Source organism: Microbacterium sp. SORGH_AS_0505, assembly GCF_030818715.1.
In the GTDB taxonomy this organism is placed as follows: Bacteria; Actinomycetota; Actinomycetes; order Actinomycetales; family Microbacteriaceae; genus Microbacterium.
Genome location: NZ_JAUTAT010000001.1, coordinates 791,696 through 847,551, shown reverse-complemented (window position 1 = coordinate 847,551; position 55,856 = coordinate 791,696). Strand labels below are relative to the sequence as shown.

The 55,856-nt window shown below is 70.9% G+C and carries 55 protein-coding genes and 2 pseudogenes (2 of these 57 running past the window's edge); 25 read left to right on the top strand and 32 right to left on the bottom strand.

What is annotated here, in order from left to right:
* Both QE428_RS04150 and QE428_RS04145 read left to right on the top strand, forming a co-directional pair.
* Positions 1-764 carry the 3' portion of an enolase C-terminal domain-like protein gene (locus QE428_RS04150; RefSeq protein ID WP_307463357.1) on the top strand. The gene continues 583 nt to the left of window position 1, outside the view, so 764 of the gene's 1,347 nt are visible here — the last part of the coding sequence; the start codon falls outside the window, past its left edge; its stop codon occupies positions 762-764.
* The gene (locus tag QE428_RS04145; protein ID WP_373457696.1) at positions 761-2,503 is read left to right on the top strand and encodes a dipeptide ABC transporter ATP-binding protein; all 1,743 of its coding nucleotides are present in this window, start codon (positions 761-763) and stop codon (positions 2,501-2,503) included. Before QE428_RS04150 ends, QE428_RS04145 begins: the two co-directional genes overlap by 4 nt.
* A 7-nt stretch (positions 2,504-2,510) precedes the next feature.
* Here the strand turns inward: QE428_RS04145 and QE428_RS04140 are convergent, their stop codons facing one another.
* Positions 2,511-3,281: a response regulator transcription factor gene (locus QE428_RS04140; RefSeq protein WP_307463352.1), complete on the bottom strand. Its 771-nt coding sequence runs from the start codon at positions 3,279-3,281 to the stop codon at positions 2,511-2,513.
* Between the two features lie 227 nt (positions 3,282-3,508).
* Here QE428_RS04140 and QE428_RS04135 point away from each other — a divergent pair, with 227 nt between their 5' ends.
* Genes QE428_RS04135 through QE428_RS04125 form a run of 3 tightly spaced genes read left to right on the top strand, consistent with a single transcriptional unit; the run spans position 3,509 to position 7,557 of the window.
* Positions 3,509-5,170: a GspE/PulE family protein gene (locus QE428_RS04135; protein WP_373457695.1), complete on the top strand. Its 1,662-nt coding sequence runs from the start codon at positions 3,509-3,511 to the stop codon at positions 5,168-5,170.
* Positions 5,157-6,326 carry a type IV pilus twitching motility protein PilT gene (locus tag QE428_RS04130; RefSeq protein ID WP_307463349.1) on the top strand — a complete coding sequence of 390 codons (1,170 nt, stop codon included), beginning with the start codon at positions 5,157-5,159 and terminating at the stop codon, positions 6,324-6,326. Before QE428_RS04135 ends, QE428_RS04130 begins: the two co-directional genes overlap by 14 nt.
* A 1-nt stretch (position 6,327) precedes the next feature.
* Positions 6,328-7,557 carry a type II secretion system F family protein gene (locus tag QE428_RS04125; protein ID WP_307463346.1) on the top strand — a complete coding sequence of 410 codons (1,230 nt, stop codon included), beginning with the start codon at positions 6,328-6,330 and terminating at the stop codon, positions 7,555-7,557.
* Positions 7,558-7,617: 60 nt separating this feature from the next.
* Here QE428_RS04125 and QE428_RS04120 read toward each other — a convergent pair whose 3' ends face one another.
* The 8 genes from QE428_RS04120 to QE428_RS04085 form a co-directional block, all read right to left on the bottom strand.
* A complete protein-coding gene (locus tag QE428_RS04120) occupies positions 7,618-8,298 on the bottom strand; it encodes a hypothetical protein (protein ID WP_307463342.1) in 681 nt (226 codons plus the stop codon).
* Positions 8,299-8,300: 2 nt separating this feature from the next.
* Positions 8,301-8,957 carry a hypothetical protein gene (locus QE428_RS04115; protein ID WP_307463340.1) on the bottom strand — a complete coding sequence of 219 codons (657 nt, stop codon included), beginning with the start codon at positions 8,955-8,957 and terminating at the stop codon, positions 8,301-8,303.
* On the bottom strand, positions 8,954-10,051 hold the full coding sequence (gene pilM, locus QE428_RS04110) for a type IV pilus biogenesis protein PilM (protein ID WP_307463338.1): 1,098 nt from the start codon (positions 10,049-10,051) through the stop codon (positions 8,954-8,956). Before pilM ends, QE428_RS04115 begins: the two co-directional genes overlap by 4 nt.
* 28 nt (positions 10,052-10,079) lie before the next feature.
* Positions 10,080-11,018: an A24 family peptidase gene (locus QE428_RS04105; RefSeq protein WP_307463335.1), complete on the bottom strand. Its 939-nt coding sequence runs from the start codon at positions 11,016-11,018 to the stop codon at positions 10,080-10,082.
* Entirely contained in the window at positions 11,015-12,607 is a 1,593-nt protein-coding gene (locus QE428_RS04100) for a hypothetical protein (RefSeq protein ID WP_307463332.1), read from the bottom strand. Before QE428_RS04100 ends, QE428_RS04105 begins: the two co-directional genes overlap by 4 nt.
* Positions 12,604-13,218: a type II secretion system protein J gene (locus tag QE428_RS04095; protein ID WP_307463331.1), complete on the bottom strand. Its 615-nt coding sequence runs from the start codon at positions 13,216-13,218 to the stop codon at positions 12,604-12,606. Before QE428_RS04095 ends, QE428_RS04100 begins: the two co-directional genes overlap by 4 nt.
* Positions 13,215-13,658 carry a prepilin-type N-terminal cleavage/methylation domain-containing protein gene (locus QE428_RS04090; protein ID WP_307463328.1) on the bottom strand — a complete coding sequence of 148 codons (444 nt, stop codon included), beginning with the start codon at positions 13,656-13,658 and terminating at the stop codon, positions 13,215-13,217. Before QE428_RS04090 ends, QE428_RS04095 begins: the two co-directional genes overlap by 4 nt.
* A gap of 88 nt (positions 13,659-13,746) precedes the next feature.
* Entirely contained in the window at positions 13,747-14,163 is a 417-nt protein-coding gene (locus tag QE428_RS04085) for a type IV pilin protein (RefSeq protein WP_307463326.1), read from the bottom strand.
* 405 nt (positions 14,164-14,568) lie between these two features.
* Between QE428_RS04085 and QE428_RS04080 the strand changes: the two genes are divergently transcribed.
* From QE428_RS04080 to QE428_RS04065, 4 genes are all read left to right on the top strand, one after another.
* A complete protein-coding gene (locus QE428_RS04080; RefSeq protein ID WP_307463324.1) occupies positions 14,569-15,147 on the top strand; it encodes an ATP/GTP-binding protein in 579 nt (192 codons plus the stop codon).
* Positions 15,148-15,165: 18 nt separating this feature from the next.
* Positions 15,166-15,573 (top strand): roadblock/LC7 domain-containing protein, encoded by a 408-nt coding sequence (locus QE428_RS04075; RefSeq protein ID WP_091357347.1) that lies wholly within the window; start codon positions 15,166-15,168, stop codon positions 15,571-15,573.
* A 95-nt stretch (positions 15,574-15,668) separates the two neighbouring features.
* Positions 15,669-16,028 (top strand): hypothetical protein, encoded by a 360-nt coding sequence (locus QE428_RS04070; protein WP_065571843.1) that lies wholly within the window; start codon positions 15,669-15,671, stop codon positions 16,026-16,028.
* An 80-nt stretch (positions 16,029-16,108) separates the two neighbouring features.
* Entirely contained in the window at positions 16,109-17,062 is a 954-nt protein-coding gene (locus QE428_RS04065) for a DUF2510 domain-containing protein (protein WP_307463321.1), read from the top strand.
* Between the two features lie 9 nt (positions 17,063-17,071).
* Here QE428_RS04065 and QE428_RS04060 read toward each other — a convergent pair whose 3' ends face one another.
* The gene (locus QE428_RS04060; RefSeq protein ID WP_307463317.1) at positions 17,072-17,623 is read right to left on the bottom strand and encodes a GNAT family N-acetyltransferase; all 552 of its coding nucleotides are present in this window, start codon (positions 17,621-17,623) and stop codon (positions 17,072-17,074) included.
* Between the two features lie 180 nt (positions 17,624-17,803).
* On the opposite strand from QE428_RS04060, the gene dnaK reads away from it, so the two are divergent.
* The 5 genes from dnaK (at position 17,804) to QE428_RS04035 (ending at position 22,767) form a co-directional block, all read left to right on the top strand.
* Positions 17,804-19,666, top strand: coding sequence for a molecular chaperone DnaK (gene dnaK, locus QE428_RS04055; RefSeq protein ID WP_091357339.1), 1,863 nt, complete (start codon positions 17,804-17,806; stop codon positions 19,664-19,666).
* A gap of 2 nt (positions 19,667-19,668) precedes the next feature.
* Complete coding sequence (locus QE428_RS04050; protein ID WP_133399102.1) at positions 19,669-20,259, top strand: nucleotide exchange factor GrpE; 591 nt, start codon at positions 19,669-19,671, stop codon at positions 20,257-20,259.
* A 12-nt stretch (positions 20,260-20,271) separates the two neighbouring features.
* Positions 20,272-21,255 (top strand): DnaJ C-terminal domain-containing protein, encoded by a 984-nt coding sequence (locus QE428_RS04045; protein ID WP_091357334.1) that lies wholly within the window; start codon positions 20,272-20,274, stop codon positions 21,253-21,255.
* Between the two features lie 10 nt (positions 21,256-21,265).
* Positions 21,266-21,706, top strand: a complete 441-nt coding sequence (locus QE428_RS04040; RefSeq protein WP_307463311.1) for a heat shock protein transcriptional repressor HspR — start codon at positions 21,266-21,268, stop codon at positions 21,704-21,706.
* 281 nt (positions 21,707-21,987) lie between these two features.
* The gene (locus tag QE428_RS04035; protein WP_307463307.1) at positions 21,988-22,767 is read left to right on the top strand and encodes a DUF559 domain-containing protein; all 780 of its coding nucleotides are present in this window, start codon (positions 21,988-21,990) and stop codon (positions 22,765-22,767) included.
* Positions 22,768-22,853: 86 nt separating this feature from the next.
* Here QE428_RS04035 and QE428_RS04030 read toward each other — a convergent pair whose 3' ends face one another.
* Positions 22,854-23,444, bottom strand: coding sequence for a hypothetical protein (locus tag QE428_RS04030; protein ID WP_091357325.1), 591 nt, complete (start codon positions 23,442-23,444; stop codon positions 22,854-22,856).
* Between the two features lie 177 nt (positions 23,445-23,621).
* Between QE428_RS04030 and QE428_RS04025 the strand changes: the two genes are divergently transcribed.
* Together QE428_RS04025 and QE428_RS04020 are read left to right on the top strand one after the other, a co-directional pair.
* Entirely contained in the window at positions 23,622-24,821 is a 1,200-nt protein-coding gene (locus QE428_RS04025) for a glycosyltransferase (protein WP_307463302.1), read from the top strand.
* 1 nt (position 24,822) lies between these two features.
* A complete protein-coding gene (locus QE428_RS04020) occupies positions 24,823-25,917 on the top strand; it encodes a glycosyltransferase family 1 protein (protein ID WP_307463299.1) in 1,095 nt (364 codons plus the stop codon).
* A gap of 107 nt (positions 25,918-26,024) precedes the next feature.
* Here QE428_RS04020 and QE428_RS04015 read toward each other — a convergent pair whose 3' ends face one another.
* Together QE428_RS04015 and QE428_RS04010 are read right to left on the bottom strand one after the other, a co-directional pair.
* A complete protein-coding gene (locus QE428_RS04015; protein WP_307463296.1) occupies positions 26,025-26,405 on the bottom strand; it encodes a hypothetical protein in 381 nt (126 codons plus the stop codon).
* A 56-nt stretch (positions 26,406-26,461) separates the two neighbouring features.
* Positions 26,462-26,596, bottom strand: a complete 135-nt coding sequence (locus tag QE428_RS04010; RefSeq protein WP_307463294.1) for a hypothetical protein — start codon at positions 26,594-26,596, stop codon at positions 26,462-26,464.
* 113 nt (positions 26,597-26,709) lie between these two features.
* Here QE428_RS04010 and QE428_RS04005 point away from each other — a divergent pair, with 113 nt between their 5' ends.
* Both QE428_RS04005 and QE428_RS04000 read left to right on the top strand, forming a co-directional pair.
* Entirely contained in the window at positions 26,710-27,678 is a 969-nt protein-coding gene (locus QE428_RS04005; RefSeq protein ID WP_307463292.1) for a GlxA family transcriptional regulator, read from the top strand.
* Between the two features lie 52 nt (positions 27,679-27,730).
* Complete coding sequence (locus tag QE428_RS04000; RefSeq protein ID WP_373457694.1) at positions 27,731-29,941, top strand: ATP-dependent Clp protease ATP-binding subunit; 2,211 nt, start codon at positions 27,731-27,733, stop codon at positions 29,939-29,941.
* Here the strand turns inward: QE428_RS04000 and QE428_RS03995 are convergent.
* Positions 29,916-30,767, bottom strand: coding sequence for a hypothetical protein (locus tag QE428_RS03995; RefSeq protein ID WP_307463286.1), 852 nt, complete (start codon positions 30,765-30,767; stop codon positions 29,916-29,918). The genes QE428_RS04000 and QE428_RS03995 overlap by 26 nt on opposite strands.
* A 244-nt stretch (positions 30,768-31,011) precedes the next feature.
* A complete protein-coding gene (locus tag QE428_RS03990; protein ID WP_307463282.1) occupies positions 31,012-32,400 on the bottom strand; it encodes an HNH endonuclease signature motif containing protein in 1,389 nt (462 codons plus the stop codon).
* A gap of 166 nt (positions 32,401-32,566) precedes the next feature.
* Between QE428_RS03990 and QE428_RS03985 the strand changes: the two genes are divergently transcribed.
* Positions 32,567-33,397 (top strand): UbiA family prenyltransferase, encoded by an 831-nt coding sequence (locus QE428_RS03985; RefSeq protein ID WP_307463281.1) that lies wholly within the window; start codon positions 32,567-32,569, stop codon positions 33,395-33,397.
* A 25-nt stretch (positions 33,398-33,422) separates the two neighbouring features.
* On the opposite strand, the gene QE428_RS03980 is transcribed toward QE428_RS03985, so the two are convergent.
* The 7 genes and pseudogenes from QE428_RS03980 to QE428_RS03950 all read right to left on the bottom strand — a co-directional run bounded on the left by QE428_RS03980 (position 33,423) and on the right by QE428_RS03950 (position 40,880).
* The gene (locus tag QE428_RS03980) at positions 33,423-34,550 is read right to left on the bottom strand and encodes an FAD-dependent monooxygenase (protein WP_307463278.1); all 1,128 of its coding nucleotides are present in this window, start codon (positions 34,548-34,550) and stop codon (positions 33,423-33,425) included.
* Complete coding sequence (locus tag QE428_RS03975; protein ID WP_307463275.1) at positions 34,543-35,235, bottom strand: methyltransferase domain-containing protein; 693 nt, start codon at positions 35,233-35,235, stop codon at positions 34,543-34,545. The genes QE428_RS03980 and QE428_RS03975 overlap by 8 nt, the downstream gene beginning before the upstream one ends.
* Positions 35,232-36,368: pseudogene (locus tag QE428_RS03970) on the bottom strand (type III polyketide synthase); the annotation flags it as partial. The gene QE428_RS03975 and the pseudogene QE428_RS03970, both read right to left, overlap by 4 nt.
* 54 nt (positions 36,369-36,422) lie before the next feature.
* On the bottom strand, positions 36,423-38,060 hold the full coding sequence (locus QE428_RS03965; protein WP_307463273.1) for a cell wall metabolism sensor histidine kinase WalK: 1,638 nt from the start codon (positions 38,058-38,060) through the stop codon (positions 36,423-36,425).
* Between the two features lie 70 nt (positions 38,061-38,130).
* Positions 38,131-38,835 carry a hypothetical protein gene (locus QE428_RS03960; protein ID WP_307463272.1) on the bottom strand — a complete coding sequence of 235 codons (705 nt, stop codon included), beginning with the start codon at positions 38,833-38,835 and terminating at the stop codon, positions 38,131-38,133.
* 60 nt (positions 38,836-38,895) lie between these two features.
* The gene (locus tag QE428_RS03955) at positions 38,896-39,468 is read right to left on the bottom strand and encodes a nitroreductase family protein (protein WP_133399118.1); all 573 of its coding nucleotides are present in this window, start codon (positions 39,466-39,468) and stop codon (positions 38,896-38,898) included.
* Between the two features lie 46 nt (positions 39,469-39,514).
* Positions 39,515-40,880: pseudogene (locus QE428_RS03950) on the bottom strand (glucose-6-phosphate dehydrogenase).
* A 79-nt stretch (positions 40,881-40,959) separates the two neighbouring features.
* Between QE428_RS03950 and QE428_RS03945 the strand changes: the two are divergent.
* Positions 40,960-42,762 (top strand): glycoside hydrolase family 15 protein, encoded by a 1,803-nt coding sequence (locus QE428_RS03945; protein WP_307470626.1) that lies wholly within the window; start codon positions 40,960-40,962, stop codon positions 42,760-42,762.
* Positions 42,763-42,837: 75 nt separating this feature from the next.
* Entirely contained in the window at positions 42,838-44,223 is a 1,386-nt protein-coding gene (locus tag QE428_RS03940; RefSeq protein WP_307463269.1) for a serine/threonine-protein kinase, read from the top strand.
* Positions 44,224-44,278: 55 nt separating this feature from the next.
* Here the strand turns inward: QE428_RS03940 and QE428_RS03935 are convergent, their stop codons facing one another.
* Positions 44,279-45,370, bottom strand: a complete 1,092-nt coding sequence (locus tag QE428_RS03935; protein WP_307463267.1) for an ABC transporter permease — start codon at positions 45,368-45,370, stop codon at positions 44,279-44,281.
* On the bottom strand, positions 45,367-46,251 hold the full coding sequence (locus tag QE428_RS03930) for an ABC transporter ATP-binding protein (RefSeq protein ID WP_307463265.1): 885 nt from the start codon (positions 46,249-46,251) through the stop codon (positions 45,367-45,369). The genes QE428_RS03935 and QE428_RS03930 overlap by 4 nt, the downstream gene beginning before the upstream one ends.
* Positions 46,252-46,464: 213 nt before the next feature.
* Between QE428_RS03930 and QE428_RS03925 the strand changes: the two genes are divergently transcribed.
* The gene (locus QE428_RS03925) at positions 46,465-47,034 is read left to right on the top strand and encodes an NADPH-dependent FMN reductase (protein ID WP_307463262.1); all 570 of its coding nucleotides are present in this window, start codon (positions 46,465-46,467) and stop codon (positions 47,032-47,034) included.
* A 65-nt stretch (positions 47,035-47,099) separates the two neighbouring features.
* On the opposite strand, the gene QE428_RS03920 is transcribed toward QE428_RS03925, so the two are convergent.
* From QE428_RS03920 to QE428_RS03910, 3 genes are all read right to left on the bottom strand, one after another.
* Entirely contained in the window at positions 47,100-47,771 is a 672-nt protein-coding gene (locus QE428_RS03920) for a response regulator transcription factor (RefSeq protein WP_307463260.1), read from the bottom strand.
* Positions 47,768-49,015 carry a sensor histidine kinase gene (locus QE428_RS03915; RefSeq protein ID WP_307463257.1) on the bottom strand — a complete coding sequence of 416 codons (1,248 nt, stop codon included), beginning with the start codon at positions 49,013-49,015 and terminating at the stop codon, positions 47,768-47,770. The genes QE428_RS03920 and QE428_RS03915 overlap by 4 nt, the downstream gene beginning before the upstream one ends.
* A gap of 64 nt (positions 49,016-49,079) precedes the next feature.
* Positions 49,080-49,919 (bottom strand): exodeoxyribonuclease III, encoded by an 840-nt coding sequence (locus QE428_RS03910; RefSeq protein ID WP_307463255.1) that lies wholly within the window; start codon positions 49,917-49,919, stop codon positions 49,080-49,082.
* A gap of 52 nt (positions 49,920-49,971) precedes the next feature.
* Between QE428_RS03910 and pyrE the strand changes: the two genes are divergently transcribed.
* Entirely contained in the window at positions 49,972-50,550 is a 579-nt protein-coding gene (gene pyrE, locus QE428_RS03905; protein WP_307463252.1) for an orotate phosphoribosyltransferase, read from the top strand.
* Positions 50,551-50,553: 3 nt separating this feature from the next.
* On the opposite strand, the gene QE428_RS03900 is transcribed toward pyrE, so the two are convergent.
* Positions 50,554-50,700, bottom strand: a complete 147-nt coding sequence (locus tag QE428_RS03900) for a hypothetical protein (protein WP_165971326.1) — start codon at positions 50,698-50,700, stop codon at positions 50,554-50,556.
* Positions 50,701-51,043: 343 nt separating this feature from the next.
* Here QE428_RS03900 and QE428_RS03895 point away from each other — a divergent pair, with 343 nt between their 5' ends.
* Positions 51,044-51,997 (top strand): SDR family NAD(P)-dependent oxidoreductase, encoded by a 954-nt coding sequence (locus tag QE428_RS03895; RefSeq protein ID WP_091357242.1) that lies wholly within the window; start codon positions 51,044-51,046, stop codon positions 51,995-51,997.
* A gap of 259 nt (positions 51,998-52,256) precedes the next feature.
* On the opposite strand, the gene QE428_RS03890 is transcribed toward QE428_RS03895, so the two are convergent.
* Together QE428_RS03890 and QE428_RS03885 are read right to left on the bottom strand one after the other, a co-directional pair.
* The gene (locus tag QE428_RS03890; RefSeq protein ID WP_307463250.1) at positions 52,257-52,895 is read right to left on the bottom strand and encodes a metal-dependent transcriptional regulator; all 639 of its coding nucleotides are present in this window, start codon (positions 52,893-52,895) and stop codon (positions 52,257-52,259) included.
* Between the two features lie 10 nt (positions 52,896-52,905).
* Positions 52,906-54,174 carry an Nramp family divalent metal transporter gene (locus QE428_RS03885; RefSeq protein WP_307463247.1) on the bottom strand — a complete coding sequence of 423 codons (1,269 nt, stop codon included), beginning with the start codon at positions 54,172-54,174 and terminating at the stop codon, positions 52,906-52,908.
* 224 nt (positions 54,175-54,398) lie between these two features.
* On the opposite strand from QE428_RS03885, the gene QE428_RS03880 reads away from it, so the two are divergent.
* A complete protein-coding gene (locus QE428_RS03880; RefSeq protein WP_091357231.1) occupies positions 54,399-55,037 on the top strand; it encodes an RNA methyltransferase in 639 nt (212 codons plus the stop codon).
* Positions 55,038-55,040: 3 nt separating this feature from the next.
* Here the strand turns inward: QE428_RS03880 and QE428_RS03875 are convergent, their stop codons facing one another.
* The gene (locus QE428_RS03875) at positions 55,041-55,700 is read right to left on the bottom strand and encodes a response regulator (RefSeq protein ID WP_307463242.1); all 660 of its coding nucleotides are present in this window, start codon (positions 55,698-55,700) and stop codon (positions 55,041-55,043) included.
* Positions 55,693-55,856, bottom strand: partial view of a sensor histidine kinase gene (locus QE428_RS03870; RefSeq protein WP_307470623.1) — the final stretch only. The gene runs 1,468 nt beyond the window's last position; 164 of the gene's 1,632 nt are visible here — the last part of the coding sequence; its start codon lies off the right edge, out of view; the stop codon is at positions 55,693-55,695. The genes QE428_RS03875 and QE428_RS03870 overlap by 8 nt, the downstream gene beginning before the upstream one ends.

Here is a 55,856-nt window from a genome sequence, read left to right as displayed (position 1 = left end):
ACGGCTTCCGGGACTTCAAGCTGAAGGGCGGCGTCCTGCTGCCCGAGACCGAGGCCGACGTCGTCACGGCGCTCGCCGAGGCGTTCCCCGGTGCGCGGGTCACGCTCGACCCGAACGGCAGCTGGCCGCTCGCCGAGGCCATCCGGTTGGGCGGACGCCTGCGCGACGTGCTGGCCTACGCCGAGGATCCCGTAGGGCCTGAGGGCCGCTACTCCGGCCGCGAGACGATGGCCGAGTTCCGTCGGGCGACGGGCATGCGCACGGCGACGAACATGATCGCGACCGACTGGCGCGAGATGGCCCACGCGGTCCGCATGCAGGCCGTCGACATCCCGCTCGCCGACCCGCATTTCTGGACGATGGCCGGTTCGGTCCGCGTCGCCCAGCTGTGCGACGACTTCGGCCTGCAGTGGGGGTCGCACTCCAACAACCACTTCGACGTGAGCCTCGCGATGTTCACGCACGTCGCCGCCGCGGCCCCGGGGACGCCGACCGCCGTCGACACCCACTGGATCTGGCAGGACGGCCAGCGCCTCACGGTGCAGCCGCCGGTCATCCGGAACGGGCGGATCGCCGTCTCGTCCGCGCCCGGGCTCGGGGTCGAGCTCGACGACGCGCAGGTCGCCGCCGCACACGAGCTGTACCTGCGCGAAGGTCTCGCCGGTCGGGACGACGCGCACGCCATGCGCTACCTCGTGCCCGACTGGGAGTTCCACCCCAAGCGCCCCGCCCTGCAGCGATCCCAGCTGGAGCGCACCGCATGAGCACGCCGTCGTCTGCAGAGGAGTCCCCCGTGTCGACCACCACCACCGCGCCCCGCGCCGAGGCATCCGTTCCCTCTCGCACCGAGCGGGCCGTCCTCCTCGAGGTCCGCGACCTCACCGTGGCCTACCGCATGGGCGACCGCGAGGTCGAAGCCGTCCACCACATCGACCTGACGATCGGCGCGGGCGAGGTCGTCGCCGTCGTCGGCGAGTCCGGGTCGGGCAAGAGCACCATCGCGCACGCCATCATCAACCTCCTCCCGCCCAACGCGCGCGTGACGTCGGGGAGCGTGAGTCTCGGCGGCGACGACCTGACGGCGAAGCCCGAGGCGCAGTGGCGGAAGGTCCGGGGCAAGCGCATCGGCCTCGTGCCGCAGGACCCGTCGCTCTCGCTCAACCCGGTGCGCCGCGTCGGGCCGCAGGTCGCCGAGCCGCTCCGCATCCACAAACTGGCGACGCGCGCCGAGGCGAACGCCCGGGCGGTCGAGCTGCTCGAGATGGCGGGGATCACCCACCCGGCCGAGCGCGCCAAGCAGTACCCGTACCAGTTCTCCGGAGGGATGCGGCAGCGCGCCCTCATCGCGACCGCGCTCGCCGCACGTCCCGAGCTGATCATCGCCGACGAGCCCACGAGCGCCCTCGACGTCACGGTGCAGAAGCAGGTGCTCGATCACCTCGACCACCTCGCCGACGAGTTCGGCACCTCGGTCCTGCTCATTACGCACGACCTCGGCGTCGCCGCCGACCGGGCCGACCGCATCATCGTGATGAAGGACGGCGCGGTGGTCGATGCCGGGCCCGCCGCACAGGTGATCTCGTCGCCGACCGCCGAATACACGCGCCAGCTGATCGCGGCATCCCCCGACATCTCCTCGCATGTGCGCCGCGCCGAGGCGACGACCCGGCGCGGCCTCGACGACAGCGACTGCATCGTCCGGCTGTCGCACCTCGTGAAGACCTTCCCGCTGCCGGCCTCGTCGCGTCGCGACGGCGCGCGCGAGGTCACCGCCGTCGACGACATCTCACTCGACATCCGCCGCGGCGAGACGCTCGCCGTGGTCGGGGAGTCCGGCAGCGGCAAGTCGACGCTCGCGCGCCTCGTGCTGCGGCTCGAGGAGCCGAGCTCGGGCTCGATCGAGTTCGACGGCGCCGACATCACCGAGCTCGCACCGGCACCGCTGCGGCAGCTCCGGCGCAAGTTCCAGCTCGTCTATCAGAGCCCGTACGACTCGCTGAACCCGCGGCTGACGATCGAACAGCTCATCTCCGAGCCGCTGCACTCGCTCGGTTCGATCGACGGCGCCGCGCGGCTCCGCAAGGTGCGGGAGCTCGTCGAGCAGACCGCACTGCCGCAGGGCGTGCTCGCGCGCTACCCCGACGAGCTCTCGGGCGGACAGCGACAGCGCGTCGCGATCGCGCGTGCTCTCGCGCTCGATCCGGAGTTCCTCGTGCTCGACGAGGCAGTCTCGGCGCTCGATGTGTCGGTGCAGGCGCAGATCCTCGATCTGCTCATCACCCTGCAGGCCGAGCGCTCGCTCAGCTACCTCTTCATCACGCACGATCTGGGCGTCGTCGCCGAGATCGCCGACCGGGTGGCCGTCATGCGCCACGGACGCCTCGTCGAGGCGGGTGCGGCGGCGCAGATCCTGACGGCGCCGACCGATCCCTACACGCAGGCGCTCATCGCCGCGATCCCAGGGCAAGGTCGGCACGTGCGCCGGAAGGGCGCGTCGGTCTGAGACCGCGTCAGAGCTTCGCCGGCGCGAAGCGGTAGCCGATCCCGCGGACCGTCTCGATCCAGCGGCATCGCCGGGCCGTGCCGCCGAGCTTGCGCCGCAGATTCATGACGTGTACCTCGATGGCGTGCAGGTCGTGCGCGTTCACGTGATCGCCGTTGCCGCCGTTCTGGCGACGCAGCAGCAGCACGATCCAGGACTTCTCGAGGACGACGTCGGGGTTCCTGACGAGGGCCAGCAGCAGATCGAACTCCGACCGAGTGAGGTCGATGCGGCGGTCGGCGAGCTCAGCCCGACGGGATGCCGGGTGCAGCCGCAGTCCGTCGACGACGAGCCAGTCCGACTCGGTCGGCGGCAGGGCGTCGGCGGCGCCGAGCGTACGACGCAGGATCGCATCGAGCCGGGCGCGCAGCTCGAAGGGGCGCCACGGGCGCAGGATGTAGTCGTCCGCGCCACTGCGGAACGCCTCGACGGCGGCCGTCTCCTCGGTCATGTCCGAGAGGATGACGACCGATCCGGCGTGGAACGAGCGGATGCGGCGCACCACTTCGAACCCGTCGATCCCCGCAAGGGTGGTGTCGACGGTGACGAGGTCGGGCTGCAGGCGGTCGACGGCCTCGACGGCGGCGAAGCCGTCGGAGAACGAATGCACCTGGAAGCCGTGCTGCTGCAGCGTGGTGGAGAGGCGGTCGCGAGCCGTGCCGGCGTCCTCGACGAGGACGGCCACGCGTGTGACCGGTCCCAGGGTTCGCGCGGGAGCGGGGTGTTCGAGAAGAGTCATGTGTAGTCCGATGGGGTCCACGACTGTCGCTTCCCCCGCTTTCATTAAAATGCATTAATCTTCCGGCGCAACTCAGCGCGCCCCAGCACTACCTCAGCTTTGCCTCAGTTGCGGTCGGCGCCGTGTGTCGCTGCAGCCCTGCTGTCTACTCTGGCGAGGCGCGCTCGGACTGGGTGGGCACGTGCGCGCCCCGACCTGAGTCCGGCCGCCGATACAGGGGGTGCAGGATGCGGGGGATCGCGCAGACACTGGTGTTGACCGGGGCCGTGCTCGCCGGCGAGGTCGCGACGCTCGTCGACGAGTACGGCGAGACGAACGAGCTGATGCAGCAGCTGCTGGCGCGGGGCGTCGTCACGCCCAACCAGTTGGCAGAGGCCGTGGCCCTCCACACGGGGCACCGCTACATGGACCTCTCGGGACGCCAGCTCGACGCGGCGGTCGTCGCGCTGCTGCCCGGCGGCATGTGCCGCAAGCACCGCGTGCTGCCGGTCGAGCGCACCGGTGACCGGCTCGTCCTCGCGATGGCGGACCCGTCCGACATCATCGCCCTCGACGATGTCGCGACGATCACCGACCTGCACATCTCGCCTGTCGTCGTCGCCCTGGATGCGCTCGAGAGCGCTTTTCAGCGCTACGTCCGCTCGGACGACGAGATCTCCGACCTGTCGGCCGCCCTCGAGGAGTCCGCCGCGGCGGAGGTCTCGGTCGAGGAGCTCGACCAGTCCGACAGCGACGCGCCCATCGTCCGCTTCGTCAACCTCCTCATCACGCAGGCGATCGACGACCGCGCGAGCGACATCCACGTCGAACCCGGCGAGACCCACCTCGCCGTCCGCTACCGCATCGACGGGGTGCTGCACGAGATGCAGCGCGCCGACCGCGCGATCCAGGACGGTGTCGTCTCGCGCCTGAAGATCATGGCCTCGATCGACATCGCCGAGCGCCGCAAGCCCCAGGACGGCCGGCTCTCGGTGACCCACGTCGGTCGCAAGATCGACCTGCGCGTGGCGACGCTGCCCACCGTGTGGGGCGAGAAGATCGTCATGCGCATCCTCGACAACACCGGCGTGAGCCTGTCCTTGCGCGACCTGCAGATGGGGCGGGGGAACCTGGGGCGGTTCCGCTCGGCCATCACCCGCCCGCACGGACTGGTGCTCGTGACCGGCCCCACCGGCTCCGGCAAGTCGACGACGCTCTACACGGCGCTCCGCGAGGTCGCGAACCCCGCCGTCAACGTCATCACCGTCGAGGACCCGGTCGAATATCGGATCCCCGGGATCAATCAGGTGCAGGTCAACGCAAAGGCGGGCCTCACCTTCCAATCGGCGCTGCGCAGCATCCTCCGTTCCGACCCCGACATCGTGCTCGTCGGCGAGATCCGCGACACCGAGACGGCGATCATCTCGATCGAGGCGGCCCTCACCGGTCACCTCGTGCTCTCGACGCTGCACACCAACGACGCCCCCGGCGCCGTCGCGCGTCTCACCGAGATCGGCGCCGAGCCCTTCCTCGTGGCGACAGCCCTGTCGGCGGTCGTCGCCCAGCGCCTCGCTCGGCGCCTGTGCACGGCGTGCCGCCAGCCGTACCGCGAGGACCCCGCCGTCCTCGAGCGCCTCGGCTTTCCGTTCGATCCGAGCGATCCGCCCGAGCTGTTCCGCAAGGGCGGATGCCCCGAATGCTCCGGCACGGGCTACCGCGGCCGCGTCGGCCTGCACGAGGTCATGGCGATGTCCGACGAGATCGAACAGCTCGTGGTCTCGCACGCGACCGGCAGCGACGTCCGCGCGGCGGCGCTCCGCGACGGGATGACGAGCCTCCGCGAGGACGGCTGGTCGAAGGTCGTGCTGGGGGCGACGACGATCGAGGAGGTCCTGCGTGTCACGGTCTGAACTGCGAGCCCGGGCGGTGTCGTCCGACGCCGGCGCGACCGCTCTGCTCGACGGCATCCTCGGTACCGCCGCGGGAATGGGGTCCTCCGACATCCACTTCTCGGCGGATGCCGTGACCCTCCACCGTCACGACGGACACCTCATCCCGGTCACGGGCTTCGAGGCGCCGATCCCGGGACCGACGCTGCTCGACGCGCTCGTGTCGATCATGACCCCATCGCACCGGGAGTCCTTCCACGCGACCGGTGACGTCGACCTCTCGTACACGGTCGCCGGCGTCGGCCGGTTCCGCGTCAACGTGTTCCGCCAGCTCGGCCAGGTCGCCGCGGCCTTCCGACTCATCGCGAGCCGTGCCTTCACACTCTCCGAGCTCGGAGCGCCCGAGGTGGCAGGCGAGCTCGCCCTGCGCCCGCGCGGTCTCGTGCTCGTCACCGGCCCGACGGGCTCCGGCAAGTCGACGACGCTCACCGCGATGATCGACCTCATCAACCGGACCAAGCAGGACCACGTCGTCACGGTCGAGGACCCGATCGAGTTCGTCCACACGTCGCGACAGTCGCTCATCCACCAGCGCGAGGTCGGCGCCGACACGAGCTCGTTCGCCGAGGCGCTGCGCCGCGTCCTGCGTCAGGATCCCGACGTCATCCTCATCGGCGAGCTCCGCGACCCCGAATCGATCTCGACCGCGCTCACCGCCGCCGAGACCGGCCACCTCGTCCTCTCCACCCTGCACACGCAGGGCGCGGCCAAGAGCATCAACCGCATCGTCGACGCCTTCCCCGCGCACCAGCAGAACCAGGTCCGCACGCAGCTCGGCGACGCGCTGCAGGGCGTCGTCAGCCAGACCCTGCTGCCGCGCGCTCACGGGGGCGGCCGGGTGATCGCGACCGAGGTGCTCGTCTCGACGCCCGCCGTCGCGAACCTCATCCGCGAGAACCAGATCGCGCAGCTCTACAACGCGATGCAGGCCGGGGCAGGGCACGGCATGCACACGCTCGACCAGTCGCTGCGGCTGCTGGTCGAGCGCGGTGAACTGAACCTCGCCCTCGCCAAGCACTACCTGACCGACCCGAAGGCCCTCGACGGCGTGCGTGTGCAGCCGGCCGGCGTGCACGCCGACGCGTGGGCCGACCCGATGGATGCGTGGACGCGCTGATATGCCTCTTCAGGAGTACACCTACCGAGCCGTCGGCACGACCGGCGGCCCCGTCGTCAAAGGCACCGTCGAGGCGGCTAGCGAGAGCGCCGTCGTCTCCAAGCTGCGCGCGCAGGGCCTCGCGCCGCTGCAGGTCGCGCCGATGTCGACGACCGGCCTGCACCAGGAGATCTCGATCCCCGGGTTCGAGAAGGGCGTCAAGGTCGAGGACCTCGCCATCTTCGCGAAGCAGCTCTCCGGGCTGATCAATGCCGGCCTGCCGCTCATGCGCGCGCTCGCCGTCATCTCCGAGCAGACCGAGAGCAAGAAGCTGGCGTCCGCCCTCGTCGCGGTGCAGACCGACATCGCCGCCGGCAAGTCGTTCTCGGCCGCCATGGCGGCGCAGCCCAAGGCGTTTCCGCCGCTCATGGTGAGCCTCGTGAACGTCGGTGAGACCGGCGGTTTCCTCGGCGAGTCCCTCGTCGCCGTCGCGAAGTCGTACCGCTCCGACGTCGACCTGCAGCAGAAGATCAAGTCGGCGATGACGTACCCGATCGTCGTGCTCGTCATCGCCATCCTCGGCGTGCTCGCGATGATCACCTTCGTCGTGCCGATCTTCGAGAAGATGTTCGCCAGCATGGGCGGGGAGCTGCCCATCCCGACGCAGATCCTCGTGACCCTGTCGCGCAACATGATCTGGATCGGGCCGCTGCTCGTCGTCGCGGTCGTGGGCGGGGTGGTCTGGTACCAGCGCGTGAAGGACACCGACCGCTTCCGCGGCGCCGTCGACCCGTTCCGGCTCAAGATGCCGATCTTCGGCGCGTTCATCACGAAGATCGCCGTGGCCCGCTTCGCCCGCAACCTCTCGATGATGCTCAAGGCGGGCGTGCCCCTCCTCCAGGCGCTCGAGCTCGTCGGCAAGGCATCCAACAACAAGGCCATCGAGGACGCCCTCGGCGAGGTGCGCGAGTCGGTGCGCCACGGCAGGTCGTTCTCGACGCCCCTCGCGAAGGCCGAGGTGTTCCCGGCCATGGTGTCGCAGATGGTGTCGGTCGGTGAGGAGTCGGGCACGCTGCCCGACATGCTCGAGTCGATCGCGGACTTCTACGAGACCGAGGTCAAGGCTGCGTCCGAGCAACTGACCAGCATGATCGAGCCGATCATGATCACCCTGCTGGGTGTCCTCATCGGCGGCATGGTGGTCGCCCTCTACATGCCGATGTTCACGATGTACGAGCAGCTCGGCAGCTGAGACCCACGCGAAAAGCCCCGGACCCTCGAGGTCCGGGGCTTTCGCGTGTGCCGTGGGTGGTCAGCCGGCGACGTAGAAGGCGAGCAGCGTCACCTCGGCGGTGACGGTGCCGTCGTCGTCGGTCGTGATTCCCGCGTTCGTGACGGCGACCGCGCGCGGTCCCTTGCGCAGTTCGTCGATCACGGCGGTCGCCTTCGTGCTGTCGGGTGCCGTGATGCTGACGGTGATGCTCACCTGCTGCGGCCCCTCGCCGGCCGGGGCGGCAGCGGGGTCGGCGGGAGCCGCGGCATCCGCTCCCTCGTCCGATCCCGACGTCTCCGTCGTCGTCTCGGCCGTCGTCTCGGTGGCGGCCGGGGTGGTGCCGTCGGCGGCGCCCGCGGCCGCATCGACGGTGCGGGCCGCGAAGGCCGTCGTCTCGCCGACCGTGACGGTCACGACGCGGCCGTCGTGCTCCGAGGCCGCGTCGGCGGCGAGCTGGACGACGTCGTCGGCGCGGACGGATGCCGGGACCACCCGGCGCAGTTCCGCGACCTCCGCGTCGAGCTCGGTCATATCGGCGGCCTGAGCGGCGAGGCCGTCGAGCAAGGCCTGCTGGGTCGCGTTGGACTGCTCGACGGACGCGGCGTCCGCGGTGATCCGCTGCGCGCCCGTGAACTGCGGCAGTGCGAACAGGAGGGCACCGGCGAGCAGGATGCCGAGGGACGCGACGGCCCCGATGAGGTTGACCAGCTGCTTCGTCATCGTCACTCCGTCTCGGTCGCCTGCTCGGGTGCGAAATCGCCCGAGTAGATGGTCTGGTCGAGCTGCACCTCGACGGTGTAGGTGTAGAGGCCCTCCTCCTCGGCGAGCGTCTGCACGCTCACCTCGAGGATCGCGTCGACGCCGCGGAGCGCCCGCGTCGCCTCGACGAGACTGATGGGCTCGTCGCTGACGACGGTGACCGAGCCGGCCGCGCCGACGGTCTCCTCCGGTGCGGTGTCTCCGGGCACCTGGCCTGCGGCCAGCGCGTAGCCGGTGACCGTGACGCCGGAGGGCAGCGCGTCGGCGATCGTTCCCACGGCCTCCCGCCAGGAGATGTCGCCGGCCATGGCCTGCGTGACGAGCCCCGACAGTTCGGTCCGCTGCGCCACGGCCTGGCTCACCGGCGCGAGCTCGGCGATCTCCGCGATGACGCGGTCGGTGTCGGCGTTCGCGGCGGCGAGCCGGAGGGCCGCTTGCACGTTCAGTGCGAACGCGCCGCCGATGAGCAGGAGCGCGACCACGAGCGAGCCGAGTCCGATGGTGACCCACGACCGCCCGATGCGCCGGACGTCACGGCGACGCGTCTCGGACAGCGGCAGCAGGTTGGCGCGGGGGAGGGACCCCGGCTTGAAGGCGGGGGTGCGCACGAGCGTGCTCATTTGGTTCCTCCGAGGAGCAGGGCGACGGTGGGAGCGATGCGCTCGTCGACGGCGGGGTGCAGCCCGTTCTTCACCCGGACCAGGTCGGCCCCGGTGATCCGGCGGACCTCGGTGCCGGCGACCTGCGCGAGGGCGGCCTGCAGGCGCGGGTGGTCGGTGTGCAGGCCCGTGATGAAGGTCACGGCGACGGGCGCGGCATCCGTTCGATCCCGGTAGAACGAGACCGTTCCGCGCAGGCGGGTGACGAGATCGATCAGGACGTCCTGCAAGTCGGCCGACATGGCATCCGCGGCCGGCGCCTCGGGCACGCCCGCGGGCGGCGTCGCGACGGCCGTCCGGGCACGGCGCAGGTCGCCGCGCGAACGGATGGCGCCGTCGGCGGACTCCTCGACCCCGCCCGTCCGGAACCCGGTGAGGGTCTCGAGCTCGGTCGGGGCGGCCTCGACCTCGGCGACGCGGGCTTCGCCGCGCGGCACGTCGATGGGGATCGCGCGGGCGAACTGCGGCACGCCGTCGGTGGCGATCACGACCTGGGTCGTGTGCTCGCCGATGCCGATGAGCATGCCGGTGACGCCCTTCGGGGCGAGCCCCGCGAGCGCACGGCAGTAGCCGAAGGCGAGCAGATCGATCGAGTCGGCGGTGAGCCCCGCCTCGGCGAGGACCGAGACGAGGTCCTCCATCTGCTCCGAGACGGCGGCGACCATGAGGCCGTGCATGCCCTCGTCGTCGACGTGCGTCGGGATGAAGTCGAGCACCGCCTGGTCGACGGGCACGGGCAGGCGGTCCTGCACGTCGAAGGGCAGCGCCTGGCGCACGAGAGCCGTCTCGCGCAGCGTCGAGCTGTGCTCGCGGACGAGCACGCGGCGGCCGCCGACACCCAGGACCACGTTGCGGCCCTTGATCCCGGCATCCGTCCACAGCCGGCGGAGCGCACCCACGACGACGTCGCGGTCGACGATCTCGGAGTCCTTCGCCGCGCCCGGGGGCAGCATCACCTCGCCGGCGGCGAGCAGGGTGGGGGAGCGCCCGTCGGTCACCTCGACGGCGCGGACGCTGTCTTCGGTGATCTCGAGCGCCACACGTGTCTTGGCCATCAGAGGACCTCCTTGCCTGGGCGACGGGTCATGACATCAGCCGACCGTCGAGAAGTGTGAGGTAGCCGCCGGCGATCGCGTCGCCGGCGACGATGCCGACCCACGCGCCGAGGATGATCCACGGGCCGAACGGGATGGCGGTGCGGCGACCCGCCCGCCGAGAGAACAGGAGAGCGACGCCGTACACGCCGCCGAGCACGAACGCGGCGAACGCGCCGACCACGAGCGGGCCCCACCCGAGCCAGCCGAGCAGAAGTCCCGCATAGGCGGCCAGTCGCACGTCGCCGCCGCCCATGCCGTCGGGGCGGATGAGGCGCAGGAGGCCGTAGAAGAGGTACAGCGCGACGAATCCGATACCCGCGCGCACGAGCGCCCACGCGTCGGCGCCGAGCAGGACGGCGCCGACGAGCAGAGCGATGGTGACGAGGATGCCGGGTGTCGTGATCGCGTGCGGCAGGCGGCGGGTGTCGAGGTCGATCAGCGTCAGGACGATGCCCGCCGCCGCGAACCACAGGAACGCCGCCAGGACGAGCGCCTGCGCGAGCGTGGGTCCTGCGAGGCCGTCGGCGGCGGTGATGGCGGCGAACGCGGCGCCGACGGAGTCGAGCGAGGGTGCGGCGGGGAGCGGGATGCCGGAGCCCGGCCGCCCCGTCGCGAGCAGCCAGCCGAGCGCCACGGCCGCGAAGGCGGCGCCCGTCGCGAGCTCGACGAGCGGGTAGCGCGCGCCGATCGCGGAGCGGCACGATCCGCATCGGCCGCGCAGGAGCAGCCACGACAGGACGGGAACGTTCTCGTACCAGCGGACCGGCTGGTCGCACGACGGGCAGCGGCTCTCGCGCAGCAGCGAGATGCCGGCGGGTACGCGGTAGGCGACGACGTTGAGGTACGAGCCGATGATGAGGCCGAACCCGCCGGCGATCACTCCGACGAGCGTGACGATCGTCGCCGGGCCGAGAAGGGCGGTCATCCGGCGCCGTCCGTCCGGGAGAGCAGCCCGCCGAGGCTCACCGTGGTCGTGCCGCCGCCGGGCGTCGAGCCGGGACCCGACGATCCGCCGCCCTGGCCGGGGAGCAACAGGGGGCGACCGTAGAAGTCCATCAGGCCACCGTGATTCAGCCCGCCGCCGTAGAAGGTGCCGTGCCATTCGCCGCCGCCGGTGATGCTGATGCGGCACGGCGTGTAGATCATCGCCGAGATGCCCTCACCCATGACGGTCGTGTTGATGTTGACGGTGCCCGCGGGGCTCACGCAGCTCGGCGCGCCGTCGGCGATGCGGTCCTCGACGATCCACCAGACCTTCGGGGTCTTGCCGGTGGCGGCCTTCATGGTGAGCGCCGTGATGTCGTAGTTGTTGGCGAGGAAGGCGATGTCGGTCTGCAGTGTCACGACGGGCTTCGAGCCGTTGTTGGAGCTGAGGGTTCCGCAGGGGCGCGCGTCGACGACGGTCGGCGTCGTGAGCGCCGACAGCTCGCGCCAGCCCGCCGCGTTGCCCGTCGACGGGTTGTTGTTCCTGAACCGGTTGCAGGTCCACGGGCCGTCGCCCGAGGTCGCGAGGGTCTTCACGGTGAAGCCCGGCCAGTGGGATGCGGAGTAGCTGTAGTCGAACCAGCTCTGGAAGGTCGGTGCGGTGGGCGGGACGGTGGAGGTCGGCCACTGCAGGCCGCCGGCGGTGCCCTTCGCGACGCGCGCGTGGGCGGAGGTCGGGTATTTCACCTGCAGGTGGCCGTCGAGCTTGACGGTCGACGCGCGCGGCAGGGTCAGCTTGCCCGCGATCGACACGCTCGTCATGTCGACGGTGCCGCCGGCGAACACGTTGCCGGGGTAGGTGAATCCGCTCCACCCGAAGTCGATGGGGCCGCCGACGTGGATGTCGCCGCCGATCATGCCCGAGATGCCCGCCGTGGCAGTGCTCGACGCGTAGAGGTTCCCCTTGATGGTGTCGCTCGCGTTCGACATCGAGATCGACCCGCCGGTGGCCACGGTGCCGTCGATCGTGCACTGGCCGTTCGTCTTCACGTTGCCGCCGGCGAGGATATTCGCCGGCACGTGGTTCTGGCAGACGAAGGTGCCGCGGGGCATCATGATCGTCAGCAGGCGGTCGTCGAGCTCGTGCGAGCGGACTTCGCTCGTGAAGGTCGCGTCGCCGAAGAAGACCATGTCGGCGCCGAGCCCGGGCGCGGCGGTCGTGGTCTTCTTCAGTTCGTAGCTCGCGCTCGTCACGGTCTTGCTGCCGTCGGAGCCGGTCCCCGTCGAGACGAACGTGACGACGTCGCCCGCGCACGAGGCGGTGACGGCGTACCTCGGCGCCGAGGTGGATGCCGGTTTCACGGCGCACGGGTCGGCGTCGGTCGCGGTCGACGAGGCCACGGCGGCAGCGAGGCCTGCATCCGAGGCCGCCTGCGAGTCGAGGCTGCCGCGCACCCCCGCGGTGGTCTGCGCCGTGGCGACGACGGCGCCGGCGAGGGTCACCGCGAGGAGCCCCAGCACCATCACGATCACGAGTACCGACACGAGCGTCGAGCCCTCGTCCCCCGAGCGGCGTCTGCGTGCGTTCACCAGCATTTCTTCCCCGATCCCCCAGCGGTCTTGCCCAGCGGCACGGCGGATCCCGAGATCGACGCGGCGGGCGCGGATGATGCGGCGGCGTCGAGCCGCGGCACGGCGATGTTCCAGGTCAGCGGTGCGTCCGCCGACGCGAGCGCGGCGAAGGGCCGCGCGGTTCCCGTCGGGTTCACGACCTGGCGCACCCGCGGCGCGAGCACGCCCCACGACGCCCCTGGTGCGGGTGCGCTGCCGGTCGCGAAGGCGGCGTACGTGCGCACGCGGACCTCGCGGATGCCGGTGGCCGTCCCGGCGGGCGTCGTGAACGCCCATGCCGAGCAGCGGTCGCCGGGCAGCGCGGCGCGGACGACGGTCGTGCCGCCGCTCGTCTCGACGCGCACGGCGGAGGCGGAGCGGACCGTCGTCGACAGCGAGGTCGAGATCGCCTGCAACTGGCCGGTGGCGAGGTCGCGCTCGCGGGTGACGGAGTCCGCGCGGAGCGCGCCGACGAAGACAGCGCCGAGGATGCCGAGGAACAGCGCCCCGACGAACATGTAGACGAGCAGCTCGACGAGCGTGAGCCCAGCGTCGTCGCCGGGCTGGTCGTCGGAAGGAACGAGGATCATGGGCCGGTCACCACGATCTGCGTCGAGAGGGTGGCCGTCGGGGTGCCGGTCGCTGCCGCGGACGAGTAGACCTTCGCGCGGATGGTCGCGACGCTGACGCTCGCGGCGGGGCACGTGCTGTCAGCGGTGAGGCGGGCCGTCTGGCCCGAGCCCGCTGGGTCGGTGATGACGCCGGCGCTGCCGCGCGTCGAGAGGAAGGTCTTGACCTCGGCGCAGGTCTGCAGTTCGGTGTCGCGGAACTCGGCGCGCACCTCGGCGAGCAGGCCCGAGGCGAACGCGCTCGCGCTCGAGGCGTCGCGGTTCGTCGAGCTCAGGGCCTGCGCCTGGATGGCGAGCGGGAGGATGGCGACCGCGAGCAGCGCGAAGAGGAACATCGCGATGACGACCTCGACGAGGCTCACACCGTCGTCGTCGCCGATCGGCTCATGCGCGCGGGACATCGGGTCGTCCTTCGGTCGCGGGGCGGGAACGGGGATGCCGGGCCGGCGAGCTGCGCGCTCAGCCGACCCGGCGAGGTGGTGCGGGTGCTTAGCCAGCGGTGGTGGTGCCGGTCGCGGCCGTGCAGCCGGGGCCTGCGAGTGCGGTGGCGGTCTTGTTGGTTTCGGTCACCGTGACGCAGAACTTCCCAAGGTCGTTGCCATCCTTGATGGTGAAGCTGTACTTGCTTCCGTTCTTGAGGTTGTTGAAATCGGCCTCAGCGACCGTCTTCGTGGGCTCCTTCGCCAGAGCGGCGGCAGCCTGGGTCGCAGCGTTGGCGGCGACCGTGGCGCGGGCGCTGTCCTCCGACTGCGCCTGCAGCCCCGTGAACACGGGCACGGCGATCGCGGCGAGGATGCCGAGGATCACGACGACGACGATGAGCTCGATGAGCGAGAAGCCGGACTCGCCGGTCTCCTCCTTGCGACGGTTGCAGGCGGCCATGTAGTTCTTCAGCGATGCACGCATGTGCAGATCTCCTTGCTGGTCCGATGTGTTGGGACGCGAGGCGACGCGGACAGCAGGGCACGCCGAAGCGGCGCTCACCCGGAGACTCCCCAGTCGACCACCCCAGTGCGGTCACGGGCTCCCCAGGGCAGGGCCCCCGCGCATCCCACTATGCCCAGGCGAAGGGGCGAAAAGGGGTGTCGGGCGCTCAGCCGTTGCTCAGCCTTTCCTCAGTCCCCGGCGTGGGGCCCGGAACGGCCCTCGGCGAGTCAATCCGTCCCCCTAAGCTCGGGTCTCGGTGCGGGGGAGGGACCCCGAATCGCCGACGGGGGACCGCGAGCTGGGGCTCGCATCCGATCGCTCACGCGTCCATCGCGTGGTCCGATCAGCCGCGTCCGGTCGCACCGACCGAGGGAGAGAGCGCGCGTGGCGGAACACGTCATCCTGTTCGCCGGGCCGATGGGCGCCGGTAAGACGACGGCCATCCGCAGCCTGAGCGAGATCGACGTCGTCTCGACCGAGGCCGCCAACACCGACCGTGCCCAGGCCGACAAGGACACCACGACGGTCGCCCTGGACTACGGCGAGCTCACGCTCGGACCCGACGAGAAGGTGCGCCTCTACGGCGCCCCCGGCCAGAAGCGGTTCGACTTCATGTGGACGGTGCTCGCCGAGCGGGCCAAGGGCCTGCTGCTGCTCGTCAACAACGACCTGCCCGACCCCATCGCCAAGGCCATCGAGTACCTCGGTGAGTTCGAGGCGCTCGTCGCCGGCGGCGCCGTCGTCATCGGGGTCACCCGCAGCGACGTCGCGCCCACGCCCGACCTCGGCGCCTACGCCGACGCGCTGGCGCAGTGGCATCCCGATCGCACCATCCCGGTCTTCACGGCCGACCCGCGCAGCACCGACCACATGCGCACCCTGCTGCTGACCCTCGTCGCGAGCGTCGAAGCAGCCGAGATCATCGCGTCCGCCACGAGCGACGCCTCCGAGACCGCCGCCTGAGACGCGAGGACGACCCCCATGAGCACCGCCCTGCACCAGGACGCCGACGTCATCGCACTCGCGACCGACGTCCTCGGCGCCTTCGCCGCCCACAGCACCTCCCTCACCTACGCGAGCGTGCTCACCGACGACGGCTTCGAGGTCGCCTCGCAGCACGGCGCCGTCGCGCAGAACGGCGGCCGATTCGCCAGCATCGCGAGCTCGCTGCAGGCCCTCGGCGAGGCGGCCGTGCGCGAGCTCCGCCTCGGCGGCGCCTCGTCCGTGCTCGTCTTCAGCGACGCCGGTCACATCGTGCAGGTGCGCGTCGAGGGCAGCACGCTCGTCCTGGCCGCCCTCTTCGGCTCGGGCGAGACGCTCGGCCACGCCCTCGCCCTCGCCCGGCGCGCGGCATCCGACCTCGGTCGCAGCCTGCCCCGCACCGGGTGATGCCTTCTCTGCGACTCACCCCGCGCCGTCCGGCGGGCGCGACCCGGCGGGAACGCCGACAGACCACCCGAACGCCATCTGACAAAGGACACGACATGGCAAACATCCACGACTCCCTCGCGAAGCTCATGACCATCGACGGCGCCATCGGCGTCGCGCTGGTCGACTCCGGCTCGGGCATGGCCCTCGGCACCCTCGGCACCGGTCTCGACCTCGAGCTCGCCGCCGCCGGCAACACCGAGGTCGTCCGCGCCAAGCTCAAGACGATCTCCGCCCTGGGCCTGAACGAGACGATCGACGACATCCTCATCACGCTGTCGTCGCAGTACCACATCATCCGTCCGCTGGCCGCGGCGCCCGAGGTCTTCATCTACATCGCCCTCGACAAGGCGCGCGGCAACCTCGCCCTCGCCCGTCTGTCGACCCGCGAGGTCGAGAAGCAGCTCGAGCTGTGATCGACCGCGGCGGCGGATCCTGCACCGGGTCCGCCGCCGCACCGCCTGACCCGTCGCACCGGCCCACACGAGGAGACGAGATGACCACTGACGCGCAGACCGCGGCCGAATGGCGCCCAGACCCACTGGGGATCGCCGCCTACCGCTGGTGGGACGGCTCCGGCTGGACCGGCTACACCTCCGACACGGATGCCGGGACTCCCACGGCCGTCGACCCCGCCGCCCGTGCGGGTGTGCAGCGCGAGGTGCACGTCTCGGCGCCGGCCGCGGCGCCCGTGGTCGAGCAGCCCGCCGCCGCGCCCTACGCTGCGGAGCCCGCGGCGCCCACGAACGGCGGGCCGACCCGCGGGCCGTGGCCGGCATCCCTCCCCGACTCACCCGTCCGGCGCGCGACGACCCTCGAAGAGGCCGCCGCCGGGCTCGGCGCCATGCCCGAAGGCGTCGCCGACGACATCGACTGGTCGCGCCTGGCCCTGCGCCTGAAGACCGCGATCGAAGCCGGCGAGAACGACCTCATCGAGGTGCGCGCGGGAGACCTGCCGCCCCTCGTGCTCGACGTCGCGCAGCACGCGTACTGGTGGGACCACCCGCTCGCCGACGTGCCGGGTCGCGTCACGTCGATGACGATCCTCGACGTGGACCGCGAGGCGCACCTGGCCGCAGAGCCCGGGCGCGACCTCGACCCGCTGCTGTGGGCCGTCGCTCACGCGTCGTTCGAGGCATCCGCTGCACCCTGGATGCGGGCGGGCGACCGCTACCGCCTGCACCGCTGGCCGAACCTGACCACGCTGCCGCATCAGCCGCACCATCTGCGCGCGATCTCGCTGCTCGGTCAGGCGGCGCTCACCGAGGACGAGTTCTCGCGGGTCGCCGACCTCGATGCCCGCGAGGCGCGGCGCCTGCTGACGACCTTCAGCCTCATGGGGCTGCTGCGCGTCAGCGCGGCCGAGGGGCGTTCGGTCTTCGTCGCGAAGCCGAAGCCCGCCGGCGGCGGACTGCTCGGACGACTCGCCAAGTTCTTCGGCGGGCGCTGAGTCCGACGCTCAGTCGGCGCCGGGAACGTCCCAGACCACGGGCGTGACGGTGCCGTCGCGCCAGTCGCGGCGCAGGATGCTGTAGGCGACGGATGCCAGCAGTCGCCCGTCGTCTGCGGGCCAGCCCTCGCGGTAGTAGGCCTCCTGCACCCAGCCGCAGCGGACGAACACCCGCCGCATCGCGATGTTGTCCTCCCGCGTCTGCCCTTCGAATCGGTTGACCTCGGGCATCGTCGTGAAGACGTGGTCGGTCGCCGCCCGCAGAACGTCCGCCGCGAGCCCGTGGCCGCGGTGCGCCGCGTCCAGTCGCAGGTCGAACAGGGGAGCGCCGTCGCTGAGGTCTTCGAGCCGGAAGAAGCCGATACGGCCGTGCTCGTCGGAGTCGATCCAGAACGACGCGTGATCCTCGTCGGCGTACGCGCCGTCGTCGATCGCCGCGGCGATCTGCGCCGCCGTGGGATCGGTCCGCACGTGGAACGGGAACGACTGCGACGTCATGAACGAGATCAGCGCCTCGCGGTCGGCGCCGGTGGGATCGAGGGGCGTCAGGCGGATCGGCATCCGTCCACGCTAACGATCGACCGGGGTGACGCCGAAGTCTGCAAACTTGATATGAGTCGGCTCAAGTTGGTTTGACGCTCGCGAGGTGTCGGAGTAGCGTTGAGTCATCGCGGCTCAGGTTGTGGCCAGGACCGCGGAAAGACTTCAGATATACGCAAACGCCACACGAAGGAGAATCACATGGCACGTGCAGTGGGAATCGACCTCGGAACGACCAACTCGGTCGTCGCCGTCCTCGAAGGTGGCGAGCCGAAGGTCATCGCCAACGCCGAGGGTCTGCGCACGACCCCCTCGGTCGTCGCATTCACGAAGGACGGCGAGGTGCTCGTCGGCGAGACCGCCAAGCGCCAGGCCGTCACGAACGTCGACCGCACCCTGACCTCCGTCAAGCGCCACATGGGCACCGACTGGAAGACCCAGGCGATCGACGGCAAGAACTACACGCCGCAGGAGATCTCGGCCCGTATTCTCCAGAAGCTCAAGCGCGACGCCGAGCAGTACCTGGGCGACACGGTGACGGATGCCGTCATCACCGTCCCCGCCTACTTCAACGACGCCGAGCGTCAGGCCACGAAGGAGGCTGGCGAGATCGCGGGCCTCAACGTGCTCCGCATCATCAACGAGCCCACCGCCGCCGCCCTCGCATACGGTCTCGACAAGGGCAAGGAGGACGAGCTCATCCTCGTCTTCGACCTCGGTGGCGGAACCTTCGACGTCTCCCTCCTCGAGGTGGGCAAGGACGACGACTTCTCGACCATTCAGGTGCGCTCGACGGCCGGTGACAACCGCCTCGGCGGCGACGACTGGGACCAGCGCATCGTCGAGTACCTGATCAAGCAGTTCAAGGACACGAGCGGTGTCGACGTCTCGAGCGACAAGATCGCCCTGCAGCGTCTGAAGGAAGCAGCCGAGCAGGCCAAGAAGGAGCTCTCGAGCTCGCAGTCGGCCTCGATCAACCTGCCCTACCTCTCGCTGACCGAGTCCGGCCCCGTCTCGCTGTCCGAGACGCTGAGCCGCGCGAAGTTCGAGGACCTCACCAAGGACCTGCTCGACCGCACCAAGAAGCCCTTCGAGGACGTCATCCGCGAAGCCGGCATCAAGGTCGCCGACATCGACCACGTCGTGCTCGTCGGTGGGTCGACGCGCATGCCCGCCGTGAGCGAACTCGTGAAGAAGGAAGCCGGCAAGGAGCCCAACAAGGGCGTCAACCCGGACGAGGTCGTCGCCGTCGGCGCCGCCCTGCAGGCCGGCGTCCTCAAGGGTGAGCGCAAGGACGTGCTGCTCATCGACGTCACCCCCCTGAGCCTCGGCATCGAGACCAAGGGCGGCATCATGACCAAGCTCATCGAGCGCAACACGGCCATCCCGACCAAGCGCAGCGAGACCTTCACGACCGCCGACGACAACCAGCCGTCGGTCGCCATCCAGGTCTTCCAGGGCGAGCGCGACTTCACCCGCGACAACAAGCCGCTGGGTACGTTCGAGCTCACCGGCATCGCGCCGGCACCCCGCGGCATCCCCCAGATCGAGGTCACGTTCGACATCGACGCGAACGGCATCGTCCACGTGTCCGCCAAGGACAAGGGCACCGGCAAGGAGCAGTCGATGACGATCACCGGCGGCTCGTCGCTGCCGAAGGACGACATCGAGCGCATGGTGCGCGAGGCCGAGGAGCACGCGGCCGAGGACAAGAAGCGCCGCGAGGCCGCCGAGGTCCGCAACCAGGCCGAGACGCTCTCGTACTCGATCGAGAAGCTCCTCACCGAGAACGCCGACAAGCTGCCCGAGGACGTGAAGACCGAGGTCCAGGCCGACGTCGACGCGCTCAAGACGGCGCTCGCGGGCGACAACGACGACACCGTCAAGGACGCCTACGACAAGCTCAACGCGTCGCAGACCAAGATCGGCGAGGCGATCTACGCCGCGAGCCAGGCCGACGCCGCCCAGGCGCCGACCGACGCTCCGGCCGGCGAGCAGCCGGCATCCTCCGATGAGGACGTCGTGGACGCCGAGGTCGTCGACGACGAGGACGAGAAGAAGTAAGCATGGCGGACAAGGACTTCGAGAAGCCGGACGAGGGCGACGACGTCGCCGCGACCCCGGCCGAGGAGTCGGCCCGGCCCGCCGAGGATGCCGACACGGAGCCGGACGCGCTCACGGTCGACGACATCCTCGGCGCGGCCCAGTCCGACGAGGCCGCCGTCGCGGACGCGCCGGAGGAGGAGCACGACCTGCTCCTCGACCTCAAGCGCGTGCAGGCGGAGTACGCCAACTACCGTCGCCGCACCGAGGAGCAGCGCGAGGTGGAGCTCGCGCGCGCCAAGGGCGCCGTCGCCAAGGGCATGCTCCCCGTGCTCGATGATCTCGACCGTGCCGAGAAGCACGGCGACCTCGCCGAGGGCAGCGCGCTGGCCGCGATCGCCGAGAAGATGCGGGCGGTCGTCGCCCGCCTGGGAGTGGAGCGCTACGGCGCTGCGGGCGACGCGTTCGACCCGCAGCAGCACGAGGCGATCTTCCAGGCGCCCACACCCGGCACGACCGAGCCGACGATCCTCGAGGTCGTCGAGGTCGGTTACCGCCTCGGTGACCTCGAGCTGCGTCCGGCGAAGGTCGTGGTCGCCGTTCCGGCCGAGTAAGGAGGCGCGCCGATGGCCAGTCAGGATTGGTTCGACAAGGACTTCTACAAGGTGCTCGGGGTGTCGAAAGACGTCTCCGATGCCGACCTGAAGAAGACGTACCGCAAGCTGGCGCGCACCTACCACCCCGACTCGAACGCGGGGGACCCCGCGGCCGAGGCGAAGTTCAAAGAGGTCAGCGAGGCGTACTCGGTGCTCAGCGACAAGGAGCAGCGAGCCGAGTACGACCAGCTGCGCGCCATGGGGTCCGGAAGCGCCCGCTTCCAGCCCGGGGCGAGCGGTGGGTTCGAGGACGTGTTCAGCCGGTTCCAGCCGGGTGGCGCGGGCGGCCAGCAGGCCGACTTCGACGACCTCTTCGCGATGTTCGGGCAGCAGAGCGGCGGACGCTTCGGCTCCGGTCGGTTCGGGCAGTCGAGCGGCGGTTTCCGCGGCTTCGGCGGACCGCAGCGCGGGGCCGACGTCACCGCCCGCACGACGCTCGACTTCACGACCGCCGTGAAGGGCGACACCATCACGCTCCAGGGCGACGACGGCAAGCCCATCAAGGTGAAGATCCCCGCCGGGGTTTCGGACGGGCAGAAGATCAAGCTCCGCGGTCGCGGCCGTCCCTCGCCGGACGGCGGGGAGGCGGGCGACATCGTCCTCACGGTCGGCGTGCGCCCGCATCCCGTCTTCACGCGGGAAGGGCTGAACCTCCGCATCCACGTTCCCGTCACGTTCACCGAGGCGGCGCTGGGTGCGACCATCGAGGTGCCGACGCTCGGCGGCGACAGCGTCAAGCTGCGCGTCGCGCCGGGGACCCCGTCGGGGCGCGTGCTGCGCGTGAAGGGCCGCGGGGTGCAGACGGCGAAGGGCACCGGCGACCTGCTCGCCGAGGTCCAGGTCGCCGTCCCCACGCACCTCGATGCGGCCGCGCGCGAAGCGCTGGAGCGCTTCCACGAGCTGGAACCCAAGGAGAATCCCCGCGCCGACCTGATGGCCAAGGCGCGCGAGTGAGGTGAGACGCATGGCGAACGAGCAGGTCGACGAAGACGCCCCGATCCTGGCGATCGCGGTGGCCGCTGAGCTCGCCGGCATGCACCCGCAGACGCTGCGTCAGTACGACCGGCTGGGACTCGTGGTACCGGCGCGCACCCGTGGTGGGTCGCGCCGGTACTCCCTCCGGCACGTCGCGCAGCTGCGCGAGGTGGCTCAGATGTCGGCCGACGGCGTGAGCCTGCCGGCCATCTCGCGCATCATCGACCTCGAGAACCAGGTGCGGATGCTGCGCCGCGAGGTCTCGGCACTGCAGGGTCGCCTGCGCGACGAGGTCGCCGCCCGCCGCGGTGCCCGCGTGTTCGCCGCCGGCGCGACCGGCTCGGTCGTCACGCTCCGCCAGGGCACGCGCGTCCGCCGCGCGACCGACGTGGTGCTCTACCGCCCGCACCCGTCCCCCTCCGACGACTGACGCTTCTTCGGGCGCCGAGCCGACGCCGACTGCGCCGAAGGCCGCCCGGTGACGACCGTTCGCGTCGTCTGGAGGTTCCTCCCGAGGGTGCGCGCGCGGCGAGTTGTGCACGAGGGGTGGATGCCGGGGGCGTGAGGCGCGTCGAGGTGGCGAGTGTCGGGGGATGAGACCTTCGACGCCGCTGCCCCCGCAGCTTCCGCCTGTGTTCGTTGTCGCCGACGCGAGAGGCGCAGGCGTCACCGTCGGCCGCCTGCGCGGGCGCGATCTGTCGCGTCCCTTCCGTGGCGTCCGCTCCCGGTCGGAGGCGACGCAATGCCGTGGCCCGGGCCTACGCCTACGCGCCGAAGCTGCGTCCCGGCGAGCACTTCTCACATGCCACCGCGCTCGCGCTCGCCGGAGCATGGATCCCGGATCGCCTGCGCCAGAGCGTCGACGTCTCCGCCGCGCGCCCCCTCGGCCGCGCCCGCGGCGCGGGGGTGCGGGGCCACGAGTCGAGCGCGGCCGTCGGTCACCGGGTCGCCGGCCTGCCGTGCGTGCCACCCAGCGAGGTGTGGTGCCAGGCGGCATCCCTTCTCGGCGATCGTGAGCTCGTCGTCGCGGCCGATTCGCTGATGCGTCGACAGCAGCCTGTCGTCACCTCCCAGGAGCTGCAGGCAGCAGTCGTGGCCTGCGCCGGAATGCGTCACGTCAGACGGCTGCGACGAGCGCTCGAACGGGCCCGATCCCGCACCGATTCCGTCGCCGAGACACTGCTGCGCCTCGATGCCGCTGACGCCGGCCTGCCCGACCTCACCGTCAACGCCGTGATCACGGACGTGGACGGTCGATTCCTCGCCTATGGCGATCTCGCCCACCTCCCGACGAAGGTGCTGCTCGAGTACGACGGGGAGCAGCACCGCCTCGACGACCGCCAGTACGCGCGCGACGTCGAGCGGCTCGACGCACTCGCCGCCGCCGGATGGCGCGTGATCCGGGTGAACCGCTCGCACCGCGGCGCCGACCGCCGCGGCATCCTGTTGCGCACCCGGGCCGCACTGATCGAGCGCGGCTGGCGCCCGTGAGCCTCGACCCGACGCGAACGGCTGTCATCCCGCGAGCGTGAGTGCCTATCGCGTCGGCTCGACGACGGCCGAGCGGATGCCGGGGGTCAGGCGGGGTCGATACGGAGGGTGCCGGGGCCTTCGCCGACGGTCAGGTCGGTGACGAGGCGGAGCGAGCGCGCGAGCGCGTCGACGGCGGGGATGACGGTGCCGAACCGCTCACGGTCGGAGATGACGGCGGTCAGGGTGACGAGGTGGGTGCCGGTGTCCCAGGTGTACGAGGCGAACGGCGTCTGACGCGGGTTCGGCGGCAGGGGCATCTCGAGCTTCTCGCCGACGCCCAATGGGGAACCGGTGAACGAGACGGTGTCGTCGTACTCGATGGGCATGCTCGCGCGCATGGTCCGCAGCTGCGGCGTGAGCTCCTGCACCTGAGCCATCGCGACGAGGAGCTCGGGGTCGTCCTTCCACACCCAGGCCAGCAGGCGTCCGTCGGCGCGGCGCATCAGCGCGGGGATCGCCTGGCTCATCGCCCACGCGGCGACCTTGCTGCCGGGCTGCTCGCGACCGAAGGCGGCGTTCGCCTGGGCGAGCAGCATCCCGATCGCCTTCTTGCGGGCGCGGCGTCCGCGGAACCCGAACGAGCCGGTGATCGGAACCCACTGCGCGGGGTCGGCCTGGGCGGAGATGCGGGTCATGCCGACAAGCGTAGGGGGGTCGCCTTCGACGGTCCTGAGCCCGGGGCGCGCCGACCTCCCAGCGGGCCCAAAACGGCTCGCGGGCTAGAATCGAGCCCCGGCGCCCCGCACATCCCTGCGCCCCACCGGCGAGAGCCCCTCGCCTCCGACGCACAGATTGGCCCGTACCCCGTGACCATGACGCCCCCGGACGGTCCCGCTCCCGAGCGCGGACCCCTCACCATCGTGATCGCGGCCGACACGTTCGCGCCCGACGTCAACGGAGGAGCCCGCTTCACCGAGCGTCTCGCCGCCGGCCTCGCCGAGCGCGGCCACCACGTGCACGTCGCCACGCCGAGCGTCGGGCACCGCAACCACGGCGTCTTCACCGAGGTGATCGAGGGGCAGCCGCTCACGGTCCACCGTCTGCCCGGGTGGCGCTATCGGCCGCACGACTGGCTGCGCTTCGTCCTGCCGTGGATGGGCAAGCACTACGCGCGCCGACTCCTCGACCAGGTCGACGTCGATGTCGTCCACAGCCAGTCGCACATCGTGATCGGCCGCGCGCTGACGCGCATCGCGAACCAGCGCGGCATCCCGGTCGTGGCGACGAACCACATCATGGCCGACAACATCCTCGACTTCACGCTGCTGCCGAAGTTCCTGTACGACATCTTCCTCAAGCTCGCGTGGGACGACGCGGCGCGCACGTTCGCCATGTCGCGTGCGGTGACGACGCCCACCCGCAAGGCGGCGGAGTTCCTCGAGAACACGATCGACATCCATGGGGTCGTCCCGATCAGCTGCGGCATCCGCAAGAGCAACTACACGCCGAACCTCGAGCCGCGCGAGAACCGTCGCCGGGTGCTGTTCGTCGGACGACTCACGACCGAGAAGCACGTCGAGATCACGCTCGAGGCGATCGCGAAGCTGCCCGACCTGAACCTCGAGTTCGAGATCGTCGGCGGCGGCGACCAGCGCAAGAGCCTCGGACAGGTGACCGAGCGTCTCGGCCTCGCCGACCGGGTCACCTTCCTCGGGCGGGTCTCGGAGGAAGAGCTCCGCGCGGCCTACACCCGTGCCGACGTCTTCGTCATCGCATCGGTGGCCGAGCTGCAGTCGATCGCGACGATGGAGGCCATGGCCTCGGGTCTGCCGGTCATCGCCGCGAACGCCGTCGCGCTGCCGCACCTCGTGCACGACGGCGAGAACGGCTACCTGTTCGAGCCGGGCAACTCGGACGAGCTCGCCGAGAAGATCCGCACCGTGCTCACCGCCGACCAGGCCGACTACTCGCGGATGCAGCAGGCCTCGCTCGACGGTGTCGAGATCCACGACATCGAGCGCACGCTCGACACGTTCGAGAAGCTCTACCGCGGCGAACCGCTCGACGGCTGACATGCGGCTGTTCTTCGACGCGCGCTACATCCGCACGGACTTCCACGACGGCATCAGTCGCTACTCGGCCGAGCTCGCACAGGCGGTGTCGGATGCCGCGTCCGCCCACCGGACCGAGGTCACCTACCTGATCCACGACGAGCGGCAGCGGGCCTTCCTCCCGGCCGATGCGATCACCCTGAAGATCCACGCGCCGACGTCGGTGAAGGAACCGTTCTCGTCGCTGCTGCTGAACCGGCACCGACCCGACGTGCTGTTCTCGCCGATGCAGACGATCGGCTCGGCGGGACGTCGGTTCCGCCTCATCCTGACGCTGCACGACACGATCTACTACCGCCACCGGACGCCGCCGCGCGCACTGCCCTGGTACGTGCGTCTCGGATGGCGGCTGTTCCACCTGTCGTACTGGCCGCAGCGGTGGACGCTGAACGCGGCAGACCTCGTCGCGACGGTCAGCGAGACGAGCGCTCGGCAGTTCGCGCGCGTGCGGCTCACGAAACGTCCGGTCGTCGTGATCCCCAACGCGCCCCAGCGACTCGCCGAGCTGCTGCCGCAGGGCACCGCCGTCGGCGCGGGTCCCGTGCGGAATCTCGTGTACATGGGCTCGTTCATGCCGTACAAGAACGTCGAGACGCTCGTCACCGCGATGCGGCAGCTGCCCGACCACACCCTGCACCTGCTGTCGCGCATCTCGCCCGAACGGCGCGCCGAACTGACGTCCCTGGCGGCGGGAGCGTCGGTCGTGTTCCACGACGGGGTGACGGATGCCGCCTACGCGGCGCTCCTGGCCGATGACGCCGCTCTCGTGACGACGAGTCTCGATGAGGGCTACGGCCTGCCGGTCGCGGAGGCTCTCGAACTCGGGGTGCCCGCCGTCGTGACCGACATGGAGATCTTCCGCGAGGTCGCCGGCGACGGCGCGCTGTACGTCGACGCGCTCGATCCGACAGCTGTGGCCGACGCGGTGCGTTCGCTCGACGAACCGGGAGTGCGGGACGCTCTGGTCGAGGCGGGGACCGCCCACATCCGCTCGTTCGACTGGGCCCGGTCGGCGCAGATCCTGCTGGCAGCGGCGATGGACCTCACGCGGCGCTGAGCCGGGTCAGACGCCGCCGGCTCCGCCCGCGTTGTTCGGGTTGTCGACGTAGGTCGCCGTCGCCTTCGCCATGCGTGCCTCGGAGTCGGCGCTGCGTCGAGCAACGGTCAGAAGAACCGGCCGCCGATCGTCGAGGACGCGAGGCTGAGGACGATACCGACAAGGGTCGATCCGGCGATGCCGATCGCGATGCCGCCGAGGAGTCGAGCCCCGGCATCCCGCCGCGCCGCGATGATGCCCATGACCAGGGCGGCGAGCGAGACGGCTGACATGAACAGGGAGAAGACGGCGTTCAGCAGTCCGATCGCGGTGGGGTCGTAGATCGCGCGGTAGAGCTGGATCTGGATACCCGGCCACACGCCCTGCAGGAGTACCGGCACCGCGGCGACGATCAGCGCGACGAGGGCCAGGTTCCTGGCGGACGGTGCGGCGGTCGACGGCGGGTAGGGGTAGGGCTGCGGCGTGTACGGCGGAACGGGCTCGGTCATGGGGGTCCTCTCGCGGGCCCGAGTCTAGGGCGGTGCGCCGACGCGGGGAAGGGGTGTCAGGGGCACCCGGGGCGGTCGGTGCGGCGGGGTTCGTGGCGGTATCCGTCGACGGCGACGAGGTGGAGTGTGCCGATCACGGCGCCGGCGACGACGATGAGCAGAAGCAGGATGAGGAGGAGTGCGGCGATCATGGCAGGAAGGCTATGCTTGGCCTGATCCTGCCACGAGTGGCCGTATCGTCACCGTTCGTAGGAATCCTGCCAGCGTGCGTCCTGCGCTGGTTCACGTCTCCCGGAGGTCGTCCATGATCCGCACCGTCGCCTGCGTCGTGCAGCCCGGTTTCGCCCCGTTCGAGTTCGGCCTCGCCTGTGAGGCGTTCGGGCTCGATCGCAGCGACGACGGCATCCCGAACTTCGACTTCCGCATCGTGACGCCCGACCCCGGTGCGGTTCCGAGCAACCTGGCGTTCTCGATCAACGTCGCGGAGGGGCTGGCGTTCGCCGACGAGGCGGACGTCGTCGTCATCACGCCGATTCCGCGAGAGGCGTGGGCGAACGTCGACCCGCGCGTGATCGACGTCATCCGCCGGGCGGTCGAGCGGGGGGCCTGGGTGCTGACGGTGTGCAGCGGGGCGTTCGCGGTCGCGGCATCCGGAGTTCTGTCCGGTCGACGCGCGACGACGCATTGGCGGTACGCCGAGACGATGGCGAGCATGTACCCCGACATCGAGGTCGACCCGAACGTGCTGTACGTGCAGTCCGATCGGATCATCACGAGCGCGGGAACGGCGGCGGGACTCGACGCGTGCCTCCACCTGCTGCGGATCGAGCTCGGGGCGGAGGCGGCCAACACGATCGCGCGCCGGATGGTCGTGCCGCCGCAGCGGGACGGCGGGCAGGCGCAGTTCATCGCGGCACCGCTGCCCGTGTCGACGTCGCTGTCGCTCACGCCGGTGACGGACTGGATGCTGGAGAACCTGCGGAGGGACCTGTCGGTCGATCAACTCGCGGCGAAGGCGCACATGTCGCCACGGACGTTCGCGCGGCGGTTCAAGGCCGACTACGGCACGACACCGGGTGCGTGGCTCGGCCGGCAGCGGATCCTGCACGCGCAGCGTCTGCTCGAGCAGACCGACCTCGGGCTCGACGCGATCGCGTACGAGTGCGGGTTCGGTTCTGCGGCGGTGCTGCGGCAGAACTTCTCGCGGGTGCTGGGGACGACGCCGACGGCGTATCGGTCCCGCTTCGCCTGCGCCGCCGATCTGGCGTCGTGATAAAGTTGAGCCAGACGGACTCAAGTTTCTCTCGATCCTTCAGGAGCAGATGATGAACGCACAACCGGCCCCCGGGCAGGGGGAGCAGGGCAGCGCCCTCGAGCAGTTCGGCATCAACCTCACCGACCGTGCGCGGCAGGGCAAGCTCGATCCCGTCATCGGTCGCGACGGCGAGATCCGACGGGTCAGCCAGGTGCTCACACGCCGCACGAAGAACAACCCGGTGCTCATCGGTGAGCCGGGCGTCGGCAAGACCGCGGTGGTCGAAGGGCTCGCGCAGCGCATCGTCGCGGGCGACGTCGCCGAGTCGCTGAAGGGCAAGGAGCTCATCGCGCTCGACATCTCCGCGCTCGTGGCCGGGGCGATGTACCGCGGGCAGTTCGAGGAGCGGCTGAAGAGCGTGCTGAAGGAGATCACCGAGTCCGAGGGTCGGGTGATCACCTTTATCGACGAGCTGCACACCCTCATGGGTGCCGGCGGCGGCGAGGGCTCTGTCGCGGCATCCAACATGCTGAAGCCCATGCTCGCGCGCGGTGAGCTGCGCCTGATCGGTGCGACGACCCTCGACGAGTACCGCGAGTTCATCGAGAAGGATGCCGCTTTGGAGCGGCGCTTCCAGCAGGTGTACGTCGGCGAGCCGAGCGTCGAGGACACGATCGCGATCCTCCGCGGACTGAAGGAGCGGTACGAGGCGCACCACAAGGTGGCGATCTCGGATGGCGCCCTCGTGGCGGCGGCGGCTCTGTCGCACCGGTACATCCCGGCGCGACAGCTTCCGGACAAGGCGATCGACCTCATCGATGAGGCGGCGTCGAGGCTGCGCATGGAGATCGACTCGGCGCCGCTCGAGATCGACGAGCTGCGCCGGCACGCGGACAGGCTGAAGCTCGAGGAGCTCGCGCTGAAGAAGGAGAAGGACGACGCGTCGAAGGAGCGACTCGCGGCGCTCCGCGACCAACTCGTGAAGGTGCAGCAGCAGCTCGACGAACTGCAGGCGCGGTGGGAGCGTGAGCGCGCATCGCTGAACGCGGTCGGCGACTACAAGACCCGGCTCGATGCGTTGCGCGTCGAGGCGGAGCGCGCGCAGCGCGAGGGCGACCTCGAGCGTGCGTCGCGGTTGCTGTACGCGGAGATCCCTGCGCTCGAGCGCAAGCTCGCCGAGGCGGAGCGTGCCGAGGGCGCGGCGGGCGACGGTGCCGAACGGATGGTGGGCGACCGCGTGACCGACGAGGACATCGCGGAGGTGATCGCGGCGTGGACCGGCATCCCGGTCGGACGTCTGCTCCAGAGCGAGAGCGCCCGACTGGTGCACCTCGAGTCGGAGCTCGGAAAGCGGCTGATCGGGCAGAAGCCGGCCGTGAAGACGGTGGCGGATGCCGTGCGCCGATCGCGGGCGGGGATCAGCGACCCGAATCGGCCGACCGGGTCGTTCCTGTTCCTGGGGCCGACGGGCGTCGGCAAGACCGAGCTCGCCAAGGCGCTCGCGGAGTTCCTGTTCGACGACGAGCGCGCGATGGTGCGCATCGACATGAGCGAGTACGGCGAGAAGCACGCTGTCGCGCGACTCGTCGGAGCCCCGCCGGGGTACGTCGGGTACGAGCAGGGTGGTCAGCTGACCGAGGCGGTGCGGCGCCGGCCGTACTCGGTGGTGTTGCTCGACGAGGTCGAGAAGGCGCACCCCGAGGTGTTCGATGTGCTGCTGCAGGTGCTCGATGACGGCCGGTTGACCGACGGTCAGGGCCGGACGGTCGATTTCACGAACACGATCCTGATCCTGACGAGCAACATCGGGTCGCCGGTGCTGATCGATCCGACGCTGACGGACGAGCGCAAGCGCGACCAGGTCATGGCCATGGTTCGGCAGGCGTTCCGGCCGGAGTTCCTGAACCGTCTCGACGACGTCGTGATGTTCACGCCACTGACAGAGTCGGATCTCGCGCAGATCGTGGAGCTGGCGGTCGATGCGCTGCAGCGGAGGCTGCACGCTCGCCGGTTGACGCTGGCGGTGACGCCGGATGCGCGGGCGTGGCTCGCCGAGCGCGGATACGATCCGCTCTTCGGCGCCCGGCCGCTGCGCCGCCTGATCCAGTCCGAGATCCAGGACCGGTTGGCGATGGCGCTGCTGTCGGGTGGTGTGCACGACGGTGACGTGGTGCGGGTGGATGTCGCGGTCGACGGGTCGCAGCTGGTGCTGACGAGCAGTGGGCCGACACCTCCGGAGGAGTCCGGTGACGACGTCATCGAGGCGGAGCTGCTCGACTGATCCGGGCGAGCCAGCGGGCCCAGGGCGCACTGCGGCGCGCGGGCGCGGCAGTCTGTGGGGCGGGCGTCACCTCCTGTTCCAGGGTGGCGAAGGATCTGGACGTATGCCAACGCATGACGACTGAGTAGGGCCAGATCCTCGCCGCGGCTCGGGGGCTCACCATGACGGCACTCGCCGTCGCGAGGACGACGAACGGGATGCCGATCAGGAGCGGTCCCTCGACGGTGAACACCAGGCCGACGATCGCGGAGAGTAAGACGCCTGCACCAGCCACGCTGTATCCGAATGCCTTCGTCGACCGGGGGGCGGTGCGATCTTGCAGGGATATCCAGCCGATTCGGGTGAGGGCGAGACTCAGGCACAGTGCGGAGATCGACCAGAAGAACGCTTTACCTCCCTGCCAAGAGACGGTGAGCAATCCACACCAGGCGATCCACGCACCGGGCAGAAGCAGCCAAGACGAGAGGAGCGCGAGGACATAGCGGGCGCGCGACGGTGCTGCGGACCTCAGGCGACGTGGCAAGAGGAGCGCCTTGTCGTACTCCCGTTCTCTGCGGACGAGATGGTCTTGTCGCGATTCGACCTCGAAGACACCCAACCCCGCCGTCACGACCGCCCCCGAGAGGCCCCAGAAGACGAGGAGAGCGGATGTGTCGCCAGGGCGGGCAACGGCCACGGGGATGACGAACCCTCCCATGAGGGCGAGGAGCGCGATGGGTACGGTGGTCACCGGGCGAAGGATCCTCTTGGCTCCGTGCGTCAGCTCCGACCAATCACCGGAGAAGCGGGTGACGGCGCCGATTGCGACGACGAGTGTCGCAGTCACACCGAGTGTCTCGAAGCCGACGTCGAGAGCGGGTGTGGCCCAGCGCCCGACTCCTCTCAGGCCGTCTACGAATGAGCCGACAGGGTCGTCCGGGGTCATGAACGCCCCGGTCAGTACTCCGATGCCGATGCTGAGGGATAGGGAGAGAACCGGCCATGCGATCCACACCGTCCACGCGGCCGACCTGGGTGCGGAGGTGGTCGTGGCCCCTGGTGACGTCATGTGCGCGACGGTATCGACACGCTCAGACATCGCGGGGCATCGAGATCTTCCGGTCGCGGGGCGCGATGTCGGTGCGGTTCAGCCGCACGCAGAAGGGTGCGGGGTCTGCGGGTGACGTGGCGGCAGGGGTGAAGGCGACGGCCGGGGTGGGGGCGTCTTCTCTGTAGGTCCTGCCGAGGGGTGAGGTCCATTCCAGGACACCACCCTGGAGTTGTCGCACCCGCCAGGCGGTGAATTGCTTCATCGAGTGATGCCTCTGGCAGAGGTGGGCGAGGTTGGAGAGTTCGGTCCGTCCGCCGAGGGCGTGGTCGTGGGTGTGGTCGATCTCGCAGCGGATCGCGGCGACCCGGCATCCGGGGAAGCGGCAATGCTGGTCGCGGGCTTGCAGGAACCTGCGCATCCCCGAGGGAACACGGTAGGAGTCGGTCGCGACGGTGACGCCGGTCGTCGGGTCGTGGAACAGGCGTTCCCAGATTCCGGTCGCACCGGCCAGCACCCGTGCGGTCGCGGGGTCGATCGGCGAGCGGCCGGCGAGGTCGCACGGCCCGTCGTCCCCGCCGGAGAGCGTCGCCGCGGGGACGAGTACCTGCACGCGTGCGCGGATCGCCCCGAGGGGTCCGGCGGTGGTGTCGCGCGTGTCGTCGAGTGCAGGGGTGCCTGCGAGGAGGAGGTCGGCGAACACGTCCGCCCGGACTTGATCGGTCGAGCGCGCGTCGGTCGCGACGACATCGGAGTCCTCGCCGGACGCCCGCTCGTCCCGGGTGTCGATGATCGCCCGTGCCTGCTGTGTCAGTCGGTCGTGGATCCCCTCCGCAATCACCGTCGGGAGGGTCGCGATCAGGTCCGACATGCCGTCCCGCCCGGGCATGAGCCGCACACACCGACCGGCGGCTGCTTCTTCGTGTCGTTCCGCGAACGTCCGGGGGTGCATCCGGTGCGCGAGGATCTCGAGCTCACCCCGCACCCGGTTCGGCGTCTCGCCGTCGCAACGTTCGATCGCGATGGCCTCGAACTCCGCCCACATTCCTCCGGGCAAGTTCAGCCCGGCGTCGACGATCGCTTTCACATGGCCTCGGACGATCCGCCCTGATTCCCACGCTGCTACCGCAGCGGGGAACCCTTCGATGATCGTCCGAGCCTCACCGATCCGCCGCTGAACCGCCCGGTCGGTCAGTCGCATCACCCCGGCGACCTCGGCCGAGATCGACCGCAGCACCATGTCGTGCACCTGGACTTTCGCGTTCCGGGGTGCGCCCTGCGCATCAGCCAACCTCCCGGCAGCGGCAAGCACGCGAAGCTCCGCGATCTGCCCCGCAGCGATCCGGCGGCCCACGTCTTCGACGTCCGCGACGATCCCCGCGATGGCGGCGGTATACGCCTCACCATCGGGGGTTTCCATCGGTTCCGTCATACCTGCACTCTCGCACCAACCACCGACATTCAGACCCCAGAAACCACCGAAACCACCCGTTATGAACAACACCCAGAATGAGAAACCTCTCACCTGTCCGCCCGGCCGACGCGGGACCTGAGCGACCTCCCGGCCGAGCCCTGTCTCAGGCGTGAAAGGATCGAGCATGCGAACCGTTCGGGCCCTGTGGGGTGCCACTCACCCGGGTCCCTCGCTCGTCGTCACGGTCCTGTCTCTCGCGCTCGGCGTCGCTGCCGGGTTGGAGCCGTGGCGGATCGTCGTTCTCGTCGTCGCGGTGTTCGCGGGTCAGATCTTCGTCGGCCTGTCGAACGACGCGATCGACCTCTTCCGCGACGCGACCGTCGGGCGCGCCGACAAGCCGCTCGTCCGAGGCGACACCCGGGTCCGCACGGCGTGGATCGCAGCGCTCATCGCGCTCGGTGTGGCCCTCATCCTGTCCGCGGTCCTCGGCTGGGCCATGCTCATCGCCCACGTCATCGCCCTGGTCTTCGCGTGGAGCTACAACGCGGGCCTGAAAGCGACACCCCTCTCGCTCGTCCCTTTCCTCGTCAGCTTCGGGATCTTCCCCTCACTCGCGACCCTCTCCGCGCCGGTCCCGCAGACCGCAGCCGTCTGGGCGTCGTTCGCCGGTGCGATGCTCGGCGCGGCCGTGCACCTCACGAATGTCCTGCCCGATCTAGAGGACGACCGGCGCACGGGCGTCCGCGGGCTTCCGCACCGGATCGGACCCTCGGCGTCCGTTGTCCTGGCCGTCGCCGGAATCGTCGTCGCTGCGATCGCCGTCCTCGTCGGCAGTTTGATCGAGGGCGCCGCTCCGGTCATGATGGCCCTCTTCGCGGTGGCTGTGATCGTGATCGCCGGGGCCGTCATGATCCGGATGCGGCGGCGCGGCGCCGATCGCACGGGATTCCGCCTCGTGATGGGTGCCGCCCTCGTCCTCGCCCTCCAGCTCGTGGTGGCCTCCGGCACGGCATGATCCACGCGCTGTCGTACCCCGACCCTCACCGCCCGGCGGCGTCGAGACCCATCGCGTAGGCGTGCGGGACCAGCGACCCGGTCGCGGTGAGCACGGAGCCGAGCATCCGCGACCGCACCGCGTGCGCACGTCGCGCCACCGGACGGCCGAGGCCCATGTTCACGGCGGCGAGCCGCCCGGCCACGCGGGCCGAGCGGAGGCGATCCCGTTCCCACTCGGCGAGATCCGATTCGGGCGCTGACCCCAGCCGAGTCCACGCCGCGAGCAGCGGGGCAAGGGTCGCGGCATCCAGCAGTCCGAGATTCAGGCCCTGCCCGCCGATCGGACTGATCTCGTGGGCCGCGTCGCCGATCACGAACAGCCGATCGCGGCGCAACGCGGGTGCCAGCACCCGTCGCACGCCGAACTCGGTCGCGGAGGTGACCAGCTCGGCGGCCTCGCTCTCGCCTCGCTCGCGCATGGCCTCGCGCAACCGTGCCGTGAGAGCGTGCGGCTCGCGCGATCCGCCTGCATCCCACGCGACGAAGCGGCGCTGCCCGTCGGGCAGCGGGAAGGACTCGAGCACCCCTCCGGGTGCGAGATGGACGACCGCGGTCTCGGCGTCCTCGCGCGGCGGGAGGGCGGCATCCGTCATCAGATACCGGTCCGGGTATGCGGTCCGTCGCAGCGCCGTCGAGCGGAACACCAGGCCCCGCGCGCCCACCCCGCCGGCCATGACCACGATCGGCGCGAGGTGCTCGCCCTGATCGGTTTCGACGCGCACCCGGTCGCGGTCACGCGTCACGCGCGTCACCGTCAGACCGCGCTCGGGTTCCGGACCGTCACCGCGCAGTGCGGCTTCGGTCTCACCCTGCGGCAGCGTTGCGACGTACGGATGCCGCGCGTCGAGGCGTCCGAAATCGACGACACCCAAGGTTCTCCCGTCGCTGCGGGCCTCGCCGCGACGCACTCGGACGGCGCGGGTCAGGATCCGCTCGGTCGCACCTCCGGACTCGAGAGCCGCGAGCGTCGGCGCGTGCAGTCCGATCGCGCGGGAGCCGCCACCGGCGGCCGGCCGTCGCTCGAGGACCGCGACGTCGACGCCGAAACGCGTCAGTTCGGCGGCCAGCAGCGTGCCCACGGGGCCCGCTCCGACGACGAGGACCTCAGGCATCGCCGTCCGCCACCGCGAGGAGCCGGAACGGAGCCGGCGACGCCACGCGCCACGGCGCCCCGAGCGCCTGCTCGAGCTCTCCCGCTCGATAGCTCCTGCGGATCGACCGCAGGCCGTCGGTCCGGAGGAAGGTCCCTCGTTCGAGCGCAGTGATGCCTATGCCGTACAGCGCATACGCGAGCCGTCCGCGCTCGATGTCGGCGTGCATGACGGTTCCCGACGACAGCGCGCGCGTGTCGTCGGCGAAGCCCGCGAGCTCCTCGGCGTCCAGATGGTGGAGCACGTGGTTGGACAGCACGAGGTCGAACGTCTCGCCGGCATCCCGGAGCCCGGCGGCATCCGTCGCGGCGAACGACACGGTCGCGCTCTCGCGCGTCCGGGCGACTTCGAGCGCACGCGGGTCGGGATCGATCCCGAGCCACGTGACCTCGAGACCGTCGCGCTCCGCCCACTCGGCGAGCCGCGCGACCACGTCGCCGCCCCCGCTGCCGACGTCGAGCACGCGCGCCGGTCGTCCGAGGTCCCTGAGGCGGGGACGGATGCCGCGTCGCCAGACCCGGCCCCACCCGCCGATCGCGCGGTTCACGAGATCGAACCGGCGCAGCGTCTCGGCGAGGGCGACGGGGTCGCACGCGGGGTCGTCCATCAGCTCCTGAAGCGCGGTGTCGCGCGCGGCGAGGTTCACGCGGCGGCTCGTCGGAACGTCAGTCGAGCGGCCTCGAGCGTCAGGCCGGGCCCGAACGCGAGGGTCGCCACGCGGTCGCCGTCGGCGAGGTCCGCCGCGAGCAGTGCTTTCAGGATGAACAGGATCGTCGCGCTCGACATGTTGCCGTAGTTGCGCAGCACGTCACGCGAGACGGTCAGGGCATCGCCCGGCAGGTCGAGACCGCTCTCGACGCGGTCGAGCACGCTGCGGCCGCCCGGGTGCACGGCCCACGTCTCGACGCCCTCGTCGCCGAGGAACGACTCCACCGCGCCGCGGATCTCCCGACCGATGATGCGCGGCACCTCGGCGGACAGGACCATCTCGAACCCCGTGTCACCGATCGTCCAGGCCATGTCCTTCTCGCCCTCGTCGGTCAGCACGGTCGCGAACCGATCCAGCTCGAAGGTCGCGCCGGTCGCCCGGGCGACATCTGCGCTGACCACAGCAGCGGCCGCGCCGTCGGCGAAGACCGAGGCCGAGACGATCTCGTCGTGATCCGCCGGCGTCCGCACGTGCAGTGAGCAGAGCTCCGCGCAGACGACGAGCACGACCGCGTCGGGGTGGGCCGCGCAGATCTGGCTCGCGGTCCGGAGAGCGGGCACTGCGGCGGCGCACCCCATGAAGCCGAGGTGCGACCGCGCGACCGTCGTCGGGAGGCCGAGATCGCGCACCAGGCGGTAGTCCGGTCCCGGCGCGAACATGCCCGTGCACGAGACGGTGACGACGTGCGTGACCTCGGCAGGATCGACGGATGCCGCGGCCAGGGCGTTCCGCGCCGCCTCGGCGAACAGCGGCGGCGCGAGACGGATGTAGGCGTCGTTGCGAGCGCCGGTCGACGGAGCCAGCAGAGTGCCGGTGTCGGTGACCGTCGGCATCCCCTCATCTTCGCGGGGGAGGGCGGTGGCCGCCGCTGCGGCGGCCAGATCGTCGAGCACGGTGTGCCGCGTTTCGATCGCGGAGGCGTCGAACGCGGCGCCGATCAGTCGCTTCGTCAGACGGTCGGCGCCGGGCTGCCCGGCGAACAGGTCGCGCACCTCGTCCTGTCGCAGGCGGGCGCGGGGCACGGCGGTGCCGATCGACAGGATGCGCGGGGTCATGGCCTCACCGTAACCGGCGAACGCGCGCGCGGCGTCGCGGGTTGACCGCGGCGATTCTCTGTGTGGGGTCTACCGCTTCGTGTGCCGGGGCAGGCAGACGGTGAAGGTCGCCCCCATGTGCGGCGCGCTGTCGACCCGCACGCTTCCGCCGTGCGCGACGACGATCGCCCGGAGGTTCGTCAGTCCGAGCCCGAAGCCCTGGATCTGGCGCGCTCGGGCGTCCGCCGTCCGGTAGAAGCGGTCGAAGGCACGCCGCTGCTCGGCGTGGTCGAGTCCCACGCCCCTGTTCGACACGGCGATCTCGACGCCTTCCTCGTTCGCCCGCGTCGTCACGGTGACGACGCTGTCGGCGTCGCCGAACTTGATCGCGTTGGTGAGGAGCTCGGTCACGCCGACGAGGAGCTGACGTTCGTCTCCTTCCGCCGTGATCGCGGGCGGCCCCGCCACCTCGACGCGCATGCCGCGGGCGGATGCCGCGCCGCGCACCTCGTCGACCGCGTGTCGCACGATCGCCGCGATGTCGAGCGGGGCGATCGTCAACTCCTTCACCGTGTCGGTCGCGTTCAGGAGGTCCCCGACCCGGTGGAGGAGGTCCTCGGTCTTGCGCGAGACGATCTCGATGTAGCGCTGCAGCTTCTCGTCGCTCGGGTCGGCGGCGTCGGCGAGCAGATCGAGGAAGCCGGTGATGCTCGTGATCGGCGTGCGCAGTTCGTGCGACACCGTCCGGAGGAACTGCTCGCGCACCTCGACCGCATCGGCGAGTTCCGTGACGTCGTAGGCGACGATGACGGTGCCCAGCAGGCGGCCGTCCTCGCTATGGACGCGTCCCGAGGACGCCAGGATCGCGACCTGCGCGCCCGCGGGACCGAGCCACTCGACGTGATTGGCGATGGTCTCGCCGCGCAGCGCCCGCGGGATGATCTGCTGGTCGTACGGGATCCGGCTCACGCGGTCCTCGGCGAGCACGTCGTCGCCGGCGTAGGGCGGCTCGTCGAGGCGGAAGCCGACCATCTCCACCATCCGGTGCGCCAGGGCATTCGCGACGTCCAAGCGTCCCTCCTGGTCGTAGAAGGCGACGCCCGCGTTGACGGTGTTGAGGATGCCGAGAGCGATCGCCTCGGCATCCTTCGCCTCCCGCAGGGCCTCGTCCTGTGCACGGAACGACTCGGCGAGGCGCCGCGCGTTACGGCGGAGGTGTCGTGCCGCGACGAAGACGAGGATCGCGATGCCGACGATGAGGGCAGGGAAGGCGAAGATGTTCGCCCACTCGGCTGCGGACGCCGGCCACGCCCCGCTGTGGACGAAGCGGTAGGCGATGATGAACACCGATCCGACGATCCCGACCGCCATGCCGTACCAGGGGAACCCGTAGGCGAGCCACAGGACCGGGAACAGCGCCAGCACGGTGACGGCCGGGACGATCGTCATGAGTTCGGCGCGCAGAAGTGCCACCGCGACGATGTCGGCCACCGCGACGGTGATCATCCACGCGCGCGAGATGCGTTCCCAGGGGATGACGAGAGCCGAGGCCGACGCGGCGGCGATGACCACGTAGGCCGTGATCGTCGTGGGCGTCGACAAGCGATCGGGCTGGGCGATGAACGCCACGACGAGGATGACCAGCGTGCCGAGGACGAAAGGCAGCTGCGCCCGCAGGAAGACGCGCACCCGGCCTGCCGGGGTCGCTTCCATCTCGAACAGGGGCATCGTCGCCTCGTCCTCCTTCGGCCCGCACGGGCCGGTACCGGAAACGTACCCCACCGCGAGCGGATCGCAGTCAGCGCGCGGCGACCCAGACCTCCACGCCGCTCTCCCCGAGCGTGAAGTTGATGGCCGTGCCGAGGGCGTAGGCATCCTTCGCGGCCTCGGGGCTGAGGTCGCTGACGACGGCCGTCACCGCGACGGGGAACGGGCCCGCCCCGCACGTCGACAGGGTCTCACCGACCTCGGGCTGCGCGGCTTCCTGCGGGCTGACGATGCTGAGGCAGCGCACCGGGTTCGGGTCCGCCGGCGTGCCGACGACGGTCGCGAAGACCGAGAAGCCGCGGAAGTCGGCGTAGCGACGACTGTTCGAATCGCTCTCGGGCGGCCATGCCTCGAGCTGCGTCAACGTCGCCACCTGCTCCGCGTCGGGATAGCGGGGCGCCTCGCGCGGGATCGACAGCGTGATCGCCACGGTCCCGGCCACCAGCGCGGCGGCGCTCGCGACGAGCCCGAGGTTCGTCGCCCAGCGCGGCCAGCGTCGGGGCGCGCCGTACGGGCGCTCCGGGTCGACGTCGGGGGCCGTCGTTTCCGCCGCGGGCGCCGTCTCAGGGGCATCGGCCGCGTCCTCGGCGGGCGGGCCCTCGGCGGGGCGTTCCGCCTCGCGGGCCTCGAGCTCGCGCAGGCGCGCGACGGCAGCGGCATCCCCTGCGATGTCAGCGCTGCGCCCGTAGGCGCGCTCGCGCAGTCGGGCCAGCTCGGCGGCGTCGTCGTCGTCCATCGGGACCACTAAACCAACAGTTCGACCCCGCCGGGCGCAAGCGGCTGTCGCCGCGCCGGGTCAGTCGTCGACGAGGATCGACTCGGCGACCGGTCGGCGCTCGCGGGGAGCCTCCTCGCGGGCGCGGAGATCGTCCGATGCGGAGTCGATGTCGCCGAGCGGGCCGACGGCCATCACCGTCACCGCACGCTGGTCCGCCGCGAGGTCGAACGCCGAGGCGATGTCAGCGGGGCGGAACCCGCCCATCTGGTGAGTGCTCAGGCCGTTCGCGTGAGCCTGCACCGTGAAGTGCGCCGCCGCCTGGCCGACGTCGTACGTCGCCCATCGCAGCTCCTTGCCGTCCTGCTCCGTGGTCGCGACGAAGACGACCAGGGCGGCGGCGTCAGCCGCCCATGCCCGGTTGAAGCCCAGGAGGCTCTCGACGACGGCGGCGTGGGATGCCGATCCCCGCCGCGCGACGATGAACCGCCACGGCTGCGTGTTCGAGGCCGAGGGCGACCAGCGGGCAGCTTCGAGAGCGGACTGCAGAGCCTGCTCGTCGATCGGCGCGGAGGCGTCGAAGATCCGTGTGCTCCAGCGCTCGGTCAGGACGTCGAGGATGGGTGCGTCGGTGGATGCAGTGCGATTCGGCATCCGTCTATTCCATCACCGCCGACGATGCCTCGGCGTCATCACGTTCTCAGGACGTCGCCCAGTCCGCCGGCCCCGAGGTGCCCGCGGCGTACTCGTCGAGCGGGACGCGACCATCCCGCCACGCGTCGATGACGGGTTGGACGATGTGCCAGCAGTCGACCGCGGCGTCGGCGCGGACCGACAGCATGGCGTCGCCATCGAGGATGCCGGAGAGCACCTCGGCGTACGCCTTCAGGGCGCCATCGCCGAGGTGAGCCTCGAGTGTCGCCTTCTCGAGCTCGAGCGGGTCGGCCTCGCCGTTGACGTTGAGGTCGAGCGAGATCGAGTCGGGCCCCAGCGAGAACCGCAGCACCGTCGGACCCGGGTCCCCCGTGAACCCGCCGGGCAGGTGTCGGACGGGGTGGAAACGGACCTCGACCTTGGCCTCGGCGTCGCCCAGAGCTTTGCCCGAGCGGAGCGTGATCGGGACTCCCTGCCACCGGGCATTCCGCACCTCGACGGTCATCTCGGCGAGCGTCTCGGTCTCGCGGGTCGGGTCGACGCCCGGCTCGTCGACGTACGACGGGAAGTCCCGCCCCCCGACCGTCCCTGCCGGTGTACCGCGCCCGCCGCGACGAGGCGGCGGGGTCGTCGCCCCAGATCGCCGTGGCCCGGAGGGCGGCGCCGGTCGCGTCGCGGAGGTCGCGTTCACCGAGGGATGCCGGGGGTTCCATCGTCACGAAGGCCATCACCTGCAGCAGGTGGCTCTGGATCATGTCGGTGAGCGCGCCGGCCTTGTCGTAGTAGCCGGCGCGTCCCTCGAGGCCGAGCGGCTCATCGAACTGCACGAGGATCGACGCGATGTGATCGGCCGACCAGGCGGGTTCGATGAGGCGGTTCGCGAAGCGCACACCGAGCAGGTTGAGCACGGTGGAGCGGCCGAGGAAGTGGTCGACGCGGAAGACCTGGCCCTCGGGCACGAGCTCGGCGAGCGTCGCGTTCAGGTGCTCGGCGCTGGCCGCATCGAATCCGAACGGCTTCTCGAGCGCCAGGATCGTGCCGTCGGGGATCGTCACCGAGCGGAGCGCGTCGCAGGCCTTCGCCGCGACCGCCGGCGGCACGGCGAAGTAGAGGGCCGGCCGCCCCTCCGCGGCATCCAGCAGCTTCTGCAACTGGTCGGGATCGGTGATGTCCGCCTTCGTGTACGTCGTGTCCGAGAAGGCGTCGAACGCGGACTCGGACCCCGTGGTCGCGAACGCCTTCCGCACCGTGTCGCGCCAGGCGTCGTCGCTCCAGTCGTCCGCACCCGCACCCGCGAGGCGCACCTTCCGCTCGGGCTCGTGGACGAGGAGCTGTCCGAGCGCGGGGAGGAGCAGCCGGGAGGTGAGGTCTCCCGACGCGCCGAGGATGAGCAGGGTCGTGTCGGCCGTCATGGGCGTCACCCTAACCCGCGGCGGCCCGTCGGAGCGGCGAGCGAACCGTCTCTTGCCCCACCGGGTGCCGCGCGTGACAATGACGACGATGTCCACCCCGATCGAGTCCTACGCCCTGCTGAGCAACTGCCGCACCGGCGCTCTCGTCTCCGATGCCGGGAGCATCGACTGGCTCTGCCTCCCTCGCTACGACGACGCGTCAATCTTCGGTGCGCTGCTCGGCGATGAGCAGCACGGCCGCTGGAGTCTCCGCCCCGCCGACCCCGCGGCGGCGGCGACGCGGTGGTACGACGGCGACACGTTCGTGCTCGTGACGCGCTGGCGGAGCGCGGAGGGCGTCGCGGATGTCATCGAGTTCATGCCGGTCGACGACGAGGTGGATGCCGTGGTCCGCCGCGTCGTCGGCATCGAGGGGACCGTAGCGTTCGAGAGCGAGCTGCTGCTGCGGTTCGACTACGCCCGCGCGCTGCCCTGGGTGCGCCAGATCGGCGACCACGATGCTCCCGTCCTGCTCGCGATCGCCGGCCCCGACGCCGTCGCGGTGCGCGGTCCACGGCTGCATCCCGACGGCACGACGCACCGCGCCGCGTTCACTGTGAGCGCAGGGCAGACGGTCGACTCGGTGCTCACGGGGGACCGGTCGTACCACCGGCATCCCGTCGCGATCGACGTGGATGCCGCGCTGCAGCGCACGCGGACCTGGTGGACGGACTGGGCGTCCCGCGTCGAGCGCGGCGGGCCGTGGCAGGCGGCGCTCATGCGGTCGATGCTCGTCCTGCGCGCGCTCACCCACCCCGAGACCGGGGGGATCGTCGCCGCCGCGACGACGTCGCTGCCCGAGGACCCGGGCGGCTCGCGCAACTGGGACTACCGATTCGTCTGGCTGCGGGACGCCGCCCTCACACTCGAGGCCTACCTCGCCCACGGCTACACCGAGGCGGCGAGGCGGTGGCGGGACTGGCTGCTGCGCGCCGTCGCCGGCGACCCCGCCGACGTGCAGATCATGTACGGCCTCGGCGGCGAGCGCGACCTGCCCGAGCGCGAGCTCGCGAGCCTGCCCGGCTATCAGGGATCCGCGCCCGTCCGGATCGGCAACGGCGCGGTCGACCAGTACCAGGGCGACGTGATCGGGGAGGTCCTCGTCGCGCTCGAAGCCGCACGACTGGCCGGGGTCACCGAGACCCCGTCGTCGTGGTCGTTGCAGCGGGCCCTCCTGGCGCAGGTCGTCGAGTGGGTCGACCGGCCGGACAACGGTATCTGGGAGATGCGCGGCGACCTCCACCACTTCACGCACTCCCGGGCCATGGTGTGGGCGGCGCTCGATCGCGGCGTGCGGGCGGTACGCGAGCACGGCCTCGCGGGAGACGCCGACACGTGGGAGCGGCTGCGGGATCGGGTGCGCTCCGAGATCGACGAGACGGGGGTGGATGCCGCCGGCCGCCACTTCACGCAGCACGACAGCACTGACGAGGTCGACGCCTCGCTGCTGCTCCTGCCCGTCGTCGGCTTCTGCGCCGCCGACGACCCGCGGATGCTGGCCACCGTGGCTCGCATCGAGCGCGACCTGCTGCGGGACGGCTTCGTCATGCGGTACCGCACGTCCGCGGGGACCGACGGGCTTCCCGGCGACGAGCACCCGTTCCTCGCATGCTCGTTCTGGCTCGTCGAGCAGTACGCCGCGACGGGGCGCGTCGACGATGCGACGCGCCTCATGGACCGCCTCTGCGCCGTCGCGAACGACGTCGGCCTGCTGTCGGAGGAGTACGACCCCGGGGCCGGGCGCCACATAGGCAACACCCCGCAGGCACTCAGTCACCTCGCGCTCGTCGGCGCGGCGGATGCGCTCGCCGGGCACACGGGCCGCGCCGCGCACCGCACCTGAGCCGGGTGGGGAGCATGTCGGGTCCAGGCGACCACCGGTAGCCTCGACGGCGACAGAGCGAGAGGAGACGACGCGATGACGGAGACACCCGAGCCGCTGCCCGGCGACATGCTGGCGGAGCGCTATCGCCTCGTCGCGCAGATCGGGCAGGGCGGCATGGCGCGCGTCTTCCGCGCAGACGACACCGCCCTCGGTCGCACCGTGGCCGTCAAGGTGATTCGCCCCGCCGTCGAAGAGGCGGTGAGCGCCCCCGAGCGGGCGCGCAGCGAGGTCACTCTGCTGGCGTCGCTCAACCACCCGTCGCTCGTCACGCTCTTCGACGCGCACCTGACCGGCTCACCCGACTATCTCGTGATGGAGTTCGTCGACGGTCCGACCCTCAGTGCCCGCATCGCCGAGGGGCCGGTGCCACCGGCGGAGGTCGCGACCCTCGCCGCCGAACTCGGTGAAGCCCTCCACGTCGTCCACGGCTCCGGCGTGGTGCACCGCGACGTCAAGCCGTCGAACGTGCTGCTCGCTCCGCCGCACCTGCCCGGTGGGCGTCCGCGGGCCAAACTCGCCGACTTCGGCATCGCGCTCCTCCTCGACAGTGCGCGGGTGACGACGCCCGGCACGATCATCGGCACGGCCGCGTATCTCGCGCCCGAGCAGGTGCAGGGGCGCGACCCGGCACCGGCATCCGATGTGTACGCCCTCGGTCTCGTGCTGCTCGAAGCCCTCACGGGCGAGCGCGCCTATCCGAGCACCGACGGCGTCAGTGCGGCCATCGCCCGCCTGACCACGCCGCCCGCTGTCCCCGACACCCTCAGCGCGGGGTGGCGTTCGCTGCTGTCACGGATGACGGCGACCGCGCCCGAGGATCGGCCGACGGCTCTCCAGGTGGTCGAGGCCGCCGAACGACTGCGGGCGGAGCCGGTCGACGGTGCACCGCCGCTCCCCTCCGTCCGCGCCGCGGTCGCTGCCGGCATCCCGATCGCGTCCGTCGCCGGTGCGGAGGCTGCGCGAGACGAGGAGAAGGCGGGGGATGCCCCGACCCGCCGCTACCCGAGCAGCACCCCGACAGCGGCGACCGTCGCGCTCGCCGGTGAGGCGGCTCCCGGTGCCGCGAGCGACGGTACCCCGACGCGTCGGTCCCGACGCCCCCTCGTGATCGGGCTCGCCGTCGGCGCGGTCGCACTAATCGCGGCGGGGAGCATCTGGGCCGGATCGCTCGCGGGATCGCCGCAGCCGGTCTCGACCGATCCTGCGCAGACCGTCCCGCAGGAGTCCACTCCCGCTGAGGTCGTGTCGACCGATCCGACGCCGACCCCGACCGTCTCGACGACGAACGATGATCCCGCTCCCGACGACAAGGCGGCCGACGAAGCGGCGAAGGATGCCGAGAAGGCAGCCAAAGAGGAGCAGAAGCGCGCCGAGCGCGACGAGAACAGGGACCGCAAAGGGCCGAAGGACAAACCGTGAATGACGAGACCGCCCCTCCGCAGAAGCGGCGGGGCGGTCTCGTTTCGAGGACGACTCAGCGCGAGAGCGCGTCGCGCAGCTTGACGCGGGCACCCATGCGCAGGAGCGAGTTCTCGTAGATCTTCGCGCCGACGAGGATCGCGCCGACGCAGGCGGCCAGCATGACGAGCAGGGCGAGGAGCGGCTCCCACCACTGCGCCTCACCGACGAAGATGCGCACCGGCATCCCGACGGGAGCCGAGAAGGGGACGTACGACATGATCGTCAGCACGACGGGGTTGTCGTTGAAGAAGATCACGAGGAAGTACGGCGCCATCACGATGTAGGTGAGCGGGGTGATCGTCGGGCCGATGTCCTCCTGGCGCGACACCAGCGCACCCGCCGCGGCGAACAGCGCCGCCAGCAGGACGAAGCCGAACAGGAAGAAGATCGCGAACCAGGCGATGGGGCCGCCGAGCCCGGCGATGAGGAAGTCCTGTCCCGTCACGGTCAGCCCGATGATGGCCACCGCGGCGATGCCGACGATCTGACCCATCGCCAGGATCGTGTTGCCGAGGACCTTGCCCGCCAGGAGCGCGCGGGTCGGGATCGCCGAGATGAGCAGCTCGACCACACGGGTCTGCTTCTCTTCGACGACGCTCGTCGCGATGGTCGTACCGAAGGTCAGCGCTGCGGCGAAGAACACACCGCCGAAGGCGATCGCGATGATGTACCGGAGGAACCCGTCGGTGCCCGCCGGCTCGAGGATCTCGACCTCCGGGGCGATGCTGAGCTGCTGCAGCAGAGTGTTCGACACCTGCTCGTCGAAGACGACCGTGTACCCGATCGGCTCGTCGCCGCCGGGGATGACGGCCGCGTCGACGGTGCCGTCGCGGACCAAGTCGCGTGCCTCGTCGGCGGACGCGGCATCCGTCACGTCGAAGGCCTCGGGGTCCGTGATGGCCGACGCCGTCTCAGAGGTGACCGCGATCGGCGTGCGGCTGTCGCTCTGGGCCGAGAAACCCGCCCAGAGAACGCCGGCCAGCACGATCAGGAACATGACGGCGGTGGAGATGATGAACGACTTCGAGCGCAGCTTCGAGCCGAGCTCGCGCTCGGTGACGAGCCAGACGCTCTGACCGAACGAGGGGGAGACGGACGTGTTCACTGGATGACCTCCGTGAAGATCTGGGCGAGGGTGGGGCGGCGCGGCGCGAACGTGGTCACGTCGCCCGCGGCGACCGCGCGCTGCAGGACGCGCTGCACGGTCTCGTCGGAATCGGCCTCGAAGAGGGCGTAGCCGCCGTCGAAGTCGACGACCTCGACGCCCGGTTCGTCGCGGAGCCAACCGGCATCCGTTCCCGAGACGAGTTCGAAGCGGCGGGTAGCGTGCTCGGCGCGCAGGCCGTCGCGGGTTCCGGCCGCGCGGATCGTGCCGCCCGCGATGATGACGAGGTCGTCGCACAGGCGCTCGACGACGTCGAGCTGGTGCGACGAGAACAGCACCGAGACGCCCTGCGCCGCGCGGGTCTGAAGGACGTTCGCGACGACGTCGACGGCGATCGGGTCGAGACCGGAGAACGGCTCGTCGAGGATCAGCACCTCGGGGTCGTGCACGAGCGCGGCGGCGATCTGCGCGCGCTGCTGGTTTCCGAGCGAGAGGGTCTCGACGTTGTCGGTGAGGCGCTCGCCGAGTCCCAGCTCTTCGAGGAGAGCCGTCGCGCGGGTCGTGGCATCCGTCTTCGAGAACCCGTGCAGGCGGGCGAGGTAGACGATGTGCTCGAGCACCTTCATCTTCGGGTACAGCCCGCGCTCTTCGGGCATGTAGCCGAACAGGCGACGGTCGGCGGCCGTGACGGGCTCGCCGTTCAGGGTGACTTCGCCGGCGTCGCGCCCGAGCACGCCGAGCATGATGCGCATCGTGGTGGTCTTGCCGGCGCCGTTGCCGCCGACGAACCCGGTCAGCCGTCCGGGTGCGACGTCGAAGGCGACGTCGTCGAGGACGCGCCTCGATCCGTAGCTCTTGGTGATCCCGCGTAGCTGCAGCATCCGTTCCTCCTGTGATCGGTGCACCACCGGCGGTGGCACGTGTCCCACGCTAGGGAGATCGGATGCCGCGGACCTCCCCCCGGCGGGTGAAACCCGACCCCGCCGCGCGGGGGAGAGTGGTTGTCGGTGCATTCATAGGAATACGGATGCCGGGGGTCTCGTTGCAGTCTGCGATGCCCACCGGCATCCCTTTCTCTACGTCTTGGAGGACTCATGACGGACCGGACCATCGGCTACATCGTCGGCAGCATCTCGTCGACCTCGATCAACCGCCGCCTCGCCGAAGCGCTCAAGCGCCTCGCCCCCGAGGGCACGACGCTGGTCGAGATCCCGATCGCCGACCTGCCCTTCTACTCGGTCGACCACGACGGGAACTTCCCCCAGGTCGCCGAGGACTTCAAGCAGGCGATCGCCGACGTCGACGGCGTCATCATCGTGACCCCCGAGTACAGCCGCTCCATCCCGGGCGTGCTGAAGAACGCGCTCGACTGGGCCTCGCGTCCCTACGGCCAGAACTCCTTCAACGGAAAGCCCACCGCGGTCATCGGCACCTCGGGCAGCGGCATCGCGACAGCCGCCGCGCAGCAGCACCTGAAGGCGATCCTCAGCCACTTCAACGCGCCCACACTCGGCCAGCCCGAGGGCTATATCCAGAGCACGCCGGGCCTGTTCGCCGAGAACGGCGAGGTCACGAACGACGAGACCGCCGGCTTCCTCATCGGCTACCTCGAGGCCTTCGGCGACCTGGTCGACCGCTTCGCGAAGGTGCCCGCCGGCGCCTGAGTCGCAGCTTCCGCAGCTGGAACGGCCCCCGCCCCGACTCGGGCGGGGCCGTTTCGTGTCTCGACTCAGGCGAGGCCGTAGCGGTGCGCCCAGACGACGGCGGCGACGCGGTCGCGGGCGCCGAGCTTCTGCAGGACGTTCGACACGTGCGTCTTCACCGTCGCCTCGCCGATGTAGAGCTCGCGGGCGATCTCGCCGTTGCTCATCGCCTGCGCGAGCAGCCGCAGCACCTCGACCTCACGGTCGGTGAGCTCCGCCGGCAGGGCGGGCGCGGCATCCGTCTCGCGGGGGAGGGATGCCGCCGGTTCCGCCTCGGTCCGGGTGAAGCGCTCGATGACCCGGCGCGTCACGGCCGGCGCGAGCAGCGCGTCGCCCGAGGCGGCGACGCGGACGGCGTTCGTGAGCTCTTCAGGTCCGGCGTTCTTGAGCAGGAATCCGCTCGCCCCGGCCGAGAGGGCCTGGAACAGGTAGTCGTCGCGGTCGAAGGTCGTCACGATGACGACGGATGCCGCGATCCCGGCATCCGCCACGATCCGCTGCGTCGCCTCGAGACCGTCCATGTCGGGCATCTGCACGTCCATGCAGATGACGTCGGGCTGAAGCGTGCGAGCGGCCTCGATCGCGGCGCGACCGTCGCCCGCCTCGCCGACCACCTCGATGTCGCCGGCGGCATCGAGGATCATGCGGAAGCCGGCCCGCATGACGGCGTGGTCGTCGACCAGCAGCACCCGGATCATGCCGGCACCGCCTGCGACAGCGGCACGCGCACCCGCACGAGGAAGCCGCCCCGGGGCCGGGCTCTCGCCTCGAGCGTTCCTCCGGACGCAGCCGCCCGTTCGCGCATTCCGACGAGGCCGAGGCCCGCTCGCCCGGAGATCGGTCCGCGGCCCTCGTTCGAGACCTCGAGCTCCACCGCGTCGTCGGCGTACCGCAGGCGCACGTCGGCCGTCGCGCCGGGCCCGCCGTGGCGGCGCGCATTCGTGAGGGCCTCCTGCGCGATGCGGTACAGGTTCACCTGCACCAGCTCGGGCGTCGGGACCGGATCCCCCACGATCGAGACCGTCGTCGGCAGGCCGTTCTCGTTCGCGTGGGCGACCAGGTCCGGCAGCGCGTCCAAGCGCACCGTCGACCCGCCGGGGGCGTCGGTCTCGGGGGTGCGGAGCGTCTCGAGAAGCTGACGGAGCTCGGTCAGCGCTTGGCGGGCCGAGGACTCGACGCCTGTCAGCGCGGTGCGCGCGGCATCCGGATCGCGGCCCAGCACCGTGCGCGCGGCGCCCGCCTGCACGCCCATCGCCGACACGTGGTGCGCGACCACGTCGTGCAGCTCGCGGGCGATGCGGACCCGATCGAGGGCGACGGCTTGGGCGGCCGTCCGCTCCCGCTCCTGCTCGAGTTCGCGGGTGCGCTCCTCGAGGGCGGTGCGCTCCATCGCGCCCGTGTAAGCGCGCTCGCCGAACAGGTACGCCCCGCCGAAGAAGGCCACGTTGACGAGGAACTGGATCATCGAGAAGGCCGCGAAGGGCGAGAACGGCCCCTCCTGCGACAGGCCGTCCTCGGAGGAGGCGGCGGTCTGGAAGATCGTGATCATCAGCCACACGAACATCGCGATGATGAGGAGGACGCGAACGAGCGCCGCCCGGCGGCGGTCGGACACCCAGGCGCCGACCGTGTACATCCCGACGAACAGGGCGACGTTGCCGACGTAGAGCTCGGGGATGCGCGCCGAGACGCCCACGAAGAACACGACCGAGACCGCGATCAGGGCCGTCATCGGGTACCGGCGCCGGAAGACGAGGGGTGCGGTCAGGGCGACCGAGTAGAGGAGCCCCCAGATGAGGTCGGGCTGTTCGTCGCCGTAGATGCCCGAGACCGAGCCCAGGGCGGTGCTGATCATCGCGGCGACGAACAGTCCGGCGGCGAGCCAGGCGTCCTGGCGTCGTTCGGCCGCGGTCGCCGCGCGGCGGAGCATCGATTCAGGCATGCTCTCCACGCTAGAGGGGGGACGTGAGCCGCGGCATCCGTCCCGCGGGGGAGACGACGCGGCGTCAGAAGATCATCGGACGGTCGTCGTCGTCCTCGCCGTCCAGGTCCAGGTCGACCACGACCGGGACGTGGTCGCTCGGGATCTCGCCCTTGCGCTCGTCGCGGTGGATGGATGCCCCGACCACCCCGTCGGCGAAGGCCGAGGAGCCGAGGATGAAGTCGATCCGCAGGCCCTCATTGCGGGGGAAACGCAGCTGCTTGTAGTCCCAGTAGGTGTAGCCGGAGGGGACGAGCGGGCGGACGGTGTCGACGAGTCCGGCGTCGAGGAGGGCCTGGAACGAGGCGCGCTCCTCGGGGGAGACGTGGGTCGTCACGCCTTCGACCACCGTCGGGTCGCCGTTGTCGGCATCCGTCGGTGCGATGTTGAAGTCGCCGACGAGCGCGAGCGGCAGGTCGGGGTGAGCCGCGAGCGTCGACTGCGTGTAGGCGCGGAGGGCCTCGAGCCAGTGCAGCTTGTACGTGAAGTGCGGGTCGTCGAGCCCACGGCCGTTCGGGACGTAGAGGCTCCACACCTTGACGCCGTCGATCGTCGCGCCCAGCGCCCGCGCCTCCTGCGGGGCATCCGGTCCTTCGTGCCCCTTCAGGAAGCCGGGCATGTCGGGGAAGGCGTACTCGACCTCGGTGATCGGCGAACGGCTCGCAATGGCGACGCCGTTCCACTGATTCAGGCCGTGCGCCTCGACGTGGTAACCGGCCTCTTCGAACGCCTCGTAGGGGAACTGCTCGGGCTTGCACTTGATCTCCTGCATCGCGAGCACGTCGATGTTCTCGCGCACGGCGAAGTCGACGGTGCGCACGATGCGCGCGCGGATCGAATTGACGTTCCAAGTGGCAAGCCGCATGGGATCCAGCCTAGATCGGGCGTCGGACGCCGCCGGTCGTAGACTCGGTGCCGTGACCGTCGCCTCCACGCCCGAACTCGAAGCCGATCGCCAGCGTCTCATCTCGCTCATCCAGGAAGAGGCCGTTTTCCACGGCGACTTCATCCTGTCGAGCGGGAAGAGGGCCTCGTACTACGTCGACATGCGCAAGCTCACGCTCGACCACCGCGCGGCCCCCGCGATCGGGCGGATCATGCTCGACCTCATCCGCGACGTCGACGGCATCGTCGCGGTGGGCGGTCTGACGCTCGGCGCCGACCCCATCGCCAACGCCGTCATGCACGAGTCGGCGCGCACCGACGCTCCGCTCGACGCCTTCGTCGTCCGCAAGGAGCCCAAGGACCACGGCCGCGGCCGTCAGGTCGAAGGTGCGGATGTCGTCGGCAAGCGCGTCATCGTGGTCGAGGACACCTCGACCACGGGCCAGTCGGCGCTCAAGGCGGTCGAGGCGCTGCGCCGCGAAGGTGCCGAGCCCGTCGCCGTCGCCGTCATCGTCGACCGCAAGACCGGAGCGCAGGCCGCCGTCGAAGCCGAGGGCCTGACCTGGCTCGCTGCGATCGACCTCGACGACCTGGGCTTGCAGCCGCAGTAGGTCTTATTTGGGCTCGAGGTCGTCCCACGGGTTGCGGTCGTCCTCGTCGTCCCGGCGCCGCCGCACCATCTGCACGACGACGATCACCAACGACGTGACCATCGTCAGCCCGACGACGGCGAACAGCAGGTTCTGCTCGAGTCCGCTCATGCGTCCACTCTCCCACGCGTGCAGCGCGGGGCGTGCGGCGGGGTGCGGAGCGCGGGCGCGGTGCGGGCGCGGCGGGGCGCGTGGGTGTCCCGCGCGCCGAATCACCACTCGCGTGCCGAATCACCGGTGGAAGGTGCGCATTCGGATGGTGACTCGGGGTTCGGGTGGTGATTCGGCGACGAGGGCGGGACGCGGCGCGGCGCGGCGCGCGAGCGAGGCGGGACGCCGGGACCCGCGTGGCGCGTGCGGGGAGGCACGGCGGATGCCGCGCAAGGGGATGATGCGCGAGCGGATGCCGCGCAAGGGGATGCCGCGCACAGCCGCCGAGCGTAGGGTCGAGGATGTGGCGCGCGACGACTGGGACCCCGACGATCTCCCCGATCTGAGCGGCCGTCGCTACCTCGTCACCGGCTCGAACACCGGCCTCGGGTTCTTCTCGTGCCTGCAGCTCGCGGGAGCCGGCGCGCACGTCATCATGACGGCGCGGAACCCGTCGAAGCTGTCCCGCGCCAGGGCCGCGGTCCTCGCGCAGGTGCCGGATGCCGACCTCGAGACGCTCGCGCTCGACACGAGCAATCTCGGCTCGGTGCGTGCCGCTGCGGCGACCGTGCGCGGCCGCGTCGGACTCCACGGCGTCATGCTCAACGCCGGCATCGTGCACCCGCCGAAGACGCGCCAACTGACCCGTGACGGGCACGAACTCGTCATCGCGACCAATGCCCTGGGCCACTACGCGCTCGCCGGGGCCCTCCTCCCCGCCCTCGCCGCTGCCCGCGGTCGCATGGTCTGGCTCGGCTCCATCGCCACGAAGCTCTTCCCGTGGGATCCCGTGGATCCCGAACTGGTCGACGACTACACCCCGTGGCGCGCCTACGTGCAGTCGAAGGTCGCGACCGCGGCCATCGGATTCGAGGCCGACCGGCGGTTGCGCGCGGCATCCGTCCCCGTCTCGAGCCTCGTCGCGCACCCCGGCTACTCGCTCGGCGGACGGACCCGACGCATCGCCGGCGTCAGTGCGCCGTCGCGACGCAAGCGGTTCGTCGGCGGACTGCAGGCCGCCGTCTCGCAGTCGAAGGAGAGCGGCGCGTGGGCGCCGGTCCGCGCACTCGTCGATCCCGAGGCCGAGGGCGGCCAGTACTGGGGTCCCGCGCACACGTACACGGGCGCCCCCGTGCAGGTTCGCGCGCCGCGAGTCACGATCGACCCCGACGTGGGCGCCCGCATGTGGCACTACGCCGAGCACGCGACCCGTGCCGAATGGCCCTACCTCAAGGGCCGCAAACTCCGCCTGCGCTGAGGGTGCCGTGTAGATGTCGCCGCACCGGGTCTTGCCGCGGCGGGTGCGGTCCGCCGATCATGAATCCGGGAGGCGACATGGCTGAGGCGACGACGAGGATGCCGCGCTCCTCGCCGAACCCGATGCGGAACGCTCGGTCATGGGCGAGCGGTCGATGGGGCTCAGCTGGCTGCGGATCCGACTGGATCCGGACCACTCCCGGCTGGAGTTCTGGATGCGGGCGGCACTGCGCCGTCCGGGTAAGAGCGCGGGCTGACGGTCAGGCGGTGAGCCACACCGCGCGCGCGGCAGCGGCCGGCAGGTCGACCGTCGGCCCGCCGTCGATCTGCACGGCGTCGCGCCCCGTCGCGGTGACCGTGTGCCCGACGTCGATGCCGACCTCTTCGAGCGAGCGCAGCAGTGCGGGGTCCCGATCCGAGACCCGCAGGACGCGGCCGGTGTGTCCGATCGTCGCCTCGGCGAGCAGGACGAACGGCTCGCGCTCGACGCTCCCGTCCGGCCCGGGGATCGCGTCGCCGTGCGGGTCGAACCGCGGATGCCCGAGGCGCGCGTCGATTCCGGCGAGCAGTCGGTCGCTGATCGTGTGCTCGAGCACCTCGGCCTCGTCGTGCACCTCATCCCACGCGTAGCCGAACTCGCGGACGAGCCACGTCTCGATGAGGCGATGCCGGCGGATCACCGCGGTCGCGCGGGAGGTCCCGGCATCCGTCAGCGAGATCGGACCGTAGGGACGGTGCGACACGAGGCCTTGGGCCGCGAGCTTCTTGATCATCTCGGTGACAGAGGAGGGCGCGAGTCCGAGTTCGGACGCCAGCACCGACGGGGTGACGGGATCAGTCTGCCACTCGGTGTGGTGGTAGATCGTCTTCAGATAGTCGTCGACCGTGGACGCGGGCACGGACCCCAGATTAGCCGCCGAACAGGGTCAGCCAGAGCAGCAGGCCGTTGAGCGTCACGAGGAAGACCGACGCGAGGATGCCGGCGATCGTCGTCCATGCCCGGTTGCGGTACGCGCCGAGCACGTCGGCCTTCGCGGTGAGCGCGACGAGGGGGATGAGGGCGAACGGGATGCCGAAGCTCAGCACGACCTGGCTGATGATCAGGGCGAGCGTCGGGTCGACCCCGACGGCGAGGATCGCGAGCGCGGGCACGAGCGTCACGAGGCGGCGAGCGAGAAGCGGGATGCGGACGCGGAGCAGACCGTGCATGATCTCGGCGCCCGCGTAGGCTCCGACCGCGCTGCTGGCCAGCCCGCTCGCGAGGAGCCCGACGGCGAACAGGGTCGCGACGACGGGTCCGATCCCGTTCTGGAGGGCGGCGTACGCGCCCTCGAGGCTGTCGGTGCCGGGGACGCCCGCGAGGTTCGCCGCCGCGAGCAGCAGGATGCAGAGGTTCACCGTGCCGGCGATGGCGAGCGCGATCGTGACGTCCCAGCGCGTGGCGCGGAGCACGCGGCGGGTGTCGATCGCGGCGTCGGCGGCCGCGGCATCCGTCCGGCGGATCTCGGTCGGCCGGAAGCGGTCGCGCGCGAGCGAGCTGTGCGCGTAGATCGCGTGGGGCATGATCGTGGCGCCGAGGATGGATGCCGCGAGCAGCACCGAATCCGTTCCCTCGAAGCGCGGCAGAAGGCCCTCCACGACGCCGGATGCCTCGGGGGGACCGATGAAGACGCCGTAGGTGAAGCCGAGAGCGATGATCGCCATGAGGCCGATGATCACGAACTCGAAGCTGCGTGCGCCGCGACGGGACTGGATGAGCAGCAGCACGATCGAGACGGCCCCCGTGATGAGCCCGCCCCAGAGGAGGGGCACGCCGAACAGCAGCCAGAGCGCGACGGCGCCGCCGATGATCTCGGCGACGTCGGTCGCCATCGCGACGAGCTCCGCCTGCAGCCAGTACGCGCGGCGGGCGGTGTTCGTGCGGAAGCGTGCGCCGAGGAGCTCGGGCAGGCTCCGACCCGTCACTATGCCGAGCTTCGCCGACAGGTACTGGATCAGCCAGGCCATCACGTTGCCGAGCACGACGACCCACACCAGCAGGTAGCCGTAGCGGGCGCCCGCGGTCATGTTGCTCGCGACGTTGCCGGGGTCGAGGTAGGCGACCCCCGCGACGAGCGCCGGTCCCAGGAGCCAGGCCGCGCGCGTGCGTGTTCCGACGGGCGGGGAATTTTTCGGCATACCGAAAAATCTAGCGCACGGGGCGAGTGGGCGTCGCCGGGGGCGTCGCGGGGGCGTGGGCGTCGCGGGGGCGGGGGCGGCGCCTCCCGGCGCCGAATCACCACTGGGCTGCCGAGTCACCATCCGGATGCGCGCCTTTCGGTGGCGATTCGGCACGGGGGCGGTGATTCGGCGCGGGTGGGCGTGCGCGCGGGCCGGGCGCGGGCGCGGGCTAGCCTGGATCGGTGCCAGAGCCCACCGACACCGACGCCGAACCGCAGCTTCCGGTGGGGGTCGGGCCGTGGCCGGGCGACCGGGATGAGTGGCCCGACGACCCGCGCTACGACCGCGACCTGCTCGAGCACGGGGACCGACGCAACGTCGTCGACCGGTACCGCTACTGGACGATGGCGGCGATCGTGGCGGACCTCGACGAGAAGCGGCATCCGTTCCACGTCGCGATCGAGAACTGGCAGCACGACATGAACATCGGCTCGATCGTGCGCAGCGCCAACGCGTTCGGCGCCGCCGAGGTGCACATCATCGGCAAGCGGCGCTGGAACCGGCGCGGCGCGATGGTCACCGACCGGTACCAGCACGTCCGCCACCACGAGGACGTCGCGGCCTTCACCGCATGGGCGGATGCCGCGGGTCTGCCGGTGCTCGCGATCGACAACGTCGACGGGTCGGTGCCGGTGGATCGGGCGGACCTGCCCGAGCGCTGCGTCCTGCTGTTCGGGCAGGAAGGTCCAGGGCTCTCGCCCGAGGCGCTGGCCGCGGCATCCGGTGTCGTCGAGATCACCCAGTACGGGTCGACCCGATCGATCAACGCCTCGGCCGCCGCGGCGGTCGTCATGTACGAATGGTGCCGCCGGCACGCCTGAGGCTCATCCCGCCCCCTCCGCGAGGCGGAAGCGGTGCTCGGGGCGGCCGGTCGTGCCGTAGCGCAGGCTGATCTCGACGAGCCCTCGCGAGGCGAGCGCCGTCAGGTGGCGCTGCGCCGTCGCGCGCGAGATGCCGCTCCGGTCGGCGACCTCGCTTGCGGACGCCTCGCCATCGGCGAGGGCGCCGAGGATGGTCCGCTCGGTCGCCGACCGCGACAGCGACGCCTGTTCGGGTGCGCCGCGCAGCGCCGTCGCGGCCCGGTCGATCTGCTCCTGCGTCAGCGGAGCGGTATCGGAGAGCAGGTTGCGGTAGCGCGCGTAGCGATCGAGCCGGTCGGCGAGCGTCCGCGCCTCGAACGGTTTCACGAGGTAGGCGAGAGCGCCGGCCCGGAACGCCCGGCGGACGGTCCGCGCATCCGTCGCCGCGCTCAGGACGAACGCGTCGACGCCGCAGGCGCGCACCACCTCGATGCCGTCGCCATCGGGCAGATAGACGTCGGCGAGGATCAGGTCGGGCGCCTCGGCCCGCACCGCCGCCAGCGCGTCGGCTGCGGTGCGCACCGGCTCGAGCGCCGCGAATCCGCGCACCCCCGTCACGATGTCGCGGTGCACACCGGCGACGCGGAAGTCGTCGTCGATGATCAGCACTCGGATGTCAGTCATCCTCGCCCTCCTCGATCTCCCCGGGGCCGGCCGGTCCCATCACTCCCGGCAGGCGGGCCCCGAACACCGCGCCGATCCCGTCGCCGCCCGCATCGATGATCCAGACCTCGCCGCCGCGACGTCGCGCGATCTCACGCGACAGGGGCAGGCCGATGC

Bases quoted from the DNA above. Each gene is read 5' to 3' on its own strand.
- QE428_RS04070 (WP_065571843.1), top strand. From the start codon at position 15,669: ATGGCAAACATCCACGACTCCCTCGCGAAGCTCATGACCATCGACGGC.
- QE428_RS04045 (WP_091357334.1), top strand. From the start codon at position 20,272: ATGGCCAGTCAGGATTGGTTCGACAAGGACTTCTACAAGGTGCTCGGG.
- QE428_RS04075 (WP_091357347.1), top strand. From the start codon at position 15,166: ATGAGCACCGCCCTGCACCAGGACGCCGACGTCATCGCACTCGCGACC.
- QE428_RS03915 (WP_307463257.1), bottom strand. From the start codon at position 49,015: ATGCCTGAATCGATGCTCCGCCGCGCGGCGACCGCGGCCGAACGACGC.
- QE428_RS03920 (WP_307463260.1), bottom strand. From the start codon at position 47,771: ATGATCCGGGTGCTGCTGGTCGACGACCACGCCGTCATGCGGGCCGGC.
- QE428_RS04120 (WP_307463342.1), bottom strand. From the start codon at position 8,298: ATGACGAAGCAGCTGGTCAACCTCATCGGGGCCGTCGCGTCCCTCGGC.
- QE428_RS03910 (WP_307463255.1), bottom strand. From the start codon at position 49,919: ATGCGGCTTGCCACTTGGAACGTCAATTCGATCCGCGCGCGCATCGTG.
- QE428_RS04140 (WP_307463352.1), bottom strand. From the start codon at position 3,281: ATGACTCTTCTCGAACACCCCGCTCCCGCGCGAACCCTGGGACCGGTC.
- QE428_RS03900 (WP_165971326.1), bottom strand. From the start codon at position 50,700: ATGAGCGGACTCGAGCAGAACCTGCTGTTCGCCGTCGTCGGGCTGACG.
- QE428_RS03960 (WP_307463272.1), bottom strand. From the start codon at position 38,835: ATGGACGACGACGACGCCGCCGAGCTGGCCCGACTGCGCGAGCGCGCC.
- QE428_RS03875 (WP_307463242.1), bottom strand. From the start codon at position 55,700: ATGACTGACATCCGAGTGCTGATCATCGACGACGACTTCCGCGTCGCC.
- QE428_RS03985 (WP_307463281.1), top strand. From the start codon at position 32,567: ATGCGAACCGTTCGGGCCCTGTGGGGTGCCACTCACCCGGGTCCCTCG.
- QE428_RS04085 (WP_307463326.1), bottom strand. From the start codon at position 14,163: ATGCGTGCATCGCTGAAGAACTACATGGCCGCCTGCAACCGTCGCAAG.
- QE428_RS04095 (WP_307463331.1), bottom strand. From the start codon at position 13,218: ATGATCCTCGTTCCTTCCGACGACCAGCCCGGCGACGACGCTGGGCTC.
- QE428_RS04000 (WP_373457694.1), top strand. From the start codon at position 27,731: ATGAACGCACAACCGGCCCCCGGGCAGGGGGAGCAGGGCAGCGCCCTC.
- QE428_RS03945 (WP_307470626.1), top strand. From the start codon at position 40,960: ATGACGACGATGTCCACCCCGATCGAGTCCTACGCCCTGCTGAGCAAC.
- QE428_RS04020 (WP_307463299.1), top strand. From the start codon at position 24,823: ATGCGGCTGTTCTTCGACGCGCGCTACATCCGCACGGACTTCCACGAC.
- QE428_RS04010 (WP_307463294.1), bottom strand. From the start codon at position 26,596: ATGATCGCCGCACTCCTCCTCATCCTGCTTCTGCTCATCGTCGTCGCC.
- QE428_RS04050 (WP_133399102.1), top strand. From the start codon at position 19,669: ATGGCGGACAAGGACTTCGAGAAGCCGGACGAGGGCGACGACGTCGCC.
- QE428_RS04015 (WP_307463296.1), bottom strand. From the start codon at position 26,405: ATGACCGAGCCCGTTCCGCCGTACACGCCGCAGCCCTACCCCTACCCG.
- QE428_RS04135 (WP_373457695.1), top strand. From the start codon at position 3,509: ATGCGGGGGATCGCGCAGACACTGGTGTTGACCGGGGCCGTGCTCGCC.
- QE428_RS04145 (WP_373457696.1), top strand. From the start codon at position 761: ATGAGCACGCCGTCGTCTGCAGAGGAGTCCCCCGTGTCGACCACCACC.
- QE428_RS04065 (WP_307463321.1), top strand. From the start codon at position 16,109: ATGACCACTGACGCGCAGACCGCGGCCGAATGGCGCCCAGACCCACTG.
- QE428_RS03955 (WP_133399118.1), bottom strand. From the start codon at position 39,468: ATGCCGAATCGCACTGCATCCACCGACGCACCCATCCTCGACGTCCTG.
- QE428_RS03980 (WP_307463278.1), bottom strand. From the start codon at position 34,550: ATGCCTGAGGTCCTCGTCGTCGGAGCGGGCCCCGTGGGCACGCTGCTG.
- QE428_RS04115 (WP_307463340.1), bottom strand. From the start codon at position 8,957: ATGAGCACGCTCGTGCGCACCCCCGCCTTCAAGCCGGGGTCCCTCCCC.
- QE428_RS04040 (WP_307463311.1), top strand. From the start codon at position 21,266: ATGGCGAACGAGCAGGTCGACGAAGACGCCCCGATCCTGGCGATCGCG.
- QE428_RS03885 (WP_307463247.1), bottom strand. From the start codon at position 54,174: ATGCCGAAAAATTCCCCGCCCGTCGGAACACGCACGCGCGCGGCCTGG.
- pilM (WP_307463338.1), bottom strand. From the start codon at position 10,051: ATGGCCAAGACACGTGTGGCGCTCGAGATCACCGAAGACAGCGTCCGC.
- QE428_RS04090 (WP_307463328.1), bottom strand. From the start codon at position 13,658: ATGTCCCGCGCGCATGAGCCGATCGGCGACGACGACGGTGTGAGCCTC.
- QE428_RS04060 (WP_307463317.1), bottom strand. From the start codon at position 17,623: ATGCCGATCCGCCTGACGCCCCTCGATCCCACCGGCGCCGACCGCGAG.
- QE428_RS03965 (WP_307463273.1), bottom strand. From the start codon at position 38,060: ATGCCCCTGTTCGAGATGGAAGCGACCCCGGCAGGCCGGGTGCGCGTC.
- QE428_RS03930 (WP_307463265.1), bottom strand. From the start codon at position 46,251: ATGCTGCAGCTACGCGGGATCACCAAGAGCTACGGATCGAGGCGCGTC.
- QE428_RS03990 (WP_307463282.1), bottom strand. From the start codon at position 32,400: ATGACGGAACCGATGGAAACCCCCGATGGTGAGGCGTATACCGCCGCC.
- dnaK (WP_091357339.1), top strand. From the start codon at position 17,804: ATGGCACGTGCAGTGGGAATCGACCTCGGAACGACCAACTCGGTCGTC.
- QE428_RS04105 (WP_307463335.1), bottom strand. From the start codon at position 11,018: ATGACCGCCCTTCTCGGCCCGGCGACGATCGTCACGCTCGTCGGAGTG.
- QE428_RS03940 (WP_307463269.1), top strand. From the start codon at position 42,838: ATGACGGAGACACCCGAGCCGCTGCCCGGCGACATGCTGGCGGAGCGC.
- QE428_RS04025 (WP_307463302.1), top strand. From the start codon at position 23,622: ATGACGCCCCCGGACGGTCCCGCTCCCGAGCGCGGACCCCTCACCATC.
- QE428_RS04125 (WP_307463346.1), top strand. From the start codon at position 6,328: ATGCCTCTTCAGGAGTACACCTACCGAGCCGTCGGCACGACCGGCGGC.
- QE428_RS04005 (WP_307463292.1), top strand. From the start codon at position 26,710: ATGATCCGCACCGTCGCCTGCGTCGTGCAGCCCGGTTTCGCCCCGTTC.
- QE428_RS03925 (WP_307463262.1), top strand. From the start codon at position 46,465: ATGACGGACCGGACCATCGGCTACATCGTCGGCAGCATCTCGTCGACC.
- QE428_RS04030 (WP_091357325.1), bottom strand. From the start codon at position 23,444: ATGACCCGCATCTCCGCCCAGGCCGACCCCGCGCAGTGGGTTCCGATC.